Source organism: Agromyces mediolanus, from assembly GCF_014648575.1.
Taxonomy (GTDB): Bacteria; Actinomycetota; Actinomycetes; order Actinomycetales; family Microbacteriaceae; genus Agromyces; species Agromyces mediolanus.
In genome coordinates, this window is record NZ_BMRJ01000001.1 from 1904317 (window position 1) to 1961483 (window position 57167).

Sequence of the window (57167 nt, forward strand, 5' to 3'; positions counted from 1 at the left end):
TGAAGGCTCGGACGACGGTGTCGTCGCGCTCGACGACCGGGTACTCGACCGGCGTGACCTCGGGCGGCGCCGTGGTGAGCTCGCGGCCCTCGGCGATCCAGAGGTCGCGGCCGCCGTCGAGCAGTCGCACGTCCTCGTGCCCGAAGAGGGTGAACACCCAGAGCGCGTAGGCGGCCCACCAGTTGTTCTTGTCGCCGTAGATGACGACGGTCGAGTCGCGGGCGATGCCCTTCGAGCCCAGCAGGGCGGCGAACTGCTCGCCGTCGAGGTAGTCGCGGACGACGGGGTCGTTGAGCTCCGTGTGCCAGTCGATCTTCACCGCACCGGGGATGTGGCCGGTCTCGTAGAGCAGTACGTCCTCGTCCGACTCGACCACCACGAGACCGGGTTCGCCCAGTCGTTCGGCGAGCCACTCGGTGGAGACGAGCCGCTCCGGGTGGGCGTACTCGGCGAACTTCTCGGCGGGATCGAACGCGACGGACATGCTGGCCTCCTGCGGGCGCCCGGTCGGGCGTGGGGTTCGGGGAGCGGACTAGGCTGGTGGCGAAATCCAACTCGAATCTACGCGGCGCGCCGGTCGAAGTCACAGGGGCCGTCATCGGATGCAACACGGGAGACCCCTGAACATGACCACGGCTGAGGCCAGCACGCTCGTCCGGCTCATCGAGCGGAACCCGACCATCACGGGCGCCGAGATCGCCGCCGCGCTGACCCCGCCGCCGCAGTTCGAGCACGCATCCTTCGACTCCTACCGTCCCGACCCCGACTTCCCCTCCCAGCAGGCGGCGCTCGCCCGGCTCAAGGAGTTCGCGGGCGCGTGGCGCGCCGCCCAGCGGCCCGGCGGGTTCTTCTCGCGCAAGCGGCCGGCCCGTATCGAGCTGCCCGGCGTCTACCTCGACGGCGGCTTCGGCGTCGGCAAGACCCACCTCCTCGCCGCGCTCTGGCACGTCGCGCACGGGCCGAAGTACTTCGGCACCTTCATCGAGTACACGGCGCTCGTCGGCGCGCTCGGCTACGCGCAGGCGGTCGAGCTGCTCCGCGGGGCGAAGCTCGTCTGCATCGACGAGTTCGAGCTCGACGACCCGGGCGACACGATGCTCATGACCCGCTTCCTCGGCGAGCTGATGGCCGGCGGCACGCGCGTCGCCGCGACGAGCAACACCCCGCCGAACGCGCTCGGCGAGGGCCGCTTCGCCGCGGCCGACTTCCTGCGGGAGATCCACGCCCTCTCCGCCAACTTCGAGACGCTGCGCATCGACGGACTCGACTACCGCCGCCGCGACACCGAGGGGCACGCGGTCGTCGCGGGCGACGACGAGGCGGTCCGGCGCACGGCGGAGGCGCTCGCGGCCAACGGCCACCGCACCTCGCTCGACGGCTTCGACGAGCTCATCGCGCACCTCGCCACCGTCCATCCCTCGAAGTATGTGCGGCTCATCGACGGCGTCGAGGCGATCGCCCTGACCGGCGCGCACGAGCTGAACGACCAGAACGCCGCGCTGCGGCTCGTCGCCTTCATCGACCGCGTGTACGACGCCGAGGTGCCGCTCATCGCGAGCGGCATCCCGCTCGACGAGGTCTTCGACGCGGAGATGATGGCTGGCGGCTACCGCAAGAAGTACCTCCGCTCGATGAGCCGCATGATCGCGCTGACCTCGGGCGAACTGCCGCCGCACGACTGAGCGCGGCGCCGACCGCGACGAAACCTGCTGTTTACGCGAGCGCTCGCTCCGTAACCGGACCGAAACACGACGAGGCGTCGTTCGAAACCAGCTCTCGTGACACTGGGCCCACTGGATCCCCGGTTGCACCCGAGAGAGGTTTCGAGATGGACCAAGGCAACACTGCGTTCCTGTTGATCGCGGCGGCACTCGTGCTGCTGATGACGCCAGGGCTCGCGTTCTTCTACGGCGGCCTCGTGAAGGCGAAGAGCGTCATCAGCATGATGATGATGAGCTTCGGCGCGATGGGGCTCATCGGCGTGCTCTGGGTGCTCTTCGGCTACGCCATCGCGTTCCCCGCCGCCGAGGGGCTGAGCGCCCCCTGGGCGATCGACTGGTCGGCTCTCGGCCTGCAGAGCCTGCTCGAGACGCCGGAGGGCGCCGCGTTCCCGCCGCTCGCGTTCGTGGCCTTCCAGGCGACCTTCGCGATCCTCACGGTCGCGCTCATCTCAGGGGCGATCGCCGACCGGGCCAAGTTCGGCGCGTGGATGGTGTTCGCCGGCATCTGGGCGGTCGTCGTCTACTTCCCGGTCGCGAGCTGGGTGTTCAACTTCGGTCTGGCCGACGACGGCAGCTTCGCCTACGGCGGCTGGATCACGTACGGCCTGCAGCAGGCCTTCGGCGTCGGGGCGATCGACTTCGCGGGCGGCACCGCCGTGCACATCAACGCGGGCGCCGCGGCCCTCGCCCTCGCGCTCGTCCTCGGCAAGCGCGTCGGGTTCTCGAAGGGCGCCCACGTGCCGCACAACCCGCCGTTCGTGCTCCTCGGCGCCGGGCTCCTCTGGTTCGGCTGGTTCGGCTTCAACGCGGGCTCCGAGCTCGCCGCGGACGGCACCGCCGCCCTCGCCTTCGTGAACACGATCGCGGCCCCGGCCGCCGCGCTCCTCGCCTGGCTCCTCGTCGAGAAGATCAAGGACGGCAAGCCCACCTCGGTCGGCGCCGCCTCGGGTGCGGTCGCAGGCCTCGTGGCGATCACCCCGGCGTGCGCCTCCCTCACCCCGGTGTGGGCGATCGTGCTCGGCCTCGTCGCCGGCGCGGTGTGCGCCGTCGCGATCGACCTGAAGTTCAAGTTCGGTTTCGACGACTCGCTCGACGTCGTCGGCATCCACCTCGTCGGCGGCCTCATCGGCACGCTGTACCTCGGCATCTTCGCGAACGGCACCGGCCTCATCTACAGCGGCGAGCTCACCCAGCTCGCGGTGCAGGCGATCGCGGCGTTCGCGGTGCTGGCGTACTCGTTCGGACTGACCTTCGTCATCGGCTTCGCGATCCAGAAGATCATGGGCTTCCGGGTGCGCAACGAGGACGAGATCGCGGGCATCGACACCGCCGTCCACGGCGAGGACGCGTACAAGCTCGAGCTCGTCTAGCGCGGATCGGCCGCCCGAGGGCGGTGGGGTAGTGTGCCGGTGTGTCAGACACCAGCCGCTTCCTCACCGCCCTCGTCCGCGCCGTCGGACGGGTGTTCCGAACGAGCGGTCAGGCGCGCACCGGCGGGCCGGGCGCCCCGTCGCGGGCGGCCCGCGCGAGCGGTGCATCCGGCCGGGGCGGCACCGAGACCGACACGCTGTCGCCGGGCCAGTCGGGCGCGTTCGCGACGGAGGAGATCGATCCGCGCGGTCTCGGTCGCGTCGCGCTGAGCTACGCCCCGACGCCGGACGGCGAGCCGGATCCCGGGGAGATCGTCTGGACGTGGGTGCCGTTCGAAGAGCACGACGGCCGGGGCAAGGACCGGCCGGTCGTGATCGTCGCCGCAGGCGAGGGGGACCGCTTCCTGGCCGTGCAGCTCACGAGCAAGGGCCGACCGGGGGATCGCGACTACCTGGGGCTCGGCACCGGGCCGTGGGACGCCGAGGGCCGGCCGAGCTGGGTGCGGCTCGATCGGGTCTTCCTCGTGCACGGCGACGGGATGCGCCGGGAGGCCGCCTCGCTCGACGAGAAGCGGTACCGGCTCGTGGCCGAGGCGCTGCGCAGGCGCTACGGCTGGCGCTGACGGCGGTGCCACACCGCGCGGCCTGCACCCGAGAACGACGAAGCCCCCGGCGTGTGCCGGGGGCTTCTCTGGTGGGCGATGCCGGGCTCGAACCGACGACCTCTTCCGTGTGAAGGAAGCGCGCTACCAGCTGCGCCAATCGCCCAACGGGATTCGGGCACGAACGCGTCGTGCCGCGGGTTCGATAGTAGCCGACGCCGAAGGGTGAATGCACATCGGGCGGACGGGCCTCGGATCCCGGGCGTGTCGGGCCCGGCGTCGCCGCTCCGGACAGGGCTCGAAACACGCTCGACACGCCCGGGTTGCACGGCCGGATTCCAGTGCTGACCTGGCTGAACACTGGGGGAGCCATCCTCGGTTTGTGAATCGTTCACCCTTTCGGTTACAGTTTCTGTGTTGCCGGAAACGGCGACAACGCGGATGTGGCGCAGTTGGTAGCGCATCACCTTGCCAAGGTGAGGGTCGCGAGTTCGAGTCTCGTCATCCGCTCTGATCAGAATCGGGCGAAAGCCCGTTTCTGGTTTCTGGTGGTGAACCCAGACACGGTGGATTGGCCGAGAGGCGAGGCAGCGGCCTGCAAAGCCGTATACACGGGTTCGAATCCCGTATCCACCTCCAAGCCGAAACCTTTCGACTTGACACGGGCGATTGGCGCAGCGGTAGCGCGCTTCCCTGACACGGAAGAGGTCACTGGTTCGATCCCAGTATCGCCCACCACAGCAACGCCCCGGCAGACGCCGGGGCGTTCGTCGTTTCCGCCGCCACCATGGTCGCCGGCGAGGCGCCGCGAGCGCTCCTGCGCGGCGCGACGACGCTCGCCACGCGACTACAGTTGAGGGGCGGCGCGATGAGCGAGCTCTTCTCGCCGCGACATCCGGATATCGACGATCCCGGACCGCGGCGGGCGGGACGCCCGAGCGGCGGCCGGATCCAGCTGCATGGGAGTGGACCAGGTGACCGACGGCTTCGAGCTCTTCACCGACCGTTCTGTTGTCGCGATGCGCGTCAACGGCGAGCTCAAGGACCTGGCCACGACGGTCACGGAGACCGATGTCGTCGAGCCGGTCACGATCGACTCGCCCGACGGGCTGAACATCCTCCGGCACTCGACCGCCCACGTGCTCGCCCAGGCGGTGCAGAACGTGAACCCCGAGGCGAAGCTCGGCATCGGCCCGCCCGTCACCGACGGCTTCTACTACGACTTCGACGTCGCCGAGGCGTTCAGCACCGACGACCTGAAGGCGCTCGACAAGGAGATGTCGCGCATCGTCCGCGCCGGCCAGCGCTTCGTGCGCCGGGTCGTGAGCGACGACGAGGCCCGCGCCGAGCTCGCGCACGAGCCGTACAAGCTCGAGCTCATCGGGTTGAAGGGCAGCGCCTCGAGCGGCGACGACAACGAGAACGTCGAGGTCGGCGGCGGCGAGCTGACGATCTACGACAACGTCGACCCGAAGACCGGCGAGGTCGCCTGGAAGGACCTGTGCCGCGGGCCGCACCTGCCGAACACCCGCATGATCGGCAACGGCTGGGCGCTCATGCGCGTCGCCGGCGCGTACTGGCGGGGGAGCGAGAAGAACCCGCAGCTGCAGCGCATCTACGGCACCGCGTGGCCGACGAAGGACGAGCTGCGCGCCTACCAGCACCGCCTCGAGGAGGCCGCGAAGCGCGACCACCGCAAGCTCGGCAAGGAGCTCGACCTGTTCAGCTTCCCCGACGAGATCGGCTCGGGGCTCTCGGTGTGGCACCCGAAGGGCGGCATCATCCGCGGTGAGATGGAGCAGCACGCCCGTCGCCGGCACATCGAGGGCGGCTACACCTACGTGTACACGCCGCACATCTCGAAGGAGGATCTCTTCCTCCAGTCGAACCACCTCGTGACGTACCGCGAGGGCATGTTCCCGCCCATCGTCATGGACGAGGAGCGCGACGCCGAGGGCAACATCACCAAGCAGGGCCAGGACTACTACCTGAAGCCCATGAACTGCCCGATGCACATCCTCATCTACAAGGAGCGCGCCCGCAGCTACCGCGACTTGCCGATGCGGCTGGCCGAGAACGGCACCGTGTACCGCAACGAGCTCTCGGGGGCCCTGCACGGGCTCACCCGGGTGCGCGGCTTCACCCAGGACGACTCGCACCTCTTCGTGACGCCCGAGCAGCTCGAGGCCGAGGCGACCCGCGTGCTGGAGTTCGTCATCTCGATGCTGCGCGACTTCGGCCTCGAGGACTTCGAGCTCGAGCTCTCGATGCGCGACGACGAGAAGTCCAAGTGGATCGGTTCGGACGAGTTCTGGGAGTACTCCACGAACGCGCTGCGCAACGTCGCGGTCGCGAGCGGGCTGAAGCTCACCGAGGTCCCCGGCGAGGCGGCGTTCTACGGGCCCAAGATCGACCTGAAGACCCGCGACGCCATCGGCCGCACCTGGCAGCTCTCGACGGTGCAGGTCGACCCGAATCTGCCGGAGCGCTTCGAGCTCGAGTACACCGGTTCGGACGGCGAGAAGCACCGCCCGATCATGATCCACCGGGCGCTGTTCGGCTCGATCGAGCGCTTCTTCGCCATCCTGCTCGAGCACTACGCGGGCGTGTTCCCGGTCTGGCTCGCCCCCGTGCAGGTGGTCGGCATCCCGGTCGCCGACGAGTTCGCGCCCTACCTCGGCGAGATCGTCGAGCGACTGCGGGCGGCGGGCGTGCGGGCCGAGCTCGACACGAGCGACGACCGCATGCAGAAGAAAATCCGCACGCACACCACGCAGAAGATCCCCTTCCAGCTCATCGCGGGCGAGAACGACCGCTCCGCGGGCACGGTGAGCTTCCGGTTCCGCGACGGCACCCAGGAGAACGGCGTCGCGGTGGACGAAGCGATCGAGCACGTCCTCGCGTCGATCCGCGACCACCGCCAGGTCACGAGCAGGGACGACCTGTTCGGATGACCGGGGCGCCCGACGAGGAGCTGCGCGTGCAGTCGTCCGAGGAGTTCGCGGCGGCGCCCGACGCGTTCCAGCGGCTCTGGACGCCCCACCGGATGGTCTACATCCAGCAGGGTGAACCGGAGACGCACGAGTGCCCGTTCTGCCGCGCGCCCGAGCGCAGCGACGAGGACGCCCTCATCGTCGCGCGCGGGCGAACGGCCTACGCCCTGCTGAACCTCTACCCGTACAACAGCGGCCATCTGCTCGTCTGCCCGTACCGGCACATCGCCACCTACGATCAGGCGACCCCGGAAGAGGTCGCCGAGATCGGCGAGCTCACGCAGACGGCGATGCGGGTCATCCGCGCCGTCTCGCGCTGCGACGGGTTCAACCTGGGCATGAACCAGGGGCGGATCGCCGGGGCCGGGATCTCGGAGCACCTGCACCAGCACGTCGTGCCGCGCTGGGCCTCGGACTCGAACTTCTTCCCGATCATCGCGGGCACGAAGGCGCTGCCGCAGCTCCTCGGCGAGGTGCGCCGGACGATCGCGGAGGCCTGGCCCGCCACAGCGTGAGCCGGCGCCTTCGTGACCGCCGGCGTCGAGCTCAGATCCAGCCCTGCTGCCAGGCCTTCTCGGCGGCCTCGTGCCGCGACGCCGCGTCCAGCTTGGTCATGGCGGAGGAGAGGTAGTTCCGCACGGTCCCCTGGGCGAGGTGCAGGCGCTCGGCGATCTGCTGCACGCTGAGGGTCGAGCGGCTGTGGCGCAGCGCGTCCAGCTCGCGGTCGGTGAGCGGGCAGCGTTCGGCGGTGAGGGCGGCCGCCGCGATCTCGGGATCGATGTACCGGCGCCCGGCGGCGACGTCGCGGATGACGTCGGCGAGGCTCTCCGCCGGCGTCGACTTCGGCACGAAGCCGGACACCCGTGCAGCGAGCGCGCGGCGGAGCACGCCGGGCCGGGCGTGCCGGGTGACGATGACGACGCGGGTCGGCACGGTCGCGAGGATGCGCGCGGCGGCCTCGACGCCGTCGGCCTCGGGCATCTCGAGGTCGAGCAGGCACACGTCGGGTCGTGTCGCGACGGCCTGCGTCACCGCGGAGGTGCCGGTGTCGGCGCTCGCGACGATCTCGATGTCCGGTTCGAGGTCGAGCAGTGCGACGAGTGCACCGCGGATCAGGTGCTCGTCGTCGGCGACGAGGAGGCGGATCGGCGGCGCGGCGGGATCGCGGCGGCTCACGCGGGCACCCCGGCGGACATCGGGACGCTCGCCACGACCTGGAACGTGCCGGCTGCGGCATCCGCCTCGGTGCTGAACGTCCCGCCGATCGTGGTCAGGCGCTCGCGGAGGCCGTCCAGCCCGCTGCCGGGGCCCTGATCGGGCCGTTGCGCCGGAAGCGCGGGTGCGGCGACGCCGTCGTTCGTGATCCGCAGTTCGCAGCGCTCAGCGCTCGTCGCGAGCTCGATCGTGACCGTGCGCGCCTCGCTGTGCCGCAGGATGTTCGTCGTCGCCTCGCGGACCACCGAGCCGAGCGCGCGCTGCACCTCGTGGCCGCTCGGCACCGGGCCGAGCCGGAGCGTGCAGACGGCGCCGGAGGCGGCGAGCACCTCGCGCGCGTTCTCGAGCTCCTCGTCGAAGGCGACCTGGCGGTAGCCCGCCACGAGCGAGCGGGTCTCCTCGAGCGCCTCCTTCGCGATCAGGCGCACCTCGTGGACGAGTGCGCGAGCGCGCTCGGGGTCCCGCTCGAGGAGCCGTTCGGCGAGCTCGGACTTCAGCGAGATCACCTGCAGGTGGTGGCCCTGGATGTCGTGGAGGTCGGAGGCGAAGCGGAGGCGTTCCTGGGTGACGGCGAGCTCGCCGGCGGTGCGGCGGTTCCGATCCAGCCGGACGACGACCTCCCACCACCAGATGCTCGCGAGAGCCATGACCGGGAGCATGACCGCGAAGAAACCGATCATCCAGGCGGTCGACTGCTCCCTCGCCGTTTCGGCACCGCCGTGCAGTGCGACCGAGGCGAGCGCATGCGCTGCGGTGAATGCCGCGCCACCCGCGAGCAGGAGGCCGCGACGCGGCTTCGGCAGCAGCGGCGCGACGAGCGTCAGCGCGGCCCAGAGCGGCATCGCGCTGGTGAGCGCCAGGCCGGGCGCGAGGAGCCCGAGCGCCCAGACGAGCACCGCGGGGAGGAGCAGGGTGACGGTCCAGGCCGGGTGCGGAAGTCCGCCGCCGCGGCCGACGCGCAGGAACCAGCAGTAGCGGAGCTGCGCCGCGGTGGCGAGGAGCTGCAGCAGCAGGACCGCGAGGACGAGCGGGGTCCGTTCCGCGAGGTAGGCCTCGAAGAGCGTGAGTCCGACGATGAGATCGAAGAAGCCGTAGAAGAACACGATCGACACGAGCGTGTAGAGCCAGGTCGCGCGGACGCTGCGTGCGGGTTCGGGGGGCATGGCCCCGAGCCTATGGCAGTGACATTTGTCATGTCCGGACGAGCGGATTCCCACGGGGTCCGCTGACATCGCGGCACTGCCGCGGTACGAACGCGAACGGGAGGCTGGAGGCATCCCGCTGCGGCTCGCAGCGGTGACCAGCACTCTCGAAAGGCCCGACATGATCGACGCGCTCCAGGACTTCGCCGGCTCCCTCCCCGCCTACCTCCAGTGGCTCGGGGTGATGCTCGTCGCGGCGATCCCGTTCGTGGAGTCCTACTTCGGCTCGGTCGTGGGCGTGCTGATCGGGCTGCCGCCGGCGGTCGCGATCGGCGTGGCCGTCATCGGCAACGTGGTGTCCATGCTGGTCTTCGTGCTGACCGCGCACGGGGTGCGCTCGAAGGTCGTCGCGGGGAAGCAGCAGGCTCCCGAGGAGTCGCCGCGTCGCGAGAAGCTGCGGCGGGCCTTCGACAAGTACGGGGTGGCGGGCGTCAGCATCGTCGGGCAGACGATCCTGCCGAGCCAGATCACCTCCGCGGCGATGGTCTCCTTCGGGGCCAGCCGCAACGCCGTCATCTTCTGGCAGATCGTCTCGATCGTGCTCTGGGGCGTCGTCTTCGGCGTGCTCGCGACGCTCGGAGTCTCCCTCGTGCGCTGAGGCCTCGCCCGGAGACGAGGGATGCCCCGGCGGGATCGACCCGCCGGGGCATCCGTCGTCCGTGGCGGCTCAGCGCACCTGGCGCACCGAGAACTGCATGGCGGGGTTCGCGTAGTCCTCCTGCGACTCGACGAGCTGGAGCTCCCGCTCGCCCGAGCGGTGGGTGCGCTCGAGGAGCCCGAAGACACTCGAGGTGGTGCGTGCGAGCGCGTCGGCGGCGTCGCCCGTGGCGCGGTAGTGGGCGGTGAAGAGGGCGGCCGTGACGTCGCCGGAGCCGTTCGCCTTGAGCGGCAGCAGCGGGGTCTGCACGATCCAGGCGCCGCGGTCGTCGACGGCGAGCATCTCGATCGTGCCCGGCTCGCGGTCGGGGCGCTCGACGCTCGTCACGAGGACGGTGCTCGGGCCGGTCGCGCGGATGCGGTCCACGGCGTCGAGGGTCGACTCGAGGGTGTCGGGCTCGGTGCCGGTGAGGAAGCCGAGCTCGAACTGGTTCGGCGTGATGAGGTCGGCCGCCGGCACGACGCGGTCGCGCAGCAGCACCGGGATGGCGGGGGCGACGAAGCAGCCCGACTTCGCGTTGCCCATCACCGGGTCGCAGGAGTAGATGGCGGAGGGGTTCGCCGCCTTGACCTTCGCGACGGCCTCGAGGATGACGTCGGCGATGCCCTCGCCGCCCTGATATCCGGAGAGCACCACGTCGATCTGGGGGAGCACTCCGCGGTCCTCGATACCGGTGATGACCTCTCGGACGTCGTCGGGGGCGATGAGCGGACCGCGCCACGCGCCGTAGCCGGTGTGGTTCGAGAAGTTGACCGTGTAGACGGGGAGCACCTCGACGCCGATGCGCTGCAGGGGGAAGACGGCGGCGGAGTTGCCCACGTGACCGTAGGCCACCGCCGACTGGATCGAGAGGATCTTCATCGGACGATCATCCCACCTCGGCGAGCCTGGCCGGTTCCACGGCACCGCTCGCCTCGCGTGCGGCCCGGACGGAGGCGGCGAGATCCGCGGCGAGGCGGCGCAGCTCCTCGTCGTCGAGCTCGTGCACCGTGAGGCGCAGGCGCTCGGGCGGGGCGCCGCCGGCGAGGGCGAACTCGTCGCCGGGCCGGGCGAGCCAGCCCCGGCGCATCAGCTGCTCGACGACCGCCCGCGCCGGTGCGCCGAGCGCGACCCAGACGTTCAGGCCGTCGCCGGGCTCGGTCGGCAGGCCCTCCGCCGTGAGCAGGCCGGCGAACGTGCGGTTCCGCGCGGCGTAGTGCTCGCCTGCCGCGCGGATGCCCGCGGCCACCTCCGGGTCGGTGGCGAGCGCGTGCACGAGCCGCTGCAGCAGGTGGCTCACCCAGGTGGTGCCGGGCGTGAGCCGCATGGCGAGCCGCTCGGCCGTCTCCGGGTCGGAGGCCGTGACGGCGAGGCACATGTCGGGGCCGAGGAACTTCGACACCGAGCGGACGAGCGCCCAGCGCCGGTGCTGCGGCCCGATGAGGGAGTGGAACGGCTGCTGCGAGAGGAGCGAGTAGTGGTCGTCCTCGATCACGAGCACGTAGGGGTGCTCGGCGAGCACCGCCCGGAGCGCGGCGGCGCGCTCGGCGCTGAGGCTCGCGCCCGTCGGGTTCTGGGCCCGCGGGGTGCAGATGACCGCGCGGACCCCCTGCTCGAGCGCGGCGCGGAGGCCGGCGACGGTCATGCCCTGCTCGTCGACCGGCACGGCGACCGGGCGGTACCCGGCGATCCGGACGGTGTGGATGCTGGTCAGGAAGCACGGGTCCTCGAGCGCGACGGCGTCGTCGCGGGTGAGCGCCTGGGCAAGCAGCCGTTCGACGGCGTCGCCCGCGCCGGAGGTCACGGTGAGCCGCAGGGGGAGTCCGGCCGGCAGGTCGCGGCGCATCCACTCGGCGGCCCACTGCTCGAGGCCCGGGTCGATGACGGGTTCGCCGTAGAGCACGGGGCGGCGGGCGATGCCGAGCAGCGCGCGGGAGGGATCGGGGATGCGGGAGGCATCCGGATTGCCCGTGCCGATGTCCCGGAGTGCGGTGTCGGCGGCGAAGCCCTCCTGTGCGACCGGGGCGGCGCCGGCCACCCGGGTGCCGGCGCGGCCCCTGGTGACCACGAGCCCGGAGGCGCCGAGCTGGCGGTAGGCGGCGACGGCGGTGTTGCGGTTCACGCCGAGCTGCTCGGCGAGGGTGCGGACCGGGGGCAGCGCGTCGCCGGGGCGGAGCCGCCCGCGCTCGATGAGCGCCCGGAGGCTGTCGGCGATCTCGGCGGCCGAACGCCCTTCGATCTCGGCGATCACGTCATGGTCCTTCCTCGTGTCCACGACCATGCTACATTTTGGCCTAGGACAATGATTCCGTTGGTCTGTTTCGAAGCGCGGGATGGGCTCGCGCTCGATCGAGAGGATTCCCTGTGACGGTACCCGAGACGGGCTCGAGCCGCGTGAAGCGCGGCCTCGCCGAGATGCTGAAGGGCGGCGTCATCATGGACGTCGTCACCCCGGAGCAGGCGCGCATCGCCGAGGACGCCGGCGCCGTCGCCGTGATGGCGCTCGAGCGCGTGCCCGCGGACATCCGTGCCCAGGGCGGCGTCGCCCGCATGAGCGACCCCGACCTCATCGAGGCGATCATCGCCGAGGTGTCGATCCCGGTCATGGCGAAGGCGCGCATCGGCCACTTCGTCGAGGCCCAGGTGCTGCAGGCCCTCGACGTCGACTACATCGACGAGTCCGAGGTGCTCTCGCCCGCCGACTACGTGAACCACATCGACAAGTGGCAGTTCACCGTGCCGTTCGTCTGCGGCGCCACGAACCTCGGCGAGGCCCTCCGCCGGATCAACGAGGGTGCGGCGATGATCCGCTCCAAGGGCGAGGCCGGCACCGGCGACGTGTCCGAGGCGACCAAGCACATCCGCAAGATCACGAGCGAGGTCAACGCACTGAAGTCGATGACCCGCGACGAGCTCTACGTCGCGGCGAAGGAGCTGCAGGCGCCGTACGAGCTCGTGCTCGAGGTCGCCGAGACCGGCAAGCTGCCCGTGGTGCTCTTCACCGCGGGCGGCGTGGCCACGCCGGCCGACGCGGCCATGATGATGCAGCTCGGCGCGGACGGCGTGTTCGTCGGCTCGGGCATCTTCAAGTCCGGCAACCCGGAGCAGCGCGCCGCCGCCATCGTGAAGGCCACGACCTTCTACGACGACGCCTCGGTGATCGCCGACGTGTCGCGCGGGCTCGGCGAGGCGATGGTCGGCATCAGCGTCGGCGACCTGCCCGCCCCGCACCGGCTCGCCGAGCGCGGCTGGTGACGACCACCCTCCGCGAGGAGTCGCTCGACGCGGGGGCCGGCGCGACCGGCCCCCGCGTCGGCGTCCTCGCCCTCCAGGGCGACTTCCGCGAGCACGCCCGTGTGCTCGCCGGCCTCGGCGCCCGGGTGGCGCTCGTCCGTCGAGCGGCCGAGCTCGCCGAGGTCGACGGCCTCGTCATCCCCGGCGGCGAGTCGAGCGTCATCGACAAGCTCGCGCGCACCTTCGGGCTCGCCGAGCCGCTCATCGCCGCGATCCGCGACGGGATGCCGGTCTACGGCACCTGCGCCGGGCTCATCATGCTCGCCGACACCGTGCTCGACGCGAGTCCCGGCCAGCGCTCCTTCGGCGGGCTCGACATCGTGGTGCGACGCAACGCCTTCGGCTCGCAGAATCAGTCCTTCGAGACGGAGCTCGCGGTGCCGGAGCTCGGCGAGCCGCCGGTGCGTGCGGCCTTCATCCGCGGCCCCGTCGTCGAATCGCTCGGACCTCGGGCGACGCCGCTCGCCGCGCTGGCCGACGGCCGCGTCGTCGCGGTGCGCCAGGGCGCGCTGCTCGGCACGAGCTTCCACCCGGAGATCACGGGGGAGCACCGCTTCCACGAGTACTTCCTCGGGATGGTCGGCGCGCGGTAGCGTCGCGGTCATGGGGACCTGGATCGCGCTGCTGCGCGGGGTGAACGTCGGCGGCATCACGATCCGTTCGGCCGAGCTCCGCGAGCTGTTCGGCTCGCTCGGCTTCGAGGGGGTGCGCACGGTGCTCGCGAGCGGCAACGTCGCCTTCGAGGCCGAGGCGCAGGGGGCGGCGGCCGAGCGGCGGCTGAAGACGACGATCGAGGCGGCGCTGTCCGAGCGCTTCGGCTACGAGGCGTGGATCGTGCTCTGCTCCCGGGAGCGGCTCGAGCAGATCGTCGAGGCGTTCCCCTTCGACGCCGAGCGCGAGGGGTGGCATCCGTACGTCCTCTTCGCCTCCGACCCGGCGCCGCTCGTCGAACTCCTCGAGGCCGCGCCCTCGCTCGATCCCGCCGACGAGACCATCGCGCCGGGGGAGCAGGTCGTCTACTGGCACTGCCGTCGTGCGGTCGGCATCGACAGCGCGTTCTCGAAGCTCGTCGCCAAGGCTCGCTTCAAGCCCACGACGACGAACCGGAACCTCCGCACGCTGCAGAAGCTGCTGAAGTAGGCGCGCGCTTCCCGGGCCCCGCGGCGACGCTGCCGTAGAATGGGAGACCGGCGGGCGCCCCCGCCGGGCAATCGATCCAGGAGCAGCATGTCCGGGCATTCCAAGTGGGCCACGACGAAGCACAAGAAGGCCGTCATCGACGCGCGTCGCGCGAAGTCCTTCGCCAAGCTCATCAAGAACATCGAGGTCGCCGCGAAGCTGGGCGGCGCCGACCTGAACGGCAACCCGACCCTGTACGACGCCGTGCAGAAGGCCAAGAAGACCTCGGTGCCGAACGACAACATCGACCGGGCGATCAAGCGCGGCGCCGGTATCGGCGGCGAGGCCGTCGAGTACCAGAGCATCACGTACGAGGCCTACGGGCCCTCCGGCGTCGCCCTCATGGTCGAGGTGCTGACCGACAACAAGAACCGTGCCGCCGCCGAGGTGCGCACGGGACTCAGCCGCAACGGCGGCACGCTCGCCGACCCGGGATCGGTCGCCTACAACTTCACCCGCAAGGGCGTCATCGTCGTCACCGGCGAGGGCACGACCGAGGACGACGTCATGATGGCGGCCCTCGACGCGGGCGCCGAGGAGATCGAGCCGCACGCCGACGGCTTCGAGGTCATCACCGACCCGTCCGACATGGTCGAGGTGCGCAAGGCGCTGCAGGAGGCGGGGCTCGACTACGAGTCGGCCGACATCGAGTTCGTGCCGAACCTCAAGGTCGAGATCGACGCAGACACCGCGCGCAAGGTCTTCCGGCTGATCGACGCGCTCGAGGACAGCGACGACGTGCAGAACGTCTACAGCAACTTCGACCTCACCCCCGAGGTGCAGGCCGAACTCGAGGCGGAGTAGGCCGATCGCCATGCGGGTGCTCGGCATCGACCCCGGGCTCACCCGCTGCGGCGTCGGCGTCGTCGACGTCGAGCCGAACCGGCGCGCACGGCTCGTCGACGTGATCGTCCTGCGCTCGCCCACCGATGCGCCGATCGAGCGCCGGCTCGCACGCATCGCGGACGGCCTCGAGGCGATCTTCGAGGAGCACCGGCCGCAGGCGGTCGCCCTCGAGCGGGTCTTCGCCCGCTCCGACGTCTCGACGATCATGGGGACCGCGCAGATCTCCGGCGTCTCGATGCTCATCGCCGCCAGGCGGGAGCTCCCGGTCGCGCTGCACACGCCGTCCGAGGTGAAGGCCGCGATCACCGGGTACGGGCGTGCCGACAAGAAGCAGGTCGGCGCGATGGTGGCGCGCATCCTCGGGCTCGAGGAGGTGCCGAAGCCGGCGGATGCCGCGGACGCGCTCGCGCTCGCGATCTGCCATGCCTGGCGCACCGGCGGAGTCGCCGGCGCGGCGATCCGGGACGCCTCGGCCGGGCGGGGCGAGCAGGATGCCTCGGGCCTCACGCCGGCGCAGCGCGCATGGCTCGCCGCGGAGCGCTCCGCCGCCGTGTCGGGGGCGGCCCGTAGGGTGAAGGAGTGATCTCCTCCCTCCGCGGGCGCGTGCTCGTCGCCGCCGGCAGCACCCTCGTCATCGACGTCGGCGGCGTCGGCTTCCAGGTCAACACCACCCCGGCTCTCGTGCTCGCCAGCCGGGTCGGCGAGGAGCTCTCCGTGCACACGGTGCTCATCGTCCGCGAAGACTCGCTGACCGTGTTCGGCTTCGGCACCCGCGACGAGCTCGAGGTGTTCGAGCTGCTCGTCGGCGTGAACGGCGTCGGGCCGAAGTCCGCGCTCGGCGTGCTCTCGGTGCTCTCGCCCGACGAGGTCGCCGCCGCGGTGCACCGCGAAGACGATGCGGCCTTCCGCAAGGTCAGCGGCATCGGCCCGAAGACGGCGAAGCTCATCGTCGTCTCCCTCGCCGGCAAGCTGGCGGCGCCCGCCGCGCGCGCGGCGAGCGCACCCGTGGCGAGCGGCAGCATCAGTGACAGCGTGCTCGCCGCCCTCACCGGCCTCGGCTGGTCCGAGAAGGTCGCGGCCGAGGCGCTCGACGAGACGATCCTCGCCGTGAGCGAAGCCGACGCGGCCTCCGTGCCGACGCTGCTGCGGCTGACGCTCGCGCGGCTCGGACCGGCGCAACAGGGCGGCAGGGCGCGATGAACCACGACGATCTCGACCTCACCGACCCCGAGCTCGCCTCCGAGGCCGAACTCGCCTTCGAGGGCGCGCTGCGACCGAAGAGCCTGCAGGAGTTCGTCGGGCAGAGCAAGGTGCGCGGGCAGCTGCAGCTGCTCCTCACGGCCGCCCAGCTGCAGCAGCGCACGCCCGACCACATCCTGCTCGCGGGGCCGCCCGGGCTCGGCAAGACGACGCTCGCGATGATCGTGGCGCACGAGGGCGGGCGGCCGCTCCGCATGTCGAGCGGACCGGCCATCCAGCACGCGGGCGATCTCGCGGCCATCCTCAGCTCCCTGGTGCCGGGCGAGGTGCTCTTCATCGACGAGATCCACCGCATGGCGCGCTCGGCCGAGGAGATGCTGTACCTCGCGATGGAGGACTTCCGCATCGACATCATGGTCGGCAAGGGCGCCGGGGCGACCTCGGTGCCGCTCGACCTCGCGCCGTTCACGCTCGTCGGGGCGACGACGCGGGCCGGCCTCCTGCCGAACCCGCTGCGCGATCGCTTCGGGTTCACGGCGCACCTCGAGTTCTACGACCGGGATGAGCTCGAGCAGGTGCTCGAGCGGGCCGCGCGCATGCTCGGGCTCGACATCGACCGCGAGGCACTCGCCGAGATCGCTGGCCGCTGCCGCGGCACGCCGCGCATCGCCAACCGCCTGCTCCGGCGTGTCCGCGACTACGCCCTCGTGCACTCCGGAGGTGCGGGTGCCCGCGCCGACCTCGGCGCGGTGCGCGCCGCCCTCGAGCTCTACGACGTCGACGCGCTCGGCCTCGATCGGCTCGACCGCGCGGTGATGACGATCCTGCTCGAGCGCTTCGGCGGGGGACCGGTCGGCCTCAACACTCTGGCGGTCTCGGTCGGCGAGGAGTCCGAGACGATCGAGGCCGTCGTCGAGCCGTTCCTCGTGCGCATCGGGCTCATCACCCGGACCCCGCGGGGGCGGGTCGCGGCCCCCGCCGCGTGGCGGCACTTCGGGCTCGCGGAGCACGCGCCGGGCGTCGAGCAGGCACTCCCCATCGATGACCTATAATCCAAGGAGGCTTCGGCCCCCTTGTCTCTGACTTCGCGCGCCGTCGCGCGCACCGGAAGGTTTCCCAGCTCATGCCCTTCGATCCGCTGACTCTCATCATGCTCGCCGTTCTCGCGGTGCTGATCTTCTTCATGTTCCGCAACTCGCGGAAGCGCCAGGCCGAGGCGCGCGAGCTGCAGTCGAAGGTGCAGCCGGGTGCGAAGGTGATGACGAACTTCGGCGTCTTCGGCACCGTCGTCTCGATCGACGACGAGGAGAACCGCGCCGAGCTCGAGGTGAGCCCGGGCACCGTGCTGACCCTGCACCGTCAAACCATCGCCCGCGTGATCGAGCCCGCCGAGGGCGCCGACGCCCCGGCGATCGAGTCGATCGACGGCGAGCCGGAGTTCGGCGAGCGCATCGACGATGCGGCCGACGAGACGCCGAAGGCGGCCGACGAGGCGCCCAAGGGCGACGAGTCGCCGAAGAAGTCCGAGGACTAAACCCGTTCCCACTGGCTCGGCCCGCGCACTCGTGCGCGGGCCGACGCAGAGAAAGCAGAGCACGTGGCTGCAGCACCGAAGCGGTCATCACGGCCGACCCCCGTTCGCAAGGCCTGGCGGTCGCTGAGCTGGCTCGGCGTGATCATCGTCGGTCTGTTCGCGATCAACGCCGCCGGCGTGATCTGGGGCGGCGGGTCGTGGACGCCGAAGCTCGCGCTCGACCTCGAGGGCGGCACGCAGATCATCCTCGAGCCGAAGCTCGAGTCGGGGCAGACCGCCTCGCAGGAGCAGCTCGACCAGGCGGTGTCGATCATCCGCCAGCGCGTCGACGCCTCGGGCGTCGCCGAGCCCGAGATCAACACCGAGGGCTCGAACGTCGTCGTTCGCATCCCCGGTGAGCTCGACGAGCAGACGCGCAACCGCATCGAGCAGTCGGCGAAGCTCGAACTCCGCCCCGTGCTGCTCGCGAGCGCCGCGACCGACCAGTCGATCAGCCCGAGCGAATCGCCGGCGCCGAGCGACGACGCCGCGCTCGAGGCCACGCCGACCGTGGAGCCCACCGACCCGAGCGACCCCTCGTGGATCACGCCCGCGCTGCAGAACGAGTTCGACACCTTCCAGTGCTCGAGCCTCGACGACCCCGACGCCAACGTCGCGCCGGCCGACGAGCCCCTCGTCACCTGCGACGCGAGCCGCACGGCCAAGTACATCCTCGGTCCCGTCGAGGTGAGCGGCGCGAACATCGTCGACGCCACCAACGGCGTCGTCACGACGCAGAACGGCGCGTCCACCGGTCAGTGGGCGGTGAACCTCGTCTTCGACGACGAGGGCACCAAGGCCTTCGCCGACGTCTCGACGCGCCTCTACGGCCTCAAGGGCCAGACCCCGCGCGACCAGTTCGCCTTCGTGCTCGACGGCGCCGTCATCTCGGCGCCCTCGATGAACGGCGTCATCACCGACGGCCGCCCGCAGATCACCGGCTCCTTCACGCAGGAGACCTCGAAGGCGCTCGCCGACCAGCTGAAGTTCGGCGCGCTGCCGATCAGCTTCACGGTGCAGTCGTCCGAGACGATCTCGCCGACGCTCGGCACGCAGCAGCTGCAGAACGGCCTGATCGCGGGCCTCATCGGTCTCATCCTGGTCGTGCTCTACAGCATCTTCCAGTACCGCGCCCTCGCCTCGGTGACGGTGGCCTCGCTCATCATCGCGGGCATCATCACCTACCTGATGCTGACGATCCTGTCCTGGCGCGAGGGATACCGGCTCTCGCTCGCGGGCATCGCGGGCGTGATCGTGGCGATCGGCTTCACGGCCGACTCCTTCATCATCTACTTCGAACGCGTGAGAGACGAGCTGCGCGACGGCAGACCACTGGTCGGCGCCGTCGAGGCGGGCTGGAAGCGCGCCTTCCGCACCGTGCTCGCCTCGAAGGGCGTGAACCTGCTCGCGGCGATCGTGCTCTTCATCCTCGCGGTCGGCAGCGTGAAGGGATTCGCCTACACGCTCGGGCTCACGACCATCATCGACGTCGTGATCGTCATCCTCTTCACGCACCCGATGCTGCAGCTGCTCGCGCAGACCCGCTTCTTCTCGGGCGGCAATCCGTGGTCGGGCCTCGACCCGAACGCGCTCGGCGCCGTCTACCGGGGCCGGGCGGAGTTCCGCAAGCCGTCCTCGGTGCCCGCGAAGAAGGCCGCGTCGAGCGCGAAGGAGGCGCAGCGCCGCCAGACGATCGCGGAGCGCAAGGCCGCCGAACAGCTCAGCTCGACGAGCGAAGGCAAGGAGTCCTGATGGCCAGCCGTCTCACCACCTTCGGCAACGACCTCTACACGGGCAAGCGCTCGTTCAACTTCGTCGGCGGACGACGCAAGTGGTACGTGATCGCGGCGGTGCTCGTCATCCTGTCGATCGTCGTCCCGCTCGTGCGCGGCGTGAACTTCAGCATCGAGTTCCTCGGCGGCTCGCAGTTCCAGATCACGAACGTGCAGAACGCCACGGCGGAGCCGGCGACCGAGGCCGTCGCGAGTGTGGTGCCGGACGCCACCGCGAAGGTCACCATCGTCGGCGACAGCGGCGTGCGCGTGCAGACCGACCAGCTCTCGCAGCAGGACTCGCACGACGTCTCGGCCGCGCTGGCCGAGGCGTACGACGTGCCGGTGAGCGAGGTCACCTCGAGCTTCATCGGGCCGAGCTGGGGCGCCGACGTGACCAGACAGGCCATCGTCGGCCTCATCGCGTTCCTCCTGCTCGCGGGCATCATCATGGCGATCTACTTCCGCACGTGGAAGATGTCGCTCGCCGCGATCCTCGCGCTCATCGGCGACCTCATCGTCACGGTCGGCGTCTACGCGGCCGTCGGCTTCGAGATCTCCCCGGCGGCGATGATCGGTGTGCTGACGATCCTCAGTTACTCCCTCTACGACACCGTCGTGGTCTTCGACAAGATCCGCGAGAACACCGCGGACGACGGGGATGAATCGCGGCGCACCTTCGCCGAGTCGGTCAACCTGGCGGTCAACCAGACGCTGGTGCGCTCGATCAACACGAGCGTCATCGCGGCGCTGCCGGTCGCGGCCATCCTGTTCATCGGCGCGGGCGTCCTCGGCGCCGACACGCTGCGGGACATCTCGCTCTCGCTGCTCATCGGCATCCTCGTCGGCACCTGGTCGACGGTCTTCGTCGCGGCGCCGCTGTACTCGCAGCTCCGCGAGGGCGAGCCTGCGATCAAGCGCCACGACCAGAAGGTGCTCAAGGAGCGCGAGCGGGCGGGATCGTCGGTCGCCGTCGAAGCGTAGCCCGGGCCGCCGTGCGGGCTCCAGGGGGCTCCGAGAGTGGTAGGAATGGAACCCTGGAGGTGCTGAGATGACCGAGACGGGAGTGAACTCCACGGCGTCGCTGCGCCGTCTCGTGCCGCGGATCTTCTCCAAGGCACAGCCCTCGGGGGCCGTGGAGACGCTGCTCCGCACGGTGCGCATGCACCATCCGAAGGCGGACCTCGCGCTCATCGAACGCGCCTACCAGGTGGCCGATCGGGCGCACGAGGGCCAGAAGCGCAAGAGCGGCGAGCCGTACATCACCCATCCGGTCGCCGTGGCGCAGATCCTCGCGGACCTCGGCATCGGCTCGAAGACCGTGGCTGCGGCGCTCCTGCACGACACTGTCGAGGACACCTCCTACACCCTCGACCAGGTGCGCGCCGACTTCGGCGACGAGATCGCGATGCTCGTCGACGGCGTCACCAAGCTCGACAAGGTCAAGTACGGCGACTCGACGCAGGCCGAGACGGTGCGCAAGATGATCGTCGCGATGTCCAAGGACATCCGCGTGCTCATCATCAAGCTCGCCGACCGCCTGCACAACGCCCGCACCTGGGGCTTCGTGCCCGCCGCCTCGGCCACGCGCAAGGCGACCGAGACGCTCGAGATCTACGCGCCGCTCGCGCATCGCCTCGGCATCCAGACCATCAAGTGGGAACTTGAGGACCTCTCCTTCGCGGTGCTGTACCCGAAGCTCTACGCCGAGATCGAGAGCCTCGTGAAGCAGCGCACCCCGCAGCGCGAGGAGTTCGTCCAGAACGTCATCGACCTCGTGAACGACGACCTGAAGGCCGCGAAGATCCGCGGCAAGGTCATGGGGCGCCCCAAGCAGTACTACTCGATCTACCAGAAGATGATCGTGCGCGGCCGCGACTTCGACGAGATCTACGACCTCGTCGGCATCCGCGTGCTCGTGAACTCGGTGCGCGACTGCTACGCGGTGCTCGGCGCGATCCACGCCAGGTGGACGCCGGTGCCCGGCCGCTTCAAGGACTACATCGCGACGCCGAAGTTCAACCTCTATCAGTCGCTGCACACGACCGTGATCGGTCCGAAGGGGCGTGCGGTCGAGATCCAGATCCGCACCCACGACATGCACCAGCGCGCGGAGTACGGTGTCGCCGCGCACTGGAAGTACAAGGAGCGGATGACGAGCGGCCGCGTCGACGAGAAGCAGAGCAGCACCGACATGGCGTGGCTCGCGCACATCTCCGACTGGCAGGCCGAGACCGCCGACCCGGGGGAGTTCCTCGACTCGCTGCGCTTCGAGATCGGTGCGAAGGAGGTCTACGTCTTCACCCCGAAGGGGCGCGTCGTCGGCCTGCCCGCCGGCGCCACCCCGATCGACTTCGCGTACGCGGTGCACACCGAGGTCGGCCACCGCACGATGGGCGCGAAGGTCAACGGGCGCTTGGTCCCGCTCGAGAGCGAACTCTCGAGCGGGGACGTCGTCGAGGTGTTCACCTCGAAGAACCCCGACTCCGGCCCGAGCCAGGACTGGCTGAACTTCGTGAAGTCCGCGCGGGCGCGGAACAAGATCCGGCAGTGGTTCACGAAGGAGCGGCGCGACGAGGCGATCGAGCAGGGCCGCGACGCCATCGCCCGCGCCATGCGCAAGCAGAACCTGCCGCTGCAGAAGCTGATGAGCCAGGAGTCCTTCGCCGAGGTCGCCGCGCAGCTGCGCTACGAGAACGTCTCGGCGCTCTACGCCGCGGTCGGTGAGGGGCATGTCTCCACGCAGTCGGTGCTGGAGAAGGTCGTCGCCCTGGTGCGCGACGTCGAGGGCGGGGACGAGCCCGAGCTCGCGATCCCGGTGCGGTCGCGACCGCTGCCGCGCAACAGCGACTCCGGTGTCCTCGTGCGGGGCGCGCCCGACATCCTCGTGAAGCTCGCCCGCTGCTGCACCCCGGTGCCGGGCGACGAGATCGTGGGCTTCGTGACGAGGGGAGCCGGTGTCTCGGTGCACCAGGCGAGCTGCCACAACGTGCAGTCGCTGCTGCGCGAGCCCGAACGCATGATCGACGTCGAGTGGGCGCCGAGCTCGAAGAGCGTCTTCCTCGTGCAGATCCAGATCGAGGCGCTCGACCGGGCGGGACTGCTCTCGGACGTGACCCGCGTGCTCTCCGAGCACCACGTGAACATCCTCTCGGCCAACGTCACGACCTCCACCGACCGGCTCGCGCTCAGCCGCTTCGTGTTCGAGATGGGCGACACCACCCACCTCGATCGCGTGCTGAACGCCGTGCGCCGCATCGACGCCGTGTACGACGTCTACCGCGTCAGCGACGGTTGAGCCCGCGGCTCAGACGTTCAGGCGGCTGAGTCGGGCGAGGGCGAGTCGACGGTGCGGCACGCGCCGCTCGGGGGCGAAGCGCTCGCGGAGGCGCGCGGGGAGCGCAGGATCCGCACCGAGGAGGTTCGCGAGCACCGGAGCGAGCCGCCGATCGTCGTAGCCGGGATCACGCGCGAGGTCGAAGGCCGTGCGCTCGACGGAGGTGCAGCGGCATCCGCCCGCGATCGTGAGGTCCTCCGTGGCGATCGTCACCTCGCGGATGAGCCGCCGTGGATCGCGGGACCGTGCGACGCGCGCCCCGTGCGGGACGCAGAACTCGGCGATGGACGGCGGCACCGGTGTCGCGCCGTGCACCCACGCAGCCGACCAGCCGGCGATCGCGGGGCCGTCGGGTGCGCCGCCGAGGGTTCGTGCGCGCACCGAGGGGAGGTCGGGCGCATCGATCGCGATCCACCGGTCGAGCACGGGCACGAGCTCGCCGTCGAGCCGAGCGGCGCAGAGCTCGGGCAGTGAGAACTCGGTGATGTCGAGGACGTCGGGGAGGCGGGGCATCCTGCGAGTCTGCCCCTGGAGGCGCCGAGAACGACGACGGCCGGGGCGTTCTGTGGAGAACGCCCCGGCCGAGGGTCGGATCGGTGGACCGGTGCTCAGCCGCCGACGGCCTTGAGCCAGGCCTGGCGAGCTTCGAGCGCCTCGCGCGCGGCGGCGATCGCCTTCGCGTCGCCGGCGGCCTCGGCGTCGCGGAGCTCGGACTCGAGCTTCGCGATGGCGTCCTGCAGCTGGCCGAGCATGCCCTCCGAGCGGGCCTTCTTCTCGGGGTCCTCGCGCTGCCAGCGCTCGTCCTCGAGCTGACGCACGTGCGTCTCGACCTTGCGCAGGCGATCCTCGATCACCCGGACCTGATCGCGGGGGACCCGCCCGATCTCGTCCCAGCGCAGCTGGATCGCGTTCAGCGCCGGACGAGCGCGCTTGGGGTCCTTCTCGCTCAGGAGCTGCTCGGCCTCGGTGATGAGCTCGAGCTTCTGCTCGAGGTTCTCGCGGTACTCGGCGTCGTCGCGCGCGTCGATCTCGGCCTTCGCGTGGAAGAGCACGTCGCCCGCGGCCTTGAACTTCGCCCAGAGCGCGTCGTCGACCTTCTTGCCGGCGCGGCCGGCCGCCTTCCAGTCGTCGAGGAGGGCGCGGTAGTCGCCGACGGCGTCGGCGCCACGCGGCGCGAGCGCCTCGGCGCGCTCGATGAGCTGCTGCTTGCGCGCCCGCACCTCGCGGTGGGCGCTGTCGAGCTGGGCGAAGAACGCCTTGCGGTGCGACTCGATCGTCGAGCGGGCCGTGCGGAACCGCTTCCAGAGCTCGTTCGCCTCGTTCTTGGGCAGGCGGGGGCCGTTCTGCTGGTGCTGCTGCCACTTGGCGAAGAGGGCGTCGAGCTCGGCGGACGTCTGCTTCCACTGCGTCTTCGCGGGGTCCTGGGCGGCGAGCGCCTCTGCGGCCTCGGCGATCGCGGTGCGCTCGGCGATGGCCTCGGCGAGCTGCGCCTTGGCCTCGGCCTGCTGCTGCTCGCTGAGCTCCTGGGTGGTGCCGGAGAGGGCGTCGAGCCGCCTGCGGAGCGCGTCGAGGTCGCCCACGGCCCGGGCGTCGGTCACGGATTCCTGCAGGGCGGCGACCGCCTTGGCCACGTCGGCCGCGGGGGCGCCGCGGCGGACGCGCTGCTCGAGCAGGCCGACCGCGCCGGCCAGGTCGGCGTACTTGCGCTCGAAGTAGGCGAGGGCCTCCTCAGCGGTGCCGTCGGGGTACTCGCCCACGGCCCGTTCGCCGTCGGCGGTCCGAACGAAGACCGTGCCCGTCTCGTCGACGCGGCCCCACGGTTGCTGATCTGATTCGGTCACGGCCTCACCCTGTCGTAGGTCGGTAGATGCCGCCTGACGGCGGCGGTGCGACATCAAGCCTATTGCACCTCCGGCGCGCGATGCCGGTCCCGCGGAGGCGCTCGGGAGCGCCCGCGCCGGTCACTGCAGCGTGAAGGAGTCGATCGTGACCGGCACGGCGGGCGCGCCGTCGCCGCCGCCGTCGGCCGTCCCCGCGTCGATCACCGCGGCGCGCAGCTCGTCGAGCCCGCTCGTCACGGTGCCGAGCACGGTGTAGCCGCCCGCGGCGTCGGTCGGCAGCGTCGTGTCCTCGTAGACGAGGAAGAACTGGCTGCCCTGGCTGTAGCCGTTCCCGGTCTGCCGCGCCATGGCGATCGTGCCGGCTGGGTACACGTTGTCGGCGGGCGCGTTCTCGACCGGGCCGTAGTTGTAGCCGGGGCCGCCGGTGCCGTCGCCGTTCGGGTCGCCGCACTGCAGCACGAACAGCCCGGAAGTGGTGAGCCGGTGGCAGCCGACGCCGTCGTAGAAGCCCGACTGCGCGAGGCTGATCTCGGAGGAGACGGCCTGCGGCGCGGCCGCGCCGTCGAGCTCGACCCCGAGCGGGATGCCGTTCAGGGTGAGCGTGCCCGTCCAGGTGCGCCCCTCGGCCAGCTCGGCCGACGGCACGTCGCCCTCGTTCGCGCCGGCGGGCTCGCTGGCCGCGGGGGACTCGCTCGGCGTCGCCTCAGGGGCGCCGGGGCCGCCGCTGAAGTAGAACAGCTGCGCGGCCGTGGCGAGCACGAGGACCACGACGAGTGCGAGCACCGCGATCACATTGTCGCGGGTCCGCCGGCGCTGCTTGCGCGTGTGGACCTCTTGCCGTGCCTGGTAGGTGCGAAGCCTCGCGCGCTCCTCGCGCGCCTGACGGTCGTTCGATGCCACGCTGCTCCTTCTCGGGACTCCTGCGAGCCGACTCTACGCAAGCGCCCCGCACCGTGCCAATCACCGCGTCGCCGCGGGACGCCGTGTCGGCGGGCGTCGCTACGCTGGAGGGCATGGTGGACACCGGTACGGGGCTGCGCTCCGGCGCGACCCCGTTGGCGGTGCGCATGCGTCCGACGAGCCTCGACGAGGTCGCCGGTCAGCGGCACCTGCTGAGCCCGGGCTCGCCCCTCGTGGCGCTCGCGAGCGACCGAGCGGGCACGAGCGGCTCCGTCTCGGTGATCCTCTGGGGGCCGCCCGGCACCGGCAAGACGACGCTGGCACAGGCGATCGCCCGCAGTTCCGGCCGACGCTTCGTCGAGCTCTCCGCGGTCACGGCCGGGGTGCGCGACGTCCGCCAGGTGATGGAGGAGGCGCAGTCGAGCCGCGATCTCTACGGGCTCTCCACGGTGCTGTTCCTCGACGAGATCCATCGCTTCACGAAGGCCCAGCAGGACGCGCTGCTGCCCGGCGTCGAGAACGGCTGGGTCATCCTCGTCGCCGCGACCACCGAGAATCCGTCCTTCTCGGTGATCTCGCCGCTGCTGTCCCGCTCGCTGCTGCTGACGCTCGAGCTGCTGAGCGACGACGACCTCGGCACGCTCGTCGATCGCGCCGCGAGCGATCCGCGCGGGCTCGCCGACGCCTTCGTGCTCGAGCCGGAGGCGCGCGAGGCGATCGTGCGCCTCGCCTCCGGCGACGCGCGCCGCGCGCTCACCGCGCTCGAAGCCGCGGCGAACTCGGCGATCGGCGAGTTCGCCGCCGCGCAGGCCGAGGCGGAGACGGCGGCCGAGCCTGACACCGACGCCGATGCGTCCTCCACCGAGGAGGCGGATGCCTCGGGCGAGGCGTCGAGCTCGAGCGCCGACGACTCCGCCGACGACTCCGCCGACGACACCGCCGCCGACTCCGCAGACGACGGCCCCGCCGCATCCGCCTCCGCGCCGGCGAAGCCCACGATCACCGCCGAGACGGTCGCGCGCGCCGTGGACCGCGCGCTGCTCCGTTACGACCGCAACGGCGACGAGCACTACGACGTCATCAGCGCGTTCATCAAGTCGGTGCGGGGGAGCGACGTCGATGCCGCACTGCACTACCTCGCGCGCATGATCGAAGCGGGCGAGGACCCGCGGTTCATCGCCCGGCGCATCATCGTGCTCGCCTCAGAGGACATCGGCATGGCCGACCCGACGGCCCTCGGCGTGGCGGTCGCCGCGGCCGACGCGGTCGCGCTCATCGGCATGCCGGAGGGGCGCATCCCGCTCGCGCAGGCCGTCGTGCACCTCGCGACCGCGCCGAAGTCCAACGCCTCGTACCTCGGCATCAACCAGGCGATCGCCGACGTCCGCGCCGGCAAGGCCGGCCGGGTGCCGAAGCACCTCCGCGACGCCCACTACGCCGGGGCGAAGCGGCTCGGGCACGGCAAGGGCTACCGCTACCCGCACGACGCGGAGATCGGCGTGGTGCCGCAGCAGTACCTCCCGGACACCCTGCGCGGGGCGCGGTACTACGAGCCCACGGAGCACGGCCACGAGCGCGAGCTCTCGGCGAGGCTCGCCAAGCTCCGGCGCATCGTGCGCGGCGAGGACTGAGCCCCGTGCTACGATTGCTGATGGCCTGAAGCCAGGTTTTCGCGTGCGGCTGCGCGATCTCCGACGGCGAAGTGGCGCGACCTGTAGCCGGTCGGCCCATGGCGAATCCCTCTGACTAGAGCTTTCCAGCGCGTTGTCGCGCGCCGGAACCCCGTTTCAGAACCTCCGAAAGGACCATTCGTGTCGAATCGTGCACGTAGCAAGACCCGCCTCTCGCGCGCGCTCGGCGTCGCCCTGACCCCGAAGGCCGCGCGCATCCTCGAGAAGCGCCCCTACGCCCCGGGCGAGCACGGCCGCACCAAGCGCAAGGCCGACAGCGACTACGCCGTCCGTCTCCGCGAGAAGCAGCGCCTCCGCGCCCAGTACGGCATCCGCGAGAAGCAGCTCCGCATCGCCTACAACGAGGCCAAGCGCATCGACGGCCAGACCGGTGAGAACCTCGTCGAGCTGCTCGAGATGCGTCTCGACGCCCTCGTGCTGCGCGCCGGCTTCGCCCGCACCATCGCGCAGGCCCGCCAGTTCGTGGTGCACCGCCACATCCTCGTCGACGGCAAGATCGTCGACCGCCCCTCGTTCCGCGTGAAGCCCGGTCAGCACATCGGCGTCAAGCAGCGCTCCGAGGGCACCGAGCCGTTCCAGGTCGCCGCTGCCGGCGGTCACGTGGACGTGCTGCCCAAGACCCCGGGCTACCTCGAGGTCCAGATCGACAAGCTGGAGGCGACCCTCGTGCGCCGCCCGAAGCGCGCCGAGGTCCCCGTCACCTGTGACGTGCAGCTCGTCGTCGAGTACTACGCCGCGCGCTGACCCAGCGTCGCGTGCAGGCCGGAGGGGTCGCGGGTTCGCCCGCGGCCCCTCCGTCGTCCCGGCGGGCGGGCCCTCGGCTCGCTTAGACTGGACGGAAGCGTCAGGGGCCGAGGTCCCTCGAACAGAGTTCGACCAGAGGAGCAATCGGTGAAGAGCGTGCTGTGGTTCGTCGCGGGCATCGCGGCGGGATTCGTCGTGGCCCACCAGGTGAACCAGACGGCCGAGGGCCGCAAGTTCTTCGAGTCGGTCGACGCCAAGGCCAGGGCGTTCGGCCAGGCCATCGCCGAGGGCTACCACGAGCGCGACGCCGAGCTCCGCGCCGCCGGCACCGACGAGCGCTGACCACTCGCGCCTTTCGCGCGCACAGTTCTCACCCCGCGTCGCGGGGTGCAACGACCCGGAACGGAACCATGCAGACTGCCGAGATCAGCCGTCGCTACATCGACTACTTCGCCGAGCGCGGGCACACCGTCGTCCCCTCGGCCTCGCTCGTCTCCGACGATCCCACCCTGCTCTTCACGGTCGCCGGCATGGTGCCGTTCGTGCCCTACCTCACCGGCGTCGTCCCGGCTCCGTATCCCCGCGCCGTCGACGTGCAGAAGTGCATCCGCACGAACGACATCGAAGAGGTCGGCAAGACCGCGCGCCACGGCACCTTCTTCCAGATGCTCGGCAACTGGTCGTTCGGCGACTATTTCAAGGAGGGGGCGATCACCTACGCGTGGGAGCTCCTCACCCGCTCCGAGGCCGACGGCGGTCTCGGCTTCGACGAGCGCGACCTCTGGGTGACGGTCTACGAGACCGACGACGAGGCGGCGGAGCTGTGGCAGAAGCTGATCGGCCTTCCGGCCGAGCGCATCCAGCGGCTCGGCAAGGCGGACAACTACTGGCACACCGGCCAGCCCGGCCCCGGCGGTCCGAGCTCGGAGATCTTCTTCGACCGCGGCCCGAAGTACGGCCGCGACGGCGGCCCGGCGGTCGACGACAGCCGGTTCATCGAGATCTGGAACCTCGTGTTCATGCAGGAGCTGCTGAGCGAGGTGCGCTCCAAGGTGGACTTCGACGTCGCCGGCCCGCTGCCGAAGAAGAACATCGACACCGGCATGGGCCTCGAGCGCGTCGCGTTCATCAAGCAGGGCGTCGAGAACATGTACGAGATCGATCAGGTGCGCCCGGTGCTCGACCGCGCAGCGGAGCTCTCCGGCCGGCGCTACGGCGCCGAGCACGAGGACGACGTGCGCATGCGCATCATCGCCGACCACGTGCGCTCCTCGCTCATGCTCATGAGCGACGGGGTCACGCCGTCGAACGAGGGCCGCGGGTACATCCTGCGGCGGCTGCTCCGCCGTTCGATCCGCGCGATGCGCCTGCTCGGGGTCGAGGGGCCGAGCTTCCACGAGCTCTTCGCGGCCTCACGCGACGCGATGAAGTCGGCGTACCCCGAGGTGGCGACCGACTACGCGCACCTCGAGCAGCTCGCCCTCGGCGAGGAGGACACCTTCCTCCGCACGCTCGCCTCGGGCACGTCGATCCTCGACGTCGCGGTGACGAAGACGAAGGAGCAGGGCTCCGCCGAGCTCGCCGGCGACACCGCGTTCCTGCTGCACGACACCTACGGCTTCCCGATCGAGCTCACCCTCGAGATGGCCGACGAGGCGGGCCTCCGCGTCGACCGCGGCGAGTTCGACCGCCTCATGAAGGACCAGCGCGATCGCGCGAAGGCCGATGCCAAGTCGAAGAAGCGGGTGCTCGCGGACCTCTCGGTCTACGCCGACTACCGCGCCAAGGGCGAGACGATCTTCACCGGCTACACCGAGCTGCAGACCGAGTCGAGCGTGCTCGGCCTCCTCGTCGACGGCCGGCCGGTGCAGCGCGCCACGGCGGGCCAGACCGCCGAGGTCATCCTCGCCGAGACCGCGCTGTACGCGGAGTCCGGCGGACAGGCGCCCGACCGCGGCCGCATCGTCGGCGACGGTTTCGAGCTCGAGGTGCTCGACGTGCAGCGCCCCGTCAAGGGCCTGATCAGCCACACCGTGCGGGTCGTCCGCGGCGAGGTCGGCGTCGGTGAGACCGCGACGAGCCTCGTCGACGAGGACTACCGTCGCGGCGCGACGCAGGCGCACTCGGGCACCCACCTCGTGCACGCGGCGCTGCGACAGGTGCTCGGACCGAACGCGCACCAGTCCGGCTCCTTCAACAAGGCCGGCTACCTGCGCCTCGACTTCGGCTGGAACTCGGCGCTCTCGAGCGAGACCCGTACCGAGATCGAGGAGATCGCGAACTCCGCGATCCGCGACAACCTCGAGGTCGTCACCCGCGAACTGCCCCTCGACGAGGCGAAGGCGCTGGGCGCCATGGCGCTCTTCGGCGAGAAGTACGGCGACGTCGTGCGCGTGGTCGACATCGGCGGCCCGTGGTCGCGCGAGCTCTGCGCCGGCACGCACGTGCGCACGAGCGCCGAGGTCGGCATGATCAACCTGATCGGGGAGTCCTCGGTCGGTGCGACGAACCGTCGCGTGGAGTCGCTCGTCGGTATCGAGGCCTTCCGGCAGTTCGCGGCCGAGCGGGCGCTCGTCGGCGAGCTCACGAGTTCGCTGAAGACCCGTCCCGAGCAGCTCGTCGACCGGGTCGGCGAGCTCGTGGCGAACCTGAAGGCGGCCGAGAAGAAGATCCAGGCCTACGAGGCGAAGGCGCTGAACGAGCGGGTCCCCGCGCTGGCCGCGACCGCGGTGCGCACGGGTGAGGTCCTCCTCGTCGCCGAGCACGTCGGCGGCCTCGGCTCCGGCGACGAGCTCCGTGCGCTCGCGCTCTCCGTGCGCACCCAGCTCGGCGACGCCGCCTCGGTGGTCGCGCTGACGGCCGAGGTCGGCGGCAAGCCCCTCGCGATCGTCGCGACCTCGCCGGCGGCCCGCGAGTCCGGCGCGAACGCCGGCGCGCTCGCGAAGCGCATGGCCGGCGTGCTCGGCGGCGGCGGCGGCGGCAAGCCCGACCTGGCCCAGGGTGGCGGCACGGACGTCACGGCGATCCCCGCGGCCCTCGCCGCGGTGCGCGACGAGCTCGGCCGCTAGGGTGCGCGACGGCGTCCGCCTCGGCGTCGATGTGGGCCGGGCCCGCATCGGCGTCGCCCGCTGCGACCCGTCGGCGATGCTCGCCGTGCCGGTCGAGACGGTGCCGCGCGCCGCGGAGGGCTCGGACGCCGATGTCCGCCGCATCCTCGAGCTCGCCGAGGAGTACGGGGCGTTCGAGCTCGTGGTGGGGCATCCGCTCTCGCTCTCCGGCAGCGCGACGCCCTCGACCGACGACGCGGTCGCCTTCGCCGAGCGGCTCGCGCGCGGCGGTGCGGCGGTGCGGCTGGTGGACGAGCGGATGTCGACGGTGACCGCGCAGCAGGCGCTCCGGGCGAGCGGGAAACGCGCCAAGCAGCAGCGGTCCATCATCGACCAAGCCGCAGCCGTTATCATTCTGCAACACGCCATCGACGCCGAACGCGCGTCGGGCAAGCCGCCGGGGCAGTCCCTCGGCACCGACGAAGGGCCACCACCCCTGTGACTCAGCTCCCCCCTGAGCAGCGCGCCCCGCGCGAGCCGACCGGTCTCGACTGGGACACGATCCTCACCGGCGACGAGTCCCGACCGCGGCGCGACGCCCGGGCGGGCGGCCCGTCCGGGCGCGAGTCCCAGGGGGGCGAGGACCCGTTCGCGCAGCGCGACCATCCGGTGGCGCCGCGGACGAACGATCCGTTCGCCTCGGACGACGAGGTGCCGCTCACCCGGCGCGAGCGCCGGGAGCTGGAGGAGCGTCAGTCGCTGTTGGAGGCCGCCCCGACGACGGGTCCCAGCGAGGCGCAGCGGCCGAGCCGCGCCGAGCGGCGCTCGGCCGCCGGCATCGACGACCCCGGCGCCCCGACGAAGCCGAAGCGGCGCGGGGCCTGGGGCTGCCTGATCGCCCTGCTCGTCGTCGTGGCGCTCGGCGCCGGCGCGTTCTTCTTCCTCCAGGGCCCGATCTCCGCGGTCATCGAGCGGTTCCAGCCGGCGGCCGACTACGAGGGCACTGGCTCGGGCGAGGTCACCTTCATGATCCTGGACGGCGACACCGGCTCCTCCATCGCGGAGAATCTCTACGAGGAGGGCGTCGTCGCGTCCTCGGAGGCCTTCTACGAGCTGCTGCTGCAGCAGGAGCCCGAACCGGAGTTCCACCCCGGCGCGTACCGGCTCGCCGAGAAGATGAGCGCGAAAGCCGCGCTCGAGGCGCTCGAGGACCCGGCGAACAAGCTCGAGAACACCTTCGTGATCCCGGAGGGCACCGCCACGGCCGATGCGCTGTCGATCATCGCCGAGGGCGCGGGGGTGCCGCTCGAGCAGCTGCAGGCCGCGGCGGCCGAGTCGCCGCAGAGCTACGGATTGCCGGCCGAGGCGCAGTCGCTCGAAGGCTTCCTCTTCCCGGCGACTTACACCGTCGACCCGGCGCTCGACGCCCGCGGCGTGCTGCAGACGCTCGTCGACCGGCAGTTCCAGGCCCTCGACGACGCCGGGGTCGCCCCCGCCGACCGGTGGCGCACGATCGTGCTCGCCTCCCTCATCCAGCGCGAGGCCGGGCTCCGGGACGACTACTACAAGGTCTCCCGCGTGTTCCAGAACCGCCTGGACCCGGCACAGTGGGAGTCGGGACTCCTGCAGTCCGACGCGACGGTCGCGTACGGCACCGGGAACACCCACCGCGTCAGCACCACGGACGCCGAGCGCGCCGACGCCGGCAACCCGTACAACACCTACGTGCACCCCGGGCTGCCCGTCGGGCCGATCTCCAACCCGGGCGATCTCGCGATCGACGCCGCGCTGCACCCCGCCGACGGCACCTGGCTCTTCTTCGTGACGTGGAACCTCGACACGGGTGAGACCATCTTCTCCACGACCGTCGAAGAGCACGACGCGGCCGTGGCGAAGTGGTTGGCCTGGATGGACGAGCACCCGGAGTACCAGTGAGCGGCGGCGTCGACGGCCCCGCCGCGCACCGGCTCGCCGTGCTCGGCTCGCCGATCGCGCACTCGAAGTCTCCGGCCCTGCACCGCGCCGCCTACGCGGCGCTCGGCTTCGACTGGCAGTACGAGGCCGTCGAGGTGGCGTCGGCCGGCCTGGCCGAGTTCGTGGGCTCGCGGGATGCCTCGTGGCGCGGGCTCTCGCTCACGATGCCCTTGAAGCAGGAAGTGCTCCCGCTCGTCGACGAGCTCGACCGCCGCGCCCGGCTCACGGGCGCCGCGAACACCCTGCGCTTCGACGGCCGACGCCGGCTCGGCTTCAACACCGACGTCGGGGGCATCGTCGGTGCGCTCGCGGATGCCGGGTTGACCGCGTCGGCTCGCGCCGGCGTCGTCGGCGGGGGAGCGACGGCCGCGTCCGCGATCGCCGCGATCGCGGAGCTCGGGGCGAGCGAGGTCGAGGTCTTCGTGCGCACCCCGGCGCGCGCGGCGGCGCTCGAACCGCTCGCCGGCTCGCTCGGGCTCCGGATCGTCGTGCGGCGACTCGACGAGCTGTCCGGTGCCGGAGGGCTCGACCTCGTCGTGGCGACGGTGCCCGGCGGCACCGAGCTCGGCGTGCGGCCGAGCGCGGCGCTCATCGAGGGGGCCGCCCTGCTCGAGGTCGCCTACGACCCGTGGCCGAGCCCGCTCGCGGCGGCCTGGCTCGACGGCGGCGGCACGGTCGTGCACGGGCTCGGCATGCTCCTGCATCAGGCGCTGCTCCAGGTGCGGGTGTTCGCGAACGGCGACCCCGAGCTGCCGCTGCCCGGCGAGGCCGAGGTGCTCGCGGCAATGCGGGCGGCGATCGCCTGAGGCATCCGCCGCGTCGCCGTTCGACGCGCGCCGCCGCGGTGTCACGCGGAGGGCGCGTCCCCTCCGCTGTGGAAGGATAGAGCCATGCTTCGTTGGCTCACTGCCGGTGAGTCGCACGGCCCCGAACTCGTCGCGATCCTCGAGGGCCTCCCCGCCGGCATCCCCGTCTCGCTCGATCAGGTCCGAGAGGACCTCGCACGGCGCAAGCTCGGCTACGGCCGCGGCGCGCGCATGAAGTTCGAGCAGGACGAGCTCGCCATCTCGGGCGGGGTGCGCCACGGCCTGAGCCTCGGCAGCCCGATCGCCCTGCGCGTCGGCAACACCGAGTGGCCGAAGTGGCAGGAGGTCATGAGCCCCGAGCCGATCGATCAGGACCGTCTCGGTCGTGGCCGCGGTGCGCCGCTGACCCGGCCGCGGCCGGGCCACGCCGACCTCGTCGGCATGCAGAAGTACGGCTTCGACGAGGCCCGCCCGGTGCTCGAGCGCGCGAGCGCCCGCGAGACCGCGGCCCGTGTCGCGCTCGGCGCCGTGGCGAAGTCCTTCCTCGCGGAGCTCGGCATCCGCACCATCGCGCACACCCTGTCGATCGGCCCGGTGCGCGTGCCGGAGGGCGCCGCCCTGCCGCTGCCCGCCGATCTCGCGGCGGTCGACGCCGACCCGCTGCGCTGCTTCGACGCCGAGACTTCGGTGCGCATGGTCGCCGAGGTCGACGACGCCCACAAGTCCGGCGACACGCTCGGCGGCGTCGTCGAGGTGCTCGCCTACGGCGTCCCCCCGGGGCTCGGCTCGCACGTGCACTGGGACCGTCGCCTCGACGGGCAGCTCGCCGCCGCGCTCATGGGCATCCAGGCGATCAAGGGCGTCGAGGTCGGCGACGGCTTCGAGACGACCCGCCGCCGCGGCTCCGAGGCGCACGACGAGCTGCACCTCGACCGCGGTCGCATCGTCCGCGCGAGCGATCGCGCCGGCGGCACCGAGGGCGGCATGTCGACCGGCACCGTGCTGCGGGTCCGGGCGGGCATGAAGCCCATCGCCACCATCCCGCACGCGCTGCCGACGGTCGACGTCGCGACGGGCGAGCCGGCTCCCGCGCACCACCAGCGCTCCGACGTCTGCGCCGTGCCCGCGGCGGGCGTCGTCGCCGAGGCGATGGTCGCGCTCGTGCTCGCGAACTCCGTGCTCGAGAAGTTCGGCGGCGACTCGCTCGCCGAGACCCGCCGGAACCTCGAGGCGTACCTCGCCGCGATCCCCGAGGCGCTCACCAGCGCCGGGGCGGACGGCGGCGCCGGGCTCGCGGCCGGCGCGGCGGGATGACGGCGGCGGGCGCCGCCGCGCCCGGTGCGCCCGTGCTGCCGCTGGTGCTGATCGGGCCGATGGGGGCGGGCAAGTCCCGGGTGGGCCAGAAGCTCGCCGCCGAGATCGCTGCGCCGTTCGTGGACACCGACGCCCGCATCGTCGAGCGCTACGGACCCATCGAGGAGATCTTCGCCCGCGAGGGCGAGGAGTACTTCCGCATCGTCGAGCGCGAGATCGTCGCCGAGTCCCTTGCCGAGGAGGCGGTGGTCTCGCTGGGCGGGGGAGCCGTGCTGCATCCGGCGACGCGCATCGACCTCGCGGAGCTGCCCGTGGTGTGGCTGCAGGTGAGCGCCGCCGCGGTGGCCCCGCGACTGGCCGGCAGCGCGCGCCCGCTGATCGCCCAGGGCGGGATCGACGCCTGGACCCGCATCCGCGACGAGCGGGCGCCCATCTACGCCTCCCTCGCCGACCTCGCCATCGACACCTCGCGCCGCTCGGTCGCGCGGATCGTCACCGACATCACCGAGCGCTTCGGAGGAACAGCATGACCGCAGTCGAGCCGCAGGCCGAGCCGACCGTGATCCGGGTCGGCGGCGACGAGGGCTACGACGTCGTGGTGGGCCGCGGCGTGGTCGCGCGCATCGGCGACGCGCTCGGGCCGGCCGTGCGCAAAGTGCTCCTCGTGCATCCGGCGACGCTCGGCGCCCGGGCCGCCGAGCTCCGCGAGTCGCTCACCGACCGCTTCGAGGTCATCCTCGCGGAGATCCCCGACGCGGAGGCCGGCAAGCGGGTCGAGGTCGCCGCGTTCTGCTGGCAGATCCTCGGCCAGGCCGACTTCACCCGCAGCGACGCCGTCGTCGGCATGGGCGGGGGCGCCGTCACCGACCTGGCGGGCTTCGTCGCGGCGACCTGGCTGCGCGGCGTCCGCGTGGTGCAGGTGCCGACGACCGTGCTCGGCATGGTCGACGCCGCCGTCGGCGGGAAGACCGGGATCAACACGAACGAGGGCAAGAACCTGGTCGGCGTGTTCCACGCGCCGGCCGAGGTCATCTGCGACCTCGACCTGCTCGACACGCTGCCGAAGAACGAGATCCTCGCCGGTTTCGCCGAGATCGTGAAGGCCGGGTTCATCCGCTACCCGGAGATCCTCGACACCATCGAGGCCGACCCGGAGCGCGCCACCGATCCCGCGACGCCCGAGTTTCGCCGGGTCGTCGAGCTCGCGATCCGGATGAAGGCCGACGTCGTCACCGAGGACTTCAAGGAGGCAGGCCTCCGCGAGATCCTGAACTACGGCCACACGCTCGGGCACGCGGTCGAGCACGCCGAGCGCTACCAGTGGCGGCACGGCGCCGCCGTCGCGGTCGGCATGATGTTCGCCGCGGAGCTCGGCCGCCTCTCCGGACGCCTCTCCGACGAGGTCGCCGACCGGCACCGGCGCGTGCTCGAGCTGCTGAGCCTGCCGACGAGCTACCCGGCGGGCCGGTGGAACACGCTGCTCGCCACCATGCAGCGCGACAAGAAGTCGCGCGGCGGCCAGCTGCGCTTCATCGTGCTCGACGACCTCGCGAAGCCGACCGTGATGCAGGCCCCCGACCAGTCGATGCTCTTCGCGGCGTACCAGGAGATCGGCTCGTGAGCCGAGCCATCCGGGCCGCCGCTAGGCTGAGCGCATGACGACGATCCTCGTGCTGAACGGGCCGAACCTCGGCCGCCTCGGCACCCGCGAACCGGAGGTGTACGGCAGCGAGACGCTCGCCGACATCGAGGCGTCGCTGCGCGTCGGGCTGCCCGAGGGCGTCGAGCTCGAGCTGCGGCAGACCGACGACGAGGGCGAGCTCATCCGCTGGATCCACGAGGCCGTCGACCGGGCCACCCCCGTGGTGCTGAACCCGGCCGCGTTCACGCACTACAGCTACGGCTTGCGCGACGCCGCGGCCCTGCTGAAGCAGGCCGGCGTGCCGCTCATCGAGGTGCACCTCTCGAACCCGCACGCGCGGGAGCGCTTCCGGCACACGAGCGTCATCTCGGCGGTCGCGACGGGCGTCATCGCCGGCTTCGGCAGCGACTCCTATCGCCTCGCCGTGCAGCAGCTGCTGCGCATCGTCTAGAATCGTTCGTCGGCCCGCGTGCGCCACCGCCTGCGGCCGAACGACTTCACCGAAACGGAACGGAATCCACGCGCATGGCATCGACCGCAGACATCAAGAACGGCGTCGTCCTCAGCATCGACGGCCAGCTCTGGAGCGTGATCGAGTTCCAGCACGTCAAGCCCGGCAAGGGCGGCGCCTTCGTCCGCACCAAGCTGAAGAACGTCGTCACGGGCAAGACCGTCGACCGCACCTACAACGCGGGCGCGAAGGTCGACATCGAGAACGTCGACCGCCGCGACTTCACGTACCTCTACAACGACGGCGACGGCTTCGTCTTCATGGACGCGGTCGACTACGACCAGATCACCGTCCCCGCGGCGACCGTCGGCGACGCCGCGAACTTCATGCTCGAGAACCAGGCCGTCACCATCGCCCTGAACAACGGCAACCCGCTGTACGTCGACCTCCCCGCCTCGGTCGTGCTCGAGATCACCTATACCGAGCCGGGCCTGCAGGGCGACCGCTCGACCGGCGGCACCAAGCCCGCCACCGTCGAGACCGGCTACGAGATCCAGGTGCCGCTCTTCCTCGAGACCGGCACCAAGGTCAAGGTCGACACCCGCACGGGCGACTACCTCGGCCGCGTGAACGACTAGTGAGCGCACGGACCAAGGCTCGCAAGCGCGCGCTCGATCTGCTCTACGCCGCGGAGATGCGCGGGATGCCGGTCGAGCAGCTGCTCGTCGTCGAGGCCGAGAAGGCCGCCGGCGAACCGGAGCGCCAGGCGTCCTGGCTGTACGCCCGCGAGATCGTCGACGGCATCGTCGACCACCGGGCCGAGATCGACGAGCTCATCACGACGCACTCGCGCGGCTGGACGCTCGAGCGCATGCCCGCGGTCGACCGTGCGCTGCTGCGCATCGGCGTCTGGGAGATCGTCTACAACGACGAGGTGCCCGACGCGGTCGCGATCGCCGAGGCCGTCGAGGCGGCGACGGTGCTCTCGACCGACGACTCGGCCGGTTTCGTGAACGGGCTGCTCGCCGCGGTCGCGCACGCGAAGGCCTGACGCACCGCGTTTCACACGCTCCACCCGCGACGGCGGGCCGCCCCGGCGGCCCGCCGTCCGGCGTTCAGCCGAGCACGAGGCGGCGGGCGGCCTTCGAGTGCGCCGAGATCAGCCCGTCGAGGTCGAGCCCGGGGATGCGGCCGTCGACGACCCGCCATTCGCCGCCCACCATGACGCGATCGGCGCGGTCCGCCCCGCAGAGCACGAGCGCCGCGATCGGGTCGTGGCTGCCCGAGAAGCGCAGCTCGTCCAGCGTGAACAGTGCGAGGTCGGCCTGCTTGCCGAGCTCGATCGACCCGAGCTCGCCGTCGCGGCCGAGCGCCCGCGCCGAACCCAGGGTCGCCCAGCCGAGCGCTCGGGTGACGGGCACGTCGGCGCCGTAGCGGAGGCGCTGGAGGTAGAGCGCCTGGCGCACCTCCTGGATGAGGTTCGAGGAGTCGTTCGAGGCGGAGCCGTCCACGCCGAGGCCGACGGGGACGCCGGCATCCTCCAGCTCGATCGCGCGCGCGATGCCCGAGGCGAGCCGCATGTTCGAGGTCGGGCAGTGCGCGACCCCGGTGCCCGCTGCCCCGAGGCGGGCGATCTCCTGCTCGTCGAAGTGGATGCCGTGGCCGAGCCAGCTCTGCGGGCCCAGCCAGCCGACGCTCTCGAGGTAGTCGACGGTGCGCAGGCCGAAGCGCTCCCGGCAGAACTCCTCCTCGTCGAGGGTCTCGGCGAGGTGCGTGTGCAGGCGCACCCCGCGGCGGGCGGCGAGCTCGGCGCTCTCCGACATGATCTCCCGCGTCACCGAGAACGGCGAGCACGGTGCGAGCGCGATGTGGACATCGGCGTCGGGCTCGGTCGAGTGGTAGCGGTCGATGAGGCGTTCCGAGTCGGCGAGGATGACGTCGCCGTCCTGCACGACGCTCTGCGGCGGCAGCCCGCCGTCGCGCTGGCCGAGGGTCATCGAGCCGCGCGTGAGCGTCGCCCGCATGCCGAGCCGCCGCACGGCCTCGACCTCGAGATCGATCGCCTCGTCGAGCCCCTCGGGGAAGACGTAGTGGTGGTCGGCCGCGGTCGTGCAGCCGGAGAGCAGGAGCTCGGCGAGCGCGACGGTCACGGCGAGCTCGAGGCTCTCCGGCGTGAGCCGCGCCCAGACCGGGTAGAGGCCCTGCAGCCAGGGGAAGAGCTTCGCGTCGGCGACGGGCGCCCAGGCCCGGGTGAGCGTCTGGAAGAAGTGGTGATGGGTGTTGATGAGCCCCGGGAGTACGACGTGGTTCGCCGCGTCGAAGACCTCGCTGACCGGCTTCGACGGGGTGGCGCCGGAGCGGAGGAGTTCGACGATGCGGCCGCCCTCGACGACGATGCCGCCGTCGGCGGCGCCGGGGGCGTGATCGGCGGCCGTGAAAACGGCGGCGGGGTTCTTGATCCAGACTCGTGCCATGAGCGGCATCCCTTCGACGGTGGAGGAGTGGTGCCAGCTCAGTGTTGACCTGTCTGCTGATCCAGGTCGCGCCAGACTATGTGCGCGGCGGACGCTGCGTCAACGCCGTACGATCCGAGCCTCCCGCTCAGGGCGTTGGCGTGCGGGCGTCGTAGTCCCGGAAGCCGCGCTGGAGGCGGAGGATCGCGACGGCCGCCGCGACGACGAGCAGCCCGCCGAACAGGGGCGGGAACCAGAGCGCGACGGCGGTCGCGAGGATGCCGACCCAGAGGTCGCCGAGGCGCGGACCGCCGGTGACGACCACCTGGAACACCCCCTGCATCCGCCCCTGCAGCTCGTCGGGCACCGCGGTCATCAGCATCGTGCTGCGGAAGATCGCGCTCACCTCGTCGGCGGCCCCCGCACCGGCGAGGAGGACGGCGGCGACGAGCAGCGCCGGCAGGCTCAGTGCGGTGTCCCCGCTCGGTGACCGCCCGGCGAGCACCACGGCGATGACGACGCCGAAACCGGCGATGCACGCGCCGTACGCGATGACCGAGCGGCCGATCGCGAGGCCGTAGCGGCGCACGTGCATCACCCGCCCGCTCAGCAGGCTGGTGAGGAAGGTGCCGACGGCGAACGCGGCGGTGAGCGCGCCGGCGGTCGCCGCCCCGCCGCCGATCGCGACCGCGCCGACGGCCGGGAGAAGCGCATACGGGCGGCCGAAGGTCATGGCGGCGAGGTCGATCAGGAAGCCGGCGCGGATGTTCGGCGCCCCGCGCAGGAATCGGAAGCCGTCCGCGAGGGCGGCGAAGCCCCTGCGTCGTGCGGCCCCCGCCTCGACCGGGCTCGGCGGAACGGCGGGCAGCGTGAGGATGCCGAGGAAGCCCGCGCTGAACAGGACGAGATCCACGGTGAAGGTGAGGGGGTAGCCGATGGAGGCGACGAGCAGGCCGCCGAGCGCGGGGCCGAGCGTGAGCTGCACGCCGATCCCGATCCCGCTGAGCGCCGCCGCCCGCGACACGAGCGCCGGGGCGAGCAGCCTCGGGGTCACCGCCGTCCGGGTGGCGCCGGTGACCGTCGCGCACACCGAGATGACGGTGGTGAGCGCGTAGAACGGCCAGAGCGCGACCGCGCGGCCGGCCTCGTGCTCGGCCGCGCTGACGGCCGAGACGGCGACGAGTGCGGCGGTGGCCGCCCAGGTGGTGCTCGCGCTCACGATGAGCAGACGCCGGCGGTCGAGGGCGTCGGCGAGGACGCCGCCCCACAGCCCGGCCACGAGCATCGGCAGCAGCGCGATGCCGCCGACCAGGCCGACCGCCAGGGTCGAGCGCGTGAGCTCGTAGAGCTGCAGGCCGACCGCGAGCACCGTCAGCTGCGCGCCGATACCCGCGATCGTGCCGCCGATCCAGAGCCGGGCGAACGCCGGGGACTCCCGCAGCGGTGCGAGATCGACGAAGTGCGATCGCCGCGGCCGGGGAGAAGTCACCTGAGCATCGTACGCACGGCGAAACAGTCCCGGGCGCGCTGCTAAACTCGACGGAGTTTGGCAACCTTTAAGGCCGTCCCGTGAGGCGGAGAAGGGAGGCCGCCGTGGCACGCGCCGTGCTCACCCAGGCGGACATCCAACGGGCGCTGACCCGCATCTCGCACGAGATCCTCGAATCCAACCGCGGGGGGAGCGACCTCGTCATCCTCGGCATCCCGACCCGCGGCGTGATCCTCGCCCGTCGGATCGCCGAGACGATCGCCCGCATCGAGCCCGACGCGGCACCGGTGCCGGTCGGCTCGATCGACGTCACGATGTACCGCGACGATCTGTCCCGCACCCGCACGCGGACGCCGCAGCCGACCGAGGTGCCCGCCGGGGGCATCGACGGACGCACGGTCGTCCTCGTCGACGACGTGCTGTACTCCGGGCGCACCATCCGCGCCGCCTTCGATGCGCTCTCCGACCTCGGCCGCGCCCGCGCGGTGCGGCTCGCGGTGCTCGTCGACCGCGGACACCGCGAGTTCCCGATCCGCGCGGACTTCGTCGGCAAGAACCTGCCGTCGTCCCACGACGAGCGCATCAACGTGCGGCTCGTCGAGACGGACGGCGACGAGGGCGTCGCGATCGAGACCGCCGACGGCGAGGGGGAGGCGAGGTGAACCACCTGCTGGGCACGCGCGAGCTCTCCCGCGAGCAGGCGGTCGAGCTCCTCGACATCGCCGAGGACATGGCGGCGGTGCAGGAGCGCGAGGTGAAGAAGCTGCCGACCCTGCGCGGCAAGACCGTGGTGAACCTCTTCTTCGAGGACTCCACCCGCACCCGGATCTCCTTCGAGGCCGCGGCGAAGCGGCTCTCCGCCGACGTCATCAACTTCAGCGCCAAGGGGTCCAGCGTCTCCAAGGGCGAGAGCCTGAAGGACACCGCGCAGACGCTGCAGGCGATGGGCGCGGACGGCGTCGTCATCCGGCACCCGGCCTCCGGCGCGCCGCTCACGCTCGCGACGAGCGGCTGGATCGACGCCGGCGTCGTGAACGCGGGCGACGGCACGCACGAGCACCCCACCCAGGCCCTGCTCGACGCCTTCACGATGCGCCGCCGGCTGCACGGCGCGGCCTCCCGCGGGCGCGGGCTCGACGGGGCGCGCGTCCTCATCGTCGGCGACGTGCTGCACTCGCGGGTCGCGCGCTCGAACGCCTGGCTGCTGCCCGCGCTCGGCGCCGAGGTCGAGCTCGTCGCCCCGCCGACGCTGCTGCCCGTCGACACGCGCCGCTGGCCCGTGACGACGTCGTACGACCTCGACGAGGCGCTCGGCCGCCGACCGGACGTGGTCATGATGCTGCGCATCCAGGCCGAGCGGATGCACGGGGCCTTCTTCCCGAACAGCCGGGAGTACGCCCGCACCTGGGGGCTCGACGACGCGCGGTTCGACGCGCTTCCCGACACTACGATGGTCATGCATCCCGGACCGATGAACCGCGGTCTCGAGATCGCCGCCCGCGCGGCCGATTCGCCGCAGTCCACGGTGCGCGAGCAGGTCGCGAACGGAGTATCAGTGAGAATGGCCGCCCTCTATCTGCTGCTGTCCGGTGAACGGGGGGCGGCCGCATGAGCGAACGTCACCTGATCGTCGGGGCGCAGCTGCCGAACGGCGAACGCCTCGACCTCCTCCTCGAGGGCGGACGCATCGCCGAGCTCGGCACCGGGCTGGACGCCCGCGGGGCGGAGCGCGTCGACGCGGAGGGCCTCGTGGTGCTGCCCGGGCTCGTCGACCTGCACACCCACCTCCGCGAGCCGGGGTACGAGCAGAGCGAGACCGTGCTCACCGGCACCCGTGCCGCCGCAGCGGGCGGATTCACCGCGGTCTTCGCGATGGCCAACACCTCGCCGGTCGCCGACACGGCCGGGGTCGTCGAGCAGGAGCTCAGCCTCGGGCGAGCCGCCGGCTACGCCACCGTCCAGCCGATCGGCGCCGTGACGGTGGGCCTCGCCGGTGAGCGCCTCGCCGAGCTCGGCGCCATGGCCCAGTCCCGCGCCCGCGTCCGCGTGTTCTCCGACGACGGCTTCTGCGTGCACGACCCGCTGCTCATGCGCCGCGCGCTCGAGTACGTGAAGGCCTTCGGCGGCGTCATCGCGCAGCACGCGCAGGAGCCGCGGCTCACCGAGGGCGCGCAGATGAACGAAGGCGCCCTCTCCGGCGAGCTTGGTCTCGCGGGCTGGCCGGCGGTGGCCGAGGAGTCGATCATCGCCCGCGACGTGCTCCTCGCCGAGCACGTCGGCAGCCGACTGCACGTCTGCCACGTCTCGACGGCCGGTTCGGTCGAGGTGATCCGCTGGGCGAAGGCCCGCGGCATCGACGTCACCGCCGAGGTCACGCCGCACCACCTGCTCCTCACCGAGGACCGGGTCGCGAGCTACGACCCCCGCTTCAAGGTGAACCCGCCGCTGCGCCGCGCCGAGGACGTCGAAGCCCTGCGCGCCGCGCTCGCGGATGGCACCATCGACATCGTCGCCACCGACCATGCCCCGCACCCGGTGGAGGCCAAGGAGGGCGAGTGGGATGCCTCGGCGAACGGCATGGTCGGGCTCGAGTCCGCGCTGTCCGTCGTGCACCGCACGATGGTGGAGCCCGGACGCCTCGACTGGGCCGACGTCGCACGGGTGCTGAGCCAGGCGCCCGCCCGCATCGGCCGCCTCGCCGGCCAGGGCGGCGCGATCGAGCTCGACGCGCCCGCCGAACTCGTCCTCTACGACCCCTCGGCCACGGGGGAGTTCGGACTCGAGCGGCTCGCCGGACGCAGCACCAACTCGCCCTACCTCGGCGAGACGCTGCCCGGCTCCGTGCGCTGGACCTTCCACCAGGGCTACGCGACGGTGCGCGACGGCGAGGTGCGCGAGGCCGCGGAGGTCGCCGGACTCGCCGCGGCAGCGGGGAGCGCTGATGGATAAGCTCATCGGCGCGATCGTCGCCGTCGTCATCGTCGCGGTCGTGATCTGGCTGATGGTCCGCTCCTGGCGACGACGACGGGCGCGCGACGCCCGCCTCGTGGCCTACCCGGTGCCCGCGACGCTCGCCGCCGCCGTGCTCGAGACCGAGGTGCTCTACGTCGCCTCGACTCCCGAGGACGAGCCCTTCGAGCGGCTCGCGGTCGACGGCCTCGCGTTCCGCGGGGCCGCGCACCTCGAGGTGTACGACGCGGGCGTGCTGCTCCGCATCGCGGGGGAGCCGGCGAGCTTCATCCCGGTCGAGCGCATCGTCGGGATCGGGGCCGCGAGCCACGCGATCGACCGCGGCGTCGAGGCCGAGGGCCTCGTGGCCATCACGTGGCAGCCGCACGAGTCGGAGCCCGGCGAGGTGCCGGTGCGCATCGACAGCTATCTTCGGGCGCGATACCCGGGCGACACCGCCCGGATCATCGACGCCGTCACGAACATCACCGCGGCCGAAGCGCCGCGGTCGCAACAGGAAGGCGAGGCCTCTGGTGACTGAGACCACGACCCGCACGGCCCCCGCCGTGCTCGTCCTCGAGGACGGAACCCGCTTCGAGGGGCGCGCGTACGGCGCCCTCGGCCGCACGCTCGGCGAGGCGGTCTTCGCGACCGGCATGACCGGCTATCAGGAGACGCTGACCGACCCGTCGTACGCGGGCCAGATCGTGCTCATGACCGCGCCGCACATCGGCAACACCGGCATGAACGACGAGGACATGGAGTCCAAGCAGATCTGGGTCGCCGGCTTCGTCGTGCGCGACCCCTCCCGCGTCGTGTCGAACTTCCGCTCGCAGCGGAGCCTCGACGACGACCTCGCGGACGCCGGCATCGTCGGCATCTCCGGCATCGACACGCGCGCCGTCACCCGGCGCATCCGCGACGCCGGCGCGATGCGGGCGGGCATCTTCTCCGGCGAGGACGCGAGCCTCACCGCGGGCGAGCAGCTCGACCTCGTGCTCGGCGGCGCCGAGATGGCGGGGCAGAACCTCTCCGGCGAGGTGTCGACGGGGGAGCGCTACTCGCTGCCCGCGACCGGCGAGCGCATTGGCTCGGTCGCGGTCCTCGACCTCGGGGTGAAGACTTCCACGCTGAACTTCCTCGCCGAGCGCGGCTTCGACGTCGAGGTGCTCCCGCAGACCGTCACGATCGAGGAGGTGCGGGCGCTCGCACCCGACGCGCTGTTCTTCTCGAACGGCCCCGGCGACCCGAGCGCGAGCGACCGGCACGTGCAGCTGCTCCGCGAGTCGCTCCGCGACGGCCGGCCCTACTTCGGCATCTGCTTCGGCAACCAGCTCCTCGGCCGCGCCCTCGGCTTCGGCACGTACAAGCTGCCGTTCGGCCACCGCGGCATCAACCAGCCCGTGCTCGACAAGGCCACCGGCCGCGTCGAGATCACGGCGCACAACCACGGCTTCGCCGTCGACGCCCCGATCGACCGCGTGAGCGAGTCGAGCGAGGGCTTCGGCCGCGTCGAGGTCAGCCACGTCGACCTCAACGACGACGTGGTCGAGGGCCTCAACTGCCTCGACATCCCCGCGTTCAGCGTCCAGTACCACCCGGAGTCGGCTGCCGGCCCGCACGACGCGAACTACCTCTTCGATCGTTTCCGCGAGCTGGTCATCGCGAGCAAGGAGAACCGCGACTAATGCCCAAGCGCGACGACATCAATTCCGTCCTCGTCATCGGCTCCGGCCCGATCGTCATCGGGCAGGCCGCCGAGTTCGACTACTCGGGCACCCAGGCCTGCCGAGTGCTCCGCGCCGAGGGCGTGCGGGTCATCCTCGTGAACCCGAACCCCGCCACGATCATGACCGACCCGGACTTCGCCGACGCGACCTACATCGAGCCGATCACCCCGGAGATCATCGAGTCGATCATCGTCAAGGAGCGCCCCGACGCCATCCTGCCGACGCTCGGCGGCCAGACCGCGCTCAACGCGGCCATCGCGCTGCACGACGCGGGCATCCTCGAGAAGCACGGCGTCGAGCTCATCGGCGCGAAGGTCGACGCCATCCGCAAGGGCGAGGACCGCCAGCTGTTCAAGGAGCTCGTGGTCGAGTGCGGCGCGGACGTCGCCCGCTCGCACATCGCGCACACCATGGACGAGGTACTCGCGGCAGCGGAGGACCTCGGCTACCCGCTCGTCGTGCGCCCCTCCTTCACGATGGGCGGTCTCGGCTCGGGCTTCGCGTACGACGAGGCCGAGCTGCGCCGCATCGCGGGCGCCGGCCTGCACGACTCGCCGACCACCGAGGTGCTCCTCGAGGAGTCCATCCTCGGCTGGAAGGAGTACGAGCTCGAGCTCATGCGCGACACGCACGACAACACCGTCGTCGTGTGCTCGATCGAGAACGTCGACCCGGTCGGCGTGCACACGGGCGACTCGATCACGGTCGCGCCCGCGCTCACCCTCACCGACCGCGAGTACCAGCGGCTCCGCGACATCGGCATCGACATCATCCGCGCCGTCGGCGTCGACACCGGCGGCTGCAACATCCAGTTCGCCATCGACCCGTCGAACGGGCGCGTCATCGTCATCGAGATGAACCCGCGCGTCTCCCGCTCCTCGGCGCTCGCCTCGAAGGCGACCGGCTTCCCGATCGCGAAGATCGCGGCGAAGCTCGCGATCGGCTACCGGCTCGACGAGATCCCGAACGACATCACCCGGGTGACGCCCGCGAGCTTCGAGCCGACGCTCGACTACGTCGTCGTGAAGGTGCCGCGCTTCGCGTTCGAGAAGTTCCCGGCCGCCGACCCGACGCTCACCACGACCATGAAGTCCGTCGGCGAGGCCATGGCGATCGGCCGCAACTACGCGACCGCCCTGCAGAAGGCCCTCCGCTCGCTCGAGAAGCGCGGCTCCTCGTTCCACTGGGGCGAGGAGGAGCGCAGCGTCGAGGAGCTCCTCGAGCTGGCCCAGACGCCGACCGACGGCCGGATCGTGCTCGTGCAGCAGGCGCTCCGCAAGGGCGCCACGATCGAGCAGGCCTTCGAGGCCACGAAGATCGACCCGTGGTTCCTCGACCAGATCGTGCTGATCAACGAGGTCGCCGCGACGGTCGCCGCCGCGGAGGCGCTCGACACCGAGACGATCCTGCTCGCGAAGGACCACGGGTTCTCCGACGCGCAGATCGCCCAGCTCCGCGGCTTCGGCAGCGAGCAGGACGCGCGCGAGGTGCGGCACATCCTCGGCATCCGCCCGGTCTACAAGACGGTCGACACCTGCGCGGGCGAGTTCCCGGCGCTCACGCCGTACCACTACTCGAGCTACGACCAGGAGACGGAGGTCGCCGCGAGCGACCGCCGCAAGGTCGTCATCCTCGGCTCCGGCCCGAACCGCATCGGCCAGGGCGTCGAGTTCGACTATTCGTGCGTGCACGCCTCGTTCGCCCTGCACGACGCGGACTTCGAGACGATCATGATCAACTGCAACCCGGAGACGGTCTCGACCGACTACGACACGAGCGACCGGCTCTACTTCGAGCCGCTCACCCTCGAGGACGTGCTCGAGGTCATCCACGCCGAGTCGCAGTCCGGCGAGCTCGTCGGCGTCGTCGTGCAGCTCGGCGGCCAGACCGCGCTCGGCCTCGCGAAGGGTCTCGAGGCGGCCGGCGTGCCGATCCTCGGCACCTCGCCCTCGGCGATCGACCTCGCGGAGGAGCGCGGCCTCTTCGCCGGCATCCTCGAGAACGCGGGACTCCTCGCGCCGCGCAATGGCACCGCCGTCGACCTCGCGGGCGCGCAGCAGATCGCGGAGGGCATCGGCTACCCGGTGCTCGTGCGCCCGAGCTACGTGCTCGGCGGCCGCGGCATGGAGATCGTCTACGACAGCGCGAACCTCGCCGAGTACTTCGACCGCATCGAGGGTCAGGGCATCGTCGGCCCGAGCCATCCGCTCCTCGTCGACCGCTTCCTCGACGACGCCATCGAGATCGACGTCGACGCGCTCTACGACGGCAGCGAGCTCTACATCGGCGGCGTCATGGAGCACATCGAGGAGGCCGGCATCCACTCCGGCGACTCGAGCTGCACCCTCCCGCCCGTGACGCTCGGCCGCGCCGAGGTCGACCGGGTGCGCGAGGCGACCCGTGCGATCGCCGAGGGCATCGGTGTCCAGGGCCTACTGAACGTGCAGTTCGCGATCGGCGCGGGCGTGCTCTACGTGCTCGAGGCGAACCCGCGGGCGAGCCGCACGGTGCCGTTCGTCTCGAAGGCGCTCGGCATCCCGCTCGCGAAGGCCGCCAGCCGGGTCATGGTCGGCGCGACGATCCGCGAGCTCGTCGCCGAGGGCCTGCTGCCCGAGGTCGACGGCTCCCGCGTGCCGCTCGACGCGCCGGTCGCGGTCAAGGAGGCCGTGCTGCCGTTCCACCGCTTCCGCACCCGCGAGGGCGGCATGGTCGACTCGGTGCTCGGGCCGGAGATGCGCTCGACCGGCGAGGTCATGGGCATCGACCGCGACTTCCCGACGGCGTTCGCGAAGAGCCAGCTCGCCGCGTACGGCGGCGTGCCCGCCTCCGGGACGGTCTTCGTCTCGGTGTCCGACCGCGACAAGCGGGCTGCGATCCTGCCGGTGCTGCGCCTGCAGCAGCTCGGCTACGACATCGCCGCGACCGAGGGCACCGCGGAGGTGCTGCGCCGCAACGGCATCCGGGCGAGCGAGGTGCTGAAGTTCCACGACAAGCCCGACGCCGAGGCGACGAGCGTGGTGGAGCTCATCCACCGCGGCGAGGTCGACGTGGTCGTGAACACCCCGAGCGGCCGCTCCGCCCGGGCCGACGGCTACGAGATCCGCGCCGCGGCGGTGGCCGCCGGCATCCCGCTGTTCACGACGATCGCGGAGCTCTCCGCCGCCGTCGCCTCGCTCGACGTGGTCGGCGACGGCTTCGACGTGACGAGCCTGCAGGAGTACCAGCGCCGCCGGGAGGGGGCCGCGTGAGCGAGCCCGTCGCGTTCGGCGACCGCCTGGCGGCCGCCTTCGCCGCGTACGGCCGGCTCTGCGTGGGGATCGACCCCCACGCGCAGCTCCTCGAGAGCTGGGGCCTGCCCGACAGCGGCGAAGGCGTGCGCGAGTTCGGTCTCCGCGTCGTCGACGCGGCGGCCGGGCAGATCGGGATCGTGAAGCCGCAGGTGTCGTTCTACGAGCGGCACGGCGCGGCCGGCTACGCGGCGCTCGAGCGGGTCTTCGCCGAGGCGCGCGACGCGGGCCTCATCGTGATCGCCGACGCCAAGCGCGGCGACATCGGCTCGACGCTCGCGGGCTACGCGGATGCCTGGCTCCGCCCGGGCTCGACGCTCGAAGCGGATGCCCTCACCCTGAACCCCTACCAGGGGCTCGCCACGCTCGCCCCGGTCATGGAGCGCGCGGCGGCGGTCGGCAAGGGCGTGTTCGTGCTCGCCGCGACGTCGAACCCGGAGTCCGGGCCCGTGCAGACGGCCGAGCTCCGGCAGTCGAGCCGGGCCGGCCGCACGATCGCCTCCGCGATGGTCGACGGCGTCGACGCGTGGAACCGCGCGCGCCCGGATGCCTCGACCCGCACCCTCGGCGACGCGGGCGTCGTGATCGGCGCGACCGTCGACCTCCGCGCGGTCGGCATCGACCCGGACGCCTACGGCGAGACGCCCGGTCTGCCGGTGCTGGCCCCGGGCTTCGGCCACCAGGGGGGCGACCCCGCCCAGCTCGGCGAGCTGTTCGGCCGCCTGGCCGCCGGCGCGATCGTGAACGAGTCCCGCTCCGTGCTCGCCGCCGGCCCCGACGAGATCGGCGAGGCCGTCCGGCGCCGCGCCGGGGAGGTAGGATCGCTCGGTGTCTGATCGGACCCCCACCACCCCGCCAGAGGTCGACCGAGTCGCCGCGTCCCGGGCCGCCGTCGCGGCGCGCCGGGCCCGCGCGATCGTGAAGCAGGAGGTCGCCGACGGCGCCCGGAGCCCGCTCGACGTGCTCCGGGTCGCGTTCGACGAGCCCGACGGCGTCGAGGGCCGGCTGCGGGTCACGGAGTTCCTCGGGGCCATCCCGGCGATCGGCCGCACGAAGACCGAGCGGATCATGGACGAGCTCCAGATCTCGCCCGCCAAGCGCCTGGGCGGCCTGGGGCGCCTGCAGCGCCGGCGCCTGCGCGGCTTCGCCGCCGAATGGGTCGCCGCGCACGGCGGCACGGGCGACCGGCTGGTCGTCCTCGCCGGGCCCACCGCCGTCGGCAAGGGCACGGTCGCGGGGTACATCCGCGATCACTACCCCGAGGTGAAGCTCTCGGTCTCCGCGACGACGCGCGCGCCGCGCCCGGGCGAGATCGACGGCGAGCACTACTTCTTCGTCGACGACGCCGAGTTCGACCGGCTGATCGAGACCGGCGAGCTGCTCGAGTGGGCGACCGTGCACAACGCCTCCCGCTACGGCACGCCGCGCGGCCCGGTGGAGCGCGCGATCGCCGCCGGCGACAGCGTGCTGCTGGAGATCGACATCCAGGGCGCGCGCTCGGTGCGCCGCGCCATGCCGGAGGCGACGCTCGTCTTCCTGCAGCCGCCGAGCTGGGACGAGCTCGTCCGCCGACTCGTCGGCCGCGGCACCGAGGGACCGGCGGAGCAGCAGCGCCGGCTCGAGACCGCGAAGGTCGAGCTGGCCTCGGCCGACGAGTTCGATCACCAGGTCGTGAACCACGAGGTCTCCGAGGCCGCGCAAAAGGTCGTAGACTTGATGCGGCCCCGCAAGGGTCGTCATTGAGCTGCCCGCAGTTCGGGCGACCGGGCCACGATCTTTCGCGCACACCTCGTGCGCATCACCGAAGCGAGGAGTCACTCCATGGCTGAGAAGCTGTCCGGCATCATCGACCCGCCCATCGACGACCTGCTGTCGAAGGTCGACTCGAAGTACCAGCTGGTCATCTTCGCGTCGAAGCGCGCCCGCCAGATCAACGACTACTACGCCGACCTGCACGAGGGCAGCCTGTTCGACAACGTCGGCCCGCTCGTGGACTCGTCGATCGATGACAAGCCGCTCACCGTGGCGATGCACGAGATCAACGAGGACAAGCTGCGCCTGCGCCCCATCAGCGAGTAAGTCGCCGGCGTGGCGAGCACGACGGGCCGACTGAACATCGTCGTCGGCATCACCGGCGGCATCGCCGCGTACAAGGCGGTCGCCGTCGTGCGCCAGCTCGTCCTGGCCGGCCATGACGTGCACGTCGTCCCGACCGAGGCGGCGCTCCGCTTCGTCGGCCGGCCGACGCTCGAGGCGATCTCGCGCAATCCGGTGCACACCGAGCTGTACGAGGGCGTCGCCGAGGTCCGGCACGTCGCCATCGGGCAGGCCGCCGACCTCATCGTCATCGCCCCGGCGACGGCGAACTCGATCGCGAAGCTCGCGGCCGGGCTCGCCGACGACCTGCTCGGCAACACCGTGCTCGCAAGCCGCGCCCCGCTCGTCATCGCCCCGGCGATGCACACCGAGATGTGGGAGCACCCCGCGACGCGCGCGAACGTGGCGCTGCTGCGCGAGCGCGGCGTCACGATCGTCGGCCCGGCCGAGGGGCAGCTGACCGGCACCGACCGCGGAGCCGGCCGGCTCGAGGAGCCCGAGGTCATCGTCGAGGCCGCCCTCGCGCGCATCTCCGCCGGGCGCGCGTCCGGCGATCTCGCCGGGCGCCGAGTCGTGGTGAGCGCCGGCGGCACGCGCGAACCGCTCGACCCCGTGCGCTTCCTCGGCAACCGCTCGAGCGGCAAGCAGGGCATCGCGATCGCGGAGGCCGCCCGCGCCCGTGGCGCCGAGGTGACGCTCGTGGCCGCGAATCTCGAGGTGCCGCGCCCCGAGGGCTGCGACGTCCGCGAGGTCAGCACGGCGCTCGAACTGCAGCGCGAACTCGTGGCCGCCGCCGCGGGCGCCGACGTGGTGGTCATGGCCGCCGCGGTCGCCGACTACCGCCCCGCCGCGGTCAGCGAGCAGAAGATCAAGAAGGACGCCTCGGACTCCGGACTCACCCTCGAGCTCGTGCGCAATCCCGACATCCTCGCCGGCCTCGGCGCCGCGCCGCACGACGGCACCCTGCTCGTCGGCTTCGCCGCCGAGACCGAAGCAGACGAGGGGCGCCTGCTGGAGCTCGGCCGCGGCAAGCGGCGCGCGAAGGGCGCCGACCTCCTGGTGGTGAACCGGGTCGGCTGGACGGAGGGCTTCGCCGCCGACGAGAACCGGGTCGTCGTCATCGGGGCCGACGACTCGGTCGTCACACAAGCACACGGAAGCAAGGCGTCGGTGGCGGATGCCATCCTCGACGTGGTTGTCTCGAAGTTGAACCCCGCGGCGCCCGCCGCACGCACTCCAGAAGGAACGACGAGCTGAACATGAGCGCACTCCGCCTCTTCACGTCCGAATCGGTCACCGAGGGGCACCCGGACAAGATCTGCGACCAGATCTCCGACTCCATCCTCGATGCGCTGCTCACCGTCGACCCGAACGCCCGCGTCGCGGTCGAGACGCTCGTCACGACCGGACTCGTGCACGTCGCGGGCGAGGTCTCGACCTCGGGCTACGTCGAGATCCCGGCGATCGTGCGCGAACGGGTGACCTCGATCGGCTACGACTCCTCCGACGTCTGGTTCGACGGCCGCTCCTGCGGCGTCTCGGTCTCGATCGGGGGGCAGTCGCCCGACATCGCGCAGGGCGTCGACCACGCCTTCGAGGCGCGCGAGCACGCGAGCGACGACGAACTCGACCGTCAGGGCGCCGGAGACCAGGGCATCATGTTCGGCTACGCGGTGCGCGAGACGCCCGAGCTCATGCCCGTGCCGATCTGGCTCGCCCATCGCCTCGCCGAGCGCCTCGCCGACGTGCGCAAGGCCGGCGAGCTCGACTACCTGCGGCCCGACGGCAAGACCCAGGTCACGGTCGGCTACGAGGGGCAGACGCCCCGCAGCATCGAGACCGTCGTGCTGTCGACGCAGCACTCGCCCAAGATCTCCACGGAGCAGCTCCGCGCCGAGGTCGAGGAGCTCGTCATCCGCCCGGTCCTCGACACGGTCGAACTGGCGCGGCCCGAGCTCCGCGTGCTCATCAATCCGACCGGCCGCTTCGAGATCGGCGGCCCCCAGGGCGACGCCGGGCTCACCGGCCGCAAGATCATCATCGACACCTACGGCGGCGCGAGCCGGCACGGCGGCGGTGCGTTCAGCGGCAAGGATCCCTCGAAGGTCGACCGTTCGGCCGCCTACGCCATGCGCTGGGTCGCGAAGAACGCCGTCGCCGCGGGGCTCGCCGACCGCCTCGAGGTGCAGGTCGCCTACGCGATCGGTGCGGCGGCGCCGGTCGGGCTCTACGTCGAGACCTTCGGCACGGCGCACGTGCCGGAGGAGCGCCTCATCGGAGCCATCCGCGAAGTGTTCGACCTGCGCCCGGCCGCCATCATCCGCGACCTCGATCTGCTGCGGCCGATCTACGCGAAGACCGCGACGTACGGCCACTTCGGCCGCGAGCTGCCCGACTTCAGCTGGGAGCGGCTCGACCGCGTCGACGCGCTCCGTTCCGCCGCCGGGCTCTGAGATGGCGGGCGACCTCGTCGCCAGGGTGCTCGTCGACTCGCCCCTCCCGCAGCTCGACCAGCTCTTCGACTACCGGGTGCCCGATCGGCTGCGCGACGTCGTGCGCGCCGGCATGCGGGTGCGGGTGCCGCTCCGCACCGGCGGGCGCATCGCGAACGCCTGGCTCGTCGAACTCGGCGACCACAGCGAGTTCGCGGGCCGGCTGAGCGAGCTCGACGATGTCGTCTCCGAGGCGCCGATGCTCACGCCGGAGGTGTGGCGGCTGGCGCGTGCCGCGGCCGACCGCGCCGCCGGCAATGCGAGCGACATCCTGCGGCTCGCGATCCCGGGGCGGTACGTGCGCGCCGAGCGCGCCTGGCTCACTGCGGAGCCCGATCCCGGCCCGCTGCCCGTCGACCCGCCCGCTCCGCCCGGCGGCGCGGAGGGTGCGCTCGCGCGCGGGCTCGCCACGGGCGAGCGGATGGCTCTCGCGGCCGACGCCCGCCCCGTCCGGCTGCCCGACGGCACCTGGGTGGGGGCCTGGGCGAGCGAACTCGCCCTCGCGGCGGCGAACGTGCTCGCGAGCGATCGCAGCGCGATCCTCGTGGTACCCGACTACCGCGACCAGGAGCAGCTCGAGGCGGCGCTCGGGGCCCTCGTCGACGCGCGACGCGTGCTCCGCACCGACGCCCGGCAGACCGGTCCCGCGCGCTACCGGGCCTTCCTCGACGCGACGGGCGAGGCCGCGCGCATCATCGTCGGCAACCGTTCGGCCGTGTACGCCCCCGCGGCCCGGCTCGGTCTCATCGCCTTCTGGGACGACGGCGACGGGCTCATGAACGAGCCGCTCTCGCCCGGTGTGCACCCCAGGGACGCCGCCCTCATCCGTCAGGAGCAGTCGGGCGCCGCCCTCCTCTTCGCCGGCCACACCCGCAGCGTCGAGGTGCAACGGCTGGTCGAGCTCGGCTGGGTGCACGAGGTCCCGCTGCAGAAGCCCGTGCGGCCGCGGGTCGTCGTCACCGAGCGGCAGGCGCAGACCGAACCGGGCTCGGCCCGCATCCCCTCCGCCGCCTGGCGCGAGGCGCAGGAGGCGGCCGCGCTCGGCCCGGTACTGGTGCAGGTCGCCCGGCCCGGCAACGCGCCGCTCCTGGTCTGCGACCGGTGCCGCGAGCCGGCCAAGTGCGCCGCGTGCAGCGGTCCGCTCGCGATTCCGCGTTCGGGCGGCGTCGCCGTGTGCACGCTCTGCGGCACTGCGGCGAGCGCGTGGCGCTGCCCGGTCTGCGAGGGCACCAAGCTGCGCGCCGCGACCGTGGGGGCGAGCCGGACGGCCGAGGAGCTCGGGCGGGCGTTCCCGCGCACCCGGGTCATCCTGTCCGACGGCGAACGGCCGGTCCTGCGGGTGGGACCCGAGCCGGCGCTCATCGTCGCCACGCGGGGGGCCGAGCCGTTCGCCGAGGGCGGCTACCGGGCCGTGCTGCTGCTCGATGGCGAGCGGATGCTGCTGCGCGAGACGCTTCGGGTGGCCGAGGACTGTCTGCGCTGGTGGTCGAACGCCGCCGCGCTGGCCGCGCCCGGGGCGCCGGTGTTCCTCGTCGGCGTCGCCGGGGAGCTCGCCTCGGCGCTCGCGACCTGGCGGCAGCCCGAGTGGGCGGCGCACGAGCTCGCCTCCCGGCGCACCCTCCGCTTCCCGCCGGCGATCCGGGTGGCGAGCGTCACGAGCGGGCGCGAGCGCCTCGCGCGGGCGCTCGACGCCGTCACGGAGGCCGTGCCGGGCGTCGACGTGCTGGGGCCCGTCCCGGTGGACGAGGGGCTCGAACGCGCCCTCGTGCGCTTCGACTACGGGCAGGGCGCCGCCGTCGCCCGCACGCTCGAGGCGGAGATGATCCGCGCGGCGACCGAGCGGCGCAAGCCGGTGGCGGGTCGGCAGGTGAAGCGGCCGATCCTCCGGGTCCGCTTCGACGACCCGGAGGTGCCCTGAGCCGGTCCCGCCTCCGCGCGGCGCCTCCCGCGCATCCGGGAGAATGGCCGGGTGACCTCTCTGCGCCTCGTCTTCGCCGGAACCCCGGCCGCCGCCGTCCCGAGCCTCCGACGGCTCGCCGCCTCCCGGCACGAACTCGTCGGCGTCGTGACGCGTCCGGACGCCCCGCTCGGGCGGAAGCGCGTGCTGACCCCGTCTCCCGTCGCCGCCGCCGCGACGGAGCTCGACGTGCCGACGATCAAGGCGGCCCGTCTGGACGCCGAGGCGACCGCGTCGATCGCCGCCCTCGAGCCCGATCTCGGCGTGATCGTCGCCTACGGCGGCCTCGTCCGCGAGCCGCTGCTGAGCGCGCCCCGGCTCGGCTGGATCAACCTGCACTTCTCACTCCTCCCGGCCTGGCGCGGTGCGGCGCCGGTGCAGCACTCGATCATCGCGGGCGACGACGAGCACGGCGCGGCGGTGTTCCAGCTCGTTCCGGAGCTCGACGCGGGCGCGGTGTTCGCCGCGCTCCGCCGACCCGCCGACCGGCTGGCGACGGCGGGGGAGACGCTCGACCGGCTCGCCGTCGAGGGCGCGGAACTGCTGGCCGGGGTCGTCGACGCGCTGGCCGACGGGACCGCGGTGGCCCGGCCGCAGTCCGGTGAGCCGAGCTTCGCTCCGAAGCTCTCGCTCGACGACGGGCGGCTCGACTGGACGCAGCCCGCGGCCCGGGTGCTCGACCGGTATCGCGGTGTCACGCCGGAGCCGGGCGCATGGGCGATGCTCGACGGCGTGCGGGTCAAGGTGCTCGAGGCCCGCCTCGCCGAGCCGAGCGGGGCGCCCGAGGCGGGCGCCGCGCTGGTGCCCGGAGAGTTGGCGCCGGAGCGCCGGCGACTCCTCGTCGGCACGGCCGACGCGGCGATCGAGCTCGTCCGCGTCCAGCCGGCCGGGCGAGGCGCGATGTCCGCGGCCGACTGGGGGCGGGGGCTTCCGGCCGGTGCCCGCTTCGAGGCCTGACGGTCGACGGTCCGCCGCGTCGCCGGGCCCCGGTCCGGGCCCGTACAGTTGACGGGTGGTCAGGAAGCAGGAGCGCAGCGCTGGACGCGAGCGGGGGACGGCGCCCCGTCAGGTGCGGGTGTCGCCCGCGCGGATCGTCGCGTACGAGGTGCTCGAGGCGGTGCGCGACGACGAGGCGTACGCCAACCTCCTGCTCCCGAAGCGCATCGAGCGCTCCAAGCTGAGCCCAGCCGACGCGGCGCTCGCGACCGAGCTCACCTACGGCACCCTGCGGATGCAGGGCTACTACGACCGCATCATCGAGCTCGTCTCCGAGCGCGATCGCACGGCCATCGATCCCGTCGTGCTCGACATCCTCCGCCTCGGCGCGCACCAGCTGCTCGCCACCCGGGTGCCCCTGCACGC

54 protein-coding genes and 4 tRNA genes (1 of these 58 running past the window's edge) are annotated in these 57167 nt (G+C 72.0%); 47 read left to right on the forward strand and 11 right to left on the reverse strand.

Annotated elements, in window-relative coordinates; genetic code table 11:
- On the reverse strand, positions 1–484 hold a 484-nt coding region (locus tag IEY71_RS18380; protein WP_268243558.1), incomplete at its 3' end, for a sulfurtransferase.
- A 142-nt stretch (positions 485–626) separates the two neighbouring features.
- Here IEY71_RS18380 and zapE point away from each other — a divergent pair.
- The 3 genes from zapE to IEY71_RS09055 all read left to right on the forward strand — a co-directional run bounded on the left by zapE (position 627) and on the right by IEY71_RS09055 (position 3714).
- On the forward strand, positions 627–1682 hold the full coding sequence (gene zapE, locus IEY71_RS09045; protein ID WP_189084873.1) for a cell division protein ZapE: 1056 nt from the start codon (positions 627–629) through the stop codon (positions 1680–1682).
- 146 nt (positions 1683–1828) lie between these two features.
- Positions 1829–3091, forward strand: coding sequence for an ammonium transporter (locus IEY71_RS09050; RefSeq protein WP_189084874.1), 1263 nt, complete (start codon positions 1829–1831; stop codon positions 3089–3091).
- Positions 3092–3132: 41 nt separating this feature from the next.
- Positions 3133–3714: a type II toxin-antitoxin system PemK/MazF family toxin gene (locus IEY71_RS09055; protein WP_189084875.1), complete on the forward strand. Its 582-nt coding sequence runs from the start codon at positions 3133–3135 to the stop codon at positions 3712–3714.
- A gap of 69 nt (positions 3715–3783) precedes the next feature.
- On the opposite strand, the gene IEY71_RS09060 is transcribed toward IEY71_RS09055, so the two are convergent.
- Positions 3784–3859, reverse strand: a tRNA-Val gene (locus tag IEY71_RS09060).
- A gap of 271 nt (positions 3860–4130) precedes the next feature.
- On the opposite strand from IEY71_RS09060, the gene IEY71_RS09065 reads away from it, so the two are divergent.
- From IEY71_RS09065 to IEY71_RS09085, 5 genes are all read left to right on the forward strand, one after another.
- A tRNA-Gly gene (locus IEY71_RS09065) sits at positions 4131–4203 on the forward strand.
- Between the two features lie 55 nt (positions 4204–4258).
- A tRNA-Cys gene (locus tag IEY71_RS09070) sits at positions 4259–4332 on the forward strand.
- Positions 4333–4356: 24 nt separating this feature from the next.
- Positions 4357–4431: transfer RNA gene (locus IEY71_RS09075), tRNA-Val, on the forward strand.
- A 221-nt stretch (positions 4432–4652) separates the two neighbouring features.
- Positions 4653–6647, forward strand: a complete 1995-nt coding sequence (gene thrS / locus IEY71_RS09080; RefSeq protein WP_189084876.1) for a threonine--tRNA ligase — start codon at positions 4653–4655, stop codon at positions 6645–6647.
- Positions 6644–7201 (forward strand): HIT family protein, encoded by a 558-nt coding sequence (locus tag IEY71_RS09085; RefSeq protein ID WP_189084877.1) that lies wholly within the window; start codon positions 6644–6646, stop codon positions 7199–7201. Before thrS ends, IEY71_RS09085 begins: the two co-directional genes overlap by 4 nt.
- 31 nt (positions 7202–7232) lie before the next feature.
- Here the strand turns inward: IEY71_RS09085 and IEY71_RS09090 are convergent, their stop codons facing one another.
- Positions 7233–7862: a response regulator transcription factor gene (locus IEY71_RS09090; RefSeq protein WP_229781603.1), complete on the reverse strand. Its 630-nt coding sequence runs from the start codon at positions 7860–7862 to the stop codon at positions 7233–7235.
- On the reverse strand, positions 7859–9064 hold the full coding sequence (locus IEY71_RS09095) for a sensor histidine kinase (RefSeq protein ID WP_189084878.1): 1206 nt from the start codon (positions 9062–9064) through the stop codon (positions 7859–7861). Before IEY71_RS09095 ends, IEY71_RS09090 begins: the two co-directional genes overlap by 4 nt.
- 160 nt (positions 9065–9224) lie before the next feature.
- Between IEY71_RS09095 and IEY71_RS09100 the strand changes: the two genes are divergently transcribed.
- The gene (locus IEY71_RS09100; protein ID WP_189085156.1) at positions 9225–9701 is read left to right on the forward strand and encodes a hypothetical protein; all 477 of its coding nucleotides are present in this window, start codon (positions 9225–9227) and stop codon (positions 9699–9701) included.
- A gap of 69 nt (positions 9702–9770) precedes the next feature.
- Here IEY71_RS09100 and pdxY read toward each other — a convergent pair whose 3' ends face one another.
- Both pdxY and IEY71_RS09110 read right to left on the reverse strand, forming a co-directional pair.
- Positions 9771–10622 carry a pyridoxal kinase PdxY gene (pdxY, locus tag IEY71_RS09105; protein WP_189084879.1) on the reverse strand — a complete coding sequence of 284 codons (852 nt, stop codon included), beginning with the start codon at positions 10620–10622 and terminating at the stop codon, positions 9771–9773.
- A 7-nt stretch (positions 10623–10629) separates the two neighbouring features.
- Complete coding sequence (locus tag IEY71_RS09110) at positions 10630–12021, reverse strand: aminotransferase class I/II-fold pyridoxal phosphate-dependent enzyme (protein WP_189084880.1); 1392 nt, start codon at positions 12019–12021, stop codon at positions 10630–10632.
- An 83-nt stretch (positions 12022–12104) separates the two neighbouring features.
- Here IEY71_RS09110 and pdxS point away from each other — a divergent pair, with 83 nt between their 5' ends.
- The 11 genes from pdxS (at position 12105) to IEY71_RS09165 (ending at position 22902) form a co-directional block, all read left to right on the forward strand.
- Entirely contained in the window at positions 12105–12995 is an 891-nt protein-coding gene (pdxS, locus tag IEY71_RS09115; RefSeq protein WP_189084881.1) for a pyridoxal 5'-phosphate synthase lyase subunit PdxS, read from the forward strand.
- The gene (gene pdxT, locus IEY71_RS09120; protein WP_189084882.1) at positions 12992–13627 is read left to right on the forward strand and encodes a pyridoxal 5'-phosphate synthase glutaminase subunit PdxT; all 636 of its coding nucleotides are present in this window, start codon (positions 12992–12994) and stop codon (positions 13625–13627) included. The genes pdxS and pdxT overlap by 4 nt, the downstream gene beginning before the upstream one ends.
- A gap of 10 nt (positions 13628–13637) precedes the next feature.
- Entirely contained in the window at positions 13638–14174 is a 537-nt protein-coding gene (locus IEY71_RS09125; RefSeq protein ID WP_189084883.1) for a DUF1697 domain-containing protein, read from the forward strand.
- Positions 14175–14261: 87 nt separating this feature from the next.
- Positions 14262–15017, forward strand: a complete 756-nt coding sequence (locus IEY71_RS09130) for a YebC/PmpR family DNA-binding transcriptional regulator (RefSeq protein WP_189084884.1) — start codon at positions 14262–14264, stop codon at positions 15015–15017.
- Positions 15018–15027: 10 nt separating this feature from the next.
- Entirely contained in the window at positions 15028–15642 is a 615-nt protein-coding gene (ruvC, locus tag IEY71_RS09135; RefSeq protein ID WP_189084885.1) for a crossover junction endodeoxyribonuclease RuvC, read from the forward strand.
- Positions 15639–16259: a Holliday junction branch migration protein RuvA gene (ruvA, locus tag IEY71_RS09140; RefSeq protein ID WP_189084886.1), complete on the forward strand. Its 621-nt coding sequence runs from the start codon at positions 15639–15641 to the stop codon at positions 16257–16259. Before ruvC ends, ruvA begins: the two co-directional genes overlap by 4 nt.
- Entirely contained in the window at positions 16256–17311 is a 1056-nt protein-coding gene (gene ruvB / locus IEY71_RS09145; protein WP_189084887.1) for a Holliday junction branch migration DNA helicase RuvB, read from the forward strand. The genes ruvA and ruvB overlap by 4 nt, the downstream gene beginning before the upstream one ends.
- Before the next feature lie 98 nt (positions 17312–17409).
- A complete protein-coding gene (gene yajC, locus IEY71_RS09150; RefSeq protein ID WP_229781604.1) occupies positions 17410–17793 on the forward strand; it encodes a preprotein translocase subunit YajC in 384 nt (127 codons plus the stop codon).
- Positions 17794–17856: 63 nt separating this feature from the next.
- On the forward strand, positions 17857–19584 hold the full coding sequence (gene secD / locus IEY71_RS09155; RefSeq protein WP_229781605.1) for a protein translocase subunit SecD: 1728 nt from the start codon (positions 17857–17859) through the stop codon (positions 19582–19584).
- Positions 19584–20588 (forward strand): protein translocase subunit SecF, encoded by a 1005-nt coding sequence (secF, locus tag IEY71_RS09160; protein ID WP_189084889.1) that lies wholly within the window; start codon positions 19584–19586, stop codon positions 20586–20588. Before secD ends, secF begins: the two co-directional genes overlap by 1 nt.
- Before the next feature lie 67 nt (positions 20589–20655).
- Positions 20656–22902, forward strand: coding sequence for a RelA/SpoT family protein (locus IEY71_RS09165; RefSeq protein WP_189084890.1), 2247 nt, complete (start codon positions 20656–20658; stop codon positions 22900–22902).
- A gap of 9 nt (positions 22903–22911) precedes the next feature.
- Here IEY71_RS09165 and IEY71_RS09170 read toward each other — a convergent pair whose 3' ends face one another.
- The 3 genes from IEY71_RS09170 to IEY71_RS09180 all read right to left on the reverse strand — a co-directional run bounded on the left by IEY71_RS09170 (position 22912) and on the right by IEY71_RS09180 (position 25682).
- Complete coding sequence (locus tag IEY71_RS09170) at positions 22912–23454, reverse strand: type IV toxin-antitoxin system AbiEi family antitoxin (RefSeq protein ID WP_189084891.1); 543 nt, start codon at positions 23452–23454, stop codon at positions 22912–22914.
- 95 nt (positions 23455–23549) lie between these two features.
- Positions 23550–24782 (reverse strand): DUF349 domain-containing protein, encoded by a 1233-nt coding sequence (locus IEY71_RS09175; protein ID WP_189084892.1) that lies wholly within the window; start codon positions 24780–24782, stop codon positions 23550–23552.
- Positions 24783–24902: 120 nt separating this feature from the next.
- Entirely contained in the window at positions 24903–25682 is a 780-nt protein-coding gene (locus tag IEY71_RS09180) for a peptidylprolyl isomerase (RefSeq protein WP_189084893.1), read from the reverse strand.
- A gap of 113 nt (positions 25683–25795) precedes the next feature.
- Here IEY71_RS09180 and IEY71_RS09185 point away from each other — a divergent pair, with 113 nt between their 5' ends.
- The 13 genes from IEY71_RS09185 (at position 25796) to nusB (ending at position 38402) form a co-directional block, all read left to right on the forward strand.
- On the forward strand, positions 25796–27313 hold the full coding sequence (locus tag IEY71_RS09185) for a replication-associated recombination protein A (protein ID WP_189084894.1): 1518 nt from the start codon (positions 25796–25798) through the stop codon (positions 27311–27313).
- 180 nt (positions 27314–27493) lie between these two features.
- Entirely contained in the window at positions 27494–28117 is a 624-nt protein-coding gene (gene rpsD / locus IEY71_RS09190) for a 30S ribosomal protein S4 (protein ID WP_189084895.1), read from the forward strand.
- A gap of 147 nt (positions 28118–28264) precedes the next feature.
- The gene (locus IEY71_RS09195) at positions 28265–28459 is read left to right on the forward strand and encodes a hypothetical protein (RefSeq protein ID WP_189084896.1); all 195 of its coding nucleotides are present in this window, start codon (positions 28265–28267) and stop codon (positions 28457–28459) included.
- Between the two features lie 68 nt (positions 28460–28527).
- Positions 28528–31185, forward strand: coding sequence for an alanine--tRNA ligase (alaS, locus tag IEY71_RS09200; protein WP_189084897.1), 2658 nt, complete (start codon positions 28528–28530; stop codon positions 31183–31185).
- A 1-nt stretch (position 31186) separates the two neighbouring features.
- A complete protein-coding gene (gene ruvX, locus IEY71_RS09205; RefSeq protein WP_189084898.1) occupies positions 31187–31666 on the forward strand; it encodes a Holliday junction resolvase RuvX in 480 nt (159 codons plus the stop codon).
- Positions 31663–33099 carry an endolytic transglycosylase MltG gene (gene mltG, locus IEY71_RS09210; RefSeq protein WP_189084899.1) on the forward strand — a complete coding sequence of 479 codons (1437 nt, stop codon included), beginning with the start codon at positions 31663–31665 and terminating at the stop codon, positions 33097–33099. Before ruvX ends, mltG begins: the two co-directional genes overlap by 4 nt.
- The gene (locus IEY71_RS09215) at positions 33096–33944 is read left to right on the forward strand and encodes a shikimate dehydrogenase (RefSeq protein ID WP_229781606.1); all 849 of its coding nucleotides are present in this window, start codon (positions 33096–33098) and stop codon (positions 33942–33944) included. Before mltG ends, IEY71_RS09215 begins: the two co-directional genes overlap by 4 nt.
- A gap of 84 nt (positions 33945–34028) precedes the next feature.
- Positions 34029–35258, forward strand: a complete 1230-nt coding sequence (gene aroC, locus IEY71_RS09220) for a chorismate synthase (protein ID WP_189084900.1) — start codon at positions 34029–34031, stop codon at positions 35256–35258.
- A complete protein-coding gene (locus IEY71_RS09225) occupies positions 35255–35788 on the forward strand; it encodes a shikimate kinase (protein WP_229781607.1) in 534 nt (177 codons plus the stop codon). The genes aroC and IEY71_RS09225 overlap by 4 nt, the downstream gene beginning before the upstream one ends.
- Positions 35785–36879: a 3-dehydroquinate synthase gene (aroB, locus tag IEY71_RS09230; protein ID WP_189084901.1), complete on the forward strand. Its 1095-nt coding sequence runs from the start codon at positions 35785–35787 to the stop codon at positions 36877–36879. Before IEY71_RS09225 ends, aroB begins: the two co-directional genes overlap by 4 nt.
- A 34-nt stretch (positions 36880–36913) precedes the next feature.
- Positions 36914–37351, forward strand: coding sequence for a type II 3-dehydroquinate dehydratase (gene aroQ, locus IEY71_RS09235; protein WP_189084902.1), 438 nt, complete (start codon positions 36914–36916; stop codon positions 37349–37351).
- A 74-nt stretch (positions 37352–37425) separates the two neighbouring features.
- Complete coding sequence (gene efp / locus IEY71_RS09240; RefSeq protein WP_189084903.1) at positions 37426–37989, forward strand: elongation factor P; 564 nt, start codon at positions 37426–37428, stop codon at positions 37987–37989.
- Positions 37989–38402: a transcription antitermination factor NusB gene (gene nusB, locus IEY71_RS09245; protein ID WP_189084904.1), complete on the forward strand. Its 414-nt coding sequence runs from the start codon at positions 37989–37991 to the stop codon at positions 38400–38402. The genes efp and nusB overlap by 1 nt, the downstream gene beginning before the upstream one ends.
- A gap of 64 nt (positions 38403–38466) precedes the next feature.
- On the opposite strand, the gene IEY71_RS09250 is transcribed toward nusB, so the two are convergent.
- Together IEY71_RS09250 and IEY71_RS09255 are read right to left on the reverse strand one after the other, a co-directional pair.
- Positions 38467–39825 (reverse strand): 8-oxoguanine deaminase, encoded by a 1359-nt coding sequence (locus IEY71_RS09250; RefSeq protein WP_189084905.1) that lies wholly within the window; start codon positions 39823–39825, stop codon positions 38467–38469.
- Between the two features lie 127 nt (positions 39826–39952).
- Complete coding sequence (locus IEY71_RS09255; protein ID WP_189084906.1) at positions 39953–41293, reverse strand: MFS transporter; 1341 nt, start codon at positions 41291–41293, stop codon at positions 39953–39955.
- A gap of 104 nt (positions 41294–41397) precedes the next feature.
- On the opposite strand from IEY71_RS09255, the gene pyrR reads away from it, so the two are divergent.
- The 14 genes from pyrR to IEY71_RS09325 form a co-directional block, all read left to right on the forward strand.
- On the forward strand, positions 41398–41955 hold the full coding sequence (pyrR, locus tag IEY71_RS09260; protein WP_189084907.1) for a bifunctional pyr operon transcriptional regulator/uracil phosphoribosyltransferase PyrR: 558 nt from the start codon (positions 41398–41400) through the stop codon (positions 41953–41955).
- A complete protein-coding gene (locus IEY71_RS09265) occupies positions 41952–42905 on the forward strand; it encodes an aspartate carbamoyltransferase catalytic subunit (protein WP_189084908.1) in 954 nt (317 codons plus the stop codon). Before pyrR ends, IEY71_RS09265 begins: the two co-directional genes overlap by 4 nt.
- Positions 42902–44242, forward strand: coding sequence for a dihydroorotase (locus IEY71_RS09270; protein ID WP_189084909.1), 1341 nt, complete (start codon positions 42902–42904; stop codon positions 44240–44242). Before IEY71_RS09265 ends, IEY71_RS09270 begins: the two co-directional genes overlap by 4 nt.
- Complete coding sequence (locus IEY71_RS09275) at positions 44235–44783, forward strand: PH-like domain-containing protein (protein ID WP_189084910.1); 549 nt, start codon at positions 44235–44237, stop codon at positions 44781–44783. Before IEY71_RS09270 ends, IEY71_RS09275 begins: the two co-directional genes overlap by 8 nt.
- Complete coding sequence (carA, locus tag IEY71_RS09280) at positions 44776–45930, forward strand: glutamine-hydrolyzing carbamoyl-phosphate synthase small subunit (RefSeq protein WP_229781608.1); 1155 nt, start codon at positions 44776–44778, stop codon at positions 45928–45930. The genes IEY71_RS09275 and carA overlap by 8 nt, the downstream gene beginning before the upstream one ends.
- The gene (carB, locus tag IEY71_RS09285; protein WP_189084911.1) at positions 45930–49220 is read left to right on the forward strand and encodes a carbamoyl-phosphate synthase large subunit; all 3291 of its coding nucleotides are present in this window, start codon (positions 45930–45932) and stop codon (positions 49218–49220) included. The genes carA and carB overlap by 1 nt, the downstream gene beginning before the upstream one ends.
- On the forward strand, positions 49217–50095 hold the full coding sequence (gene pyrF, locus IEY71_RS09290; protein ID WP_189084912.1) for an orotidine-5'-phosphate decarboxylase: 879 nt from the start codon (positions 49217–49219) through the stop codon (positions 50093–50095). Before carB ends, pyrF begins: the two co-directional genes overlap by 4 nt.
- Complete coding sequence (gmk, locus tag IEY71_RS09295; RefSeq protein ID WP_189084913.1) at positions 50088–51002, forward strand: guanylate kinase; 915 nt, start codon at positions 50088–50090, stop codon at positions 51000–51002. Before pyrF ends, gmk begins: the two co-directional genes overlap by 8 nt.
- A gap of 78 nt (positions 51003–51080) precedes the next feature.
- A complete protein-coding gene (rpoZ, locus tag IEY71_RS09300) occupies positions 51081–51338 on the forward strand; it encodes a DNA-directed RNA polymerase subunit omega (protein WP_189084914.1) in 258 nt (85 codons plus the stop codon).
- Between the two features lie 30 nt (positions 51339–51368).
- Positions 51369–52613 carry a bifunctional phosphopantothenoylcysteine decarboxylase/phosphopantothenate--cysteine ligase CoaBC gene (gene coaBC / locus IEY71_RS09305; RefSeq protein ID WP_189085161.1) on the forward strand — a complete coding sequence of 415 codons (1245 nt, stop codon included), beginning with the start codon at positions 51369–51371 and terminating at the stop codon, positions 52611–52613.
- Positions 52614–52615: 2 nt separating this feature from the next.
- The gene (metK, locus tag IEY71_RS09310) at positions 52616–53809 is read left to right on the forward strand and encodes a methionine adenosyltransferase (protein ID WP_189084915.1); all 1194 of its coding nucleotides are present in this window, start codon (positions 52616–52618) and stop codon (positions 53807–53809) included.
- A gap of 1 nt (position 53810) precedes the next feature.
- Positions 53811–55766, forward strand: coding sequence for a primosomal protein N' family DNA-binding protein (locus tag IEY71_RS09315; protein WP_189084916.1), 1956 nt, complete (start codon positions 53811–53813; stop codon positions 55764–55766).
- 60 nt (positions 55767–55826) lie between these two features.
- Entirely contained in the window at positions 55827–56762 is a 936-nt protein-coding gene (gene fmt, locus IEY71_RS09320) for a methionyl-tRNA formyltransferase (RefSeq protein ID WP_189085162.1), read from the forward strand.
- A 112-nt stretch (positions 56763–56874) separates the two neighbouring features.
- Positions 56875–57167, forward strand: the beginning of a protein-coding gene (locus IEY71_RS09325) for a transcription antitermination factor NusB (protein WP_189085163.1). 1078 nt of this gene lie beyond the right edge of the window; only the first 293 of its 1371 coding nucleotides appear in the window; it begins with the start codon at positions 56875–56877; its stop codon lies beyond the right edge, outside the window.

Coding starts and splice junctions, on each gene's coding strand:
- zapE (WP_189084873.1), top strand. CDS start 627: ATGACCACGGCTGAGGCCAGCACGCTCGTCCGGCTCATCGAGCGGAAC.
- IEY71_RS09050 (WP_189084874.1), top strand. CDS start 1,829: ATGGACCAAGGCAACACTGCGTTCCTGTTGATCGCGGCGGCACTCGTG.
- thrS (WP_189084876.1), top strand. CDS start 4,653: ATGGGAGTGGACCAGGTGACCGACGGCTTCGAGCTCTTCACCGACCGT.
- IEY71_RS09085 (WP_189084877.1), top strand. CDS start 6,644: ATGACCGGGGCGCCCGACGAGGAGCTGCGCGTGCAGTCGTCCGAGGAG.
- IEY71_RS09095 (WP_189084878.1), bottom strand. CDS start 9,064: ATGCCCCCCGAACCCGCACGCAGCGTCCGCGCGACCTGGCTCTACACG.
- IEY71_RS09100 (WP_189085156.1), top strand. CDS start 9,225: ATGATCGACGCGCTCCAGGACTTCGCCGGCTCCCTCCCCGCCTACCTC.
- pdxY (WP_189084879.1), bottom strand. CDS start 10,622: ATGAAGATCCTCTCGATCCAGTCGGCGGTGGCCTACGGTCACGTGGGC.
- IEY71_RS09110 (WP_189084880.1), bottom strand. CDS start 12,021: ATGGTCGTGGACACGAGGAAGGACCATGACGTGATCGCCGAGATCGAA.
- IEY71_RS09125 (WP_189084883.1), top strand. CDS start 13,638: ATGGGGACCTGGATCGCGCTGCTGCGCGGGGTGAACGTCGGCGGCATC.
- IEY71_RS09130 (WP_189084884.1), top strand. CDS start 14,262: ATGTCCGGGCATTCCAAGTGGGCCACGACGAAGCACAAGAAGGCCGTC.
- ruvC (WP_189084885.1), top strand. CDS start 15,028: ATGCGGGTGCTCGGCATCGACCCCGGGCTCACCCGCTGCGGCGTCGGC.
- ruvB (WP_189084887.1), top strand. CDS start 16,256: ATGAACCACGACGATCTCGACCTCACCGACCCCGAGCTCGCCTCCGAG.
- yajC (WP_229781604.1), top strand. CDS start 17,410: ATGCTCGCCGTTCTCGCGGTGCTGATCTTCTTCATGTTCCGCAACTCG.
- secF (WP_189084889.1), top strand. CDS start 19,584: ATGGCCAGCCGTCTCACCACCTTCGGCAACGACCTCTACACGGGCAAG.
- IEY71_RS09165 (WP_189084890.1), top strand. CDS start 20,656: ATGACCGAGACGGGAGTGAACTCCACGGCGTCGCTGCGCCGTCTCGTG.
- IEY71_RS09170 (WP_189084891.1), bottom strand. CDS start 23,454: ATGCCCCGCCTCCCCGACGTCCTCGACATCACCGAGTTCTCACTGCCC.
- IEY71_RS09185 (WP_189084894.1), top strand. CDS start 25,796: ATGGTGGACACCGGTACGGGGCTGCGCTCCGGCGCGACCCCGTTGGCG.
- alaS (WP_189084897.1), top strand. CDS start 28,528: ATGCAGACTGCCGAGATCAGCCGTCGCTACATCGACTACTTCGCCGAG.
- aroC (WP_189084900.1), top strand. CDS start 34,029: ATGCTTCGTTGGCTCACTGCCGGTGAGTCGCACGGCCCCGAACTCGTC.
- IEY71_RS09225 (WP_229781607.1), top strand. CDS start 35,255: ATGACGGCGGCGGGCGCCGCCGCGCCCGGTGCGCCCGTGCTGCCGCTG.
- aroB (WP_189084901.1), top strand. CDS start 35,785: ATGACCGCAGTCGAGCCGCAGGCCGAGCCGACCGTGATCCGGGTCGGC.
- aroQ (WP_189084902.1), top strand. CDS start 36,914: ATGACGACGATCCTCGTGCTGAACGGGCCGAACCTCGGCCGCCTCGGC.
- efp (WP_189084903.1), top strand. CDS start 37,426: ATGGCATCGACCGCAGACATCAAGAACGGCGTCGTCCTCAGCATCGAC.
- IEY71_RS09250 (WP_189084905.1), bottom strand. CDS start 39,825: ATGGCACGAGTCTGGATCAAGAACCCCGCCGCCGTTTTCACGGCCGCC.
- IEY71_RS09270 (WP_189084909.1), top strand. CDS start 42,902: ATGAGCGAACGTCACCTGATCGTCGGGGCGCAGCTGCCGAACGGCGAA.
- IEY71_RS09275 (WP_189084910.1), top strand. CDS start 44,235: ATGGATAAGCTCATCGGCGCGATCGTCGCCGTCGTCATCGTCGCGGTC.
- carB (WP_189084911.1), top strand. CDS start 45,930: ATGCCCAAGCGCGACGACATCAATTCCGTCCTCGTCATCGGCTCCGGC.
- rpoZ (WP_189084914.1), top strand. CDS start 51,081: ATGGCTGAGAAGCTGTCCGGCATCATCGACCCGCCCATCGACGACCTG.
- metK (WP_189084915.1), top strand. CDS start 52,616: ATGAGCGCACTCCGCCTCTTCACGTCCGAATCGGTCACCGAGGGGCAC.
- IEY71_RS09315 (WP_189084916.1), top strand. CDS start 53,811: ATGGCGGGCGACCTCGTCGCCAGGGTGCTCGTCGACTCGCCCCTCCCG.